Genomic DNA, 57671 nt, shown 5'->3' on the forward strand with positions numbered 1-57671 from the left:
GCTGGAATCGAACCGCGATTTGGTGCTGCGCCGGCTCACCGAGGCGCTGGCCCGTGACCGCACCCGCCATCAGGTGTCCGAGGTGACGTCGCTCGGTTTGGTGCAGCTGACCCGCAAGCGGTTGGGCACCGGGCTGGTCGAGGCCTTCTCGACGTCGTGCCCGAACTGTGGCGGCCGCGGCATCTTGCTGCACACCGACCCGGTGGACTCGGCGCCGTCGAACGGCCGCAAGTCCGAGTCCGGGGGCCGTCGCGGCCGGCGCAAGAAGAACAAGGCCGAGGAGCCCGTGGTGGCAAAGGTGCCCGTCCACGCTCCTGGCGAACACCCGATGTTCAAGGCGATGGCGGCCGGCTCGTCCACACAGGCGACAACCGAGGACGACGAATCCGACGAGGCCACCGAGGAAACCGGCGACGAGTTCGACGAGAAGAAGGCGCGGCGCGGCGAGGACGTCTCCGACACCGACCACGAGGACTTCGACGACACCGACGACGACTCGGACGACGACTCGGACGACGATTCCGACGACGACTCGGACGACGATGACCTCGATGACGAGGAAGACCTGGGCGACGACGACGAGGACCTCGAACTCGACGACGACGACCTGGACACCGAGGACTCCGACGATTCCGACGACTCCGACGATGCCGACGGCGGTTCGGCCGCGGCTGACCAGGGCGGCCCGCCCCCGGGGCGCCCCCGGCGCCGACGCGCGGCGGGCAGGCCCGCCGGGCCGCCGATCCACGCGGACTGAGCCCCGACAGCCAGGTCGTGTCCGGTTTGACCCTGTAGCCGCTGGTCACGTACCCTTGGACAGTTGTCGTCAGGCCGGGCGACTAAGCTTTGGCCGGCGGCAGCGGGACTCCCGGGGAATCGGAGCAGGCCCGCAACCCAGACCCACCACGTGCACCGCGGCTGGTTCGCGCGCGACGCGCCGAGCAGCGGCTAGAAGAAGGAGCAGAGCAACGATGGCGACCTACGCAATCGTCAAGACGGGCGGCAAGCAGTACAAGGTCGCCGTCGGGGACGTGGTCAAGGTCGAGAAGCTCGACTCTGAGCCGGGTTCGAACGTGTCGCTGCCGGTCGCACTGGTGGTGGACGGCGCCAAGGTCACCACCGACGCGGCGGCGCTGGCCAAGGTCGCGGTCACCGGCGAGGTGCTCGAGCACACCAAGGGCCCCAAGATCCGCATCCACAAGTTCCGGAACAAGACTGGCTACCACAAGCGTCAGGGCCACCGTCAGCAGCTGACGGTCCTGAAGGTCACCGGCATCAAGTGATGAGCCGTCAGGCGAAGAACAGACAGCACTGAGTAAAGGACGACGCAATGGCACACAAGAAGGGCGCTTCCAGCTCGCGCAACGGTCGCGATTCCGCCGCACAGCGGCTGGGCGTGAAGCGATTCGGCGGCCAGGTCGTCAAGGCCGGCGAGATCATCGTTCGTCAGCGCGGCACCAAGTTCCACCCGGGCGTCGGCGTCGGGCGCGGCGGCGACGACACGTTGTTCGCCAAGGAAGCCGGCGCCGTCGAATTCGGAATCAAGCGCGGCCGCAAGACCGTCAACATCGTCGCGGCCGGACAAGCCACCGACTGAGCGCCGCGAGCGTGCACCCACTGCGATAATTCGAGGCGATTCTCGCAGTAGCCGCACGTTCGGCGAGCGAGACGGGTGAGAGGACCCACGATGCCTCGGTTCGTCGACCGCGTCGTCATCCACGCGCGCGCCGGTTCCGGGGGCAACGGCTGCGCCTCGGTTCATCGCGAGAAGTTCAAGCCGCTCGGCGGCCCCGACGGCGGCAACGGCGGCCGCGGCGGCAGCATCGTCTTCGTCGTCGATCCCCAGGTCCACACCCTGCTGGACTTCCATTTCCATCCGCACGTCACCGCGCCGTCCGGCAAGCAGGGGATGGGCAGCAACCGCGACGGCGCCGCCGGCGCCGACCTGGAAGTCAAAGTCCCCGACGGAACCGTCGTCCTCGACGACAACGGCAGGCTGCTGGCCGACCTGGTGGGCGTGGGCACCCGCTTCGAGGCCGCCGCCGGTGGTCGCGGCGGCCTGGGCAACGCCGCGCTCGCCTCGCGCGCACGCAAGGCCCCCGGCTTTGCGCTGCTGGGCGAGCAGGGCGAAACCCGCGACCTGACGCTGGAACTCAAGACCGTCGCCGACGCCGGCCTGATCGGCTTCCCGTCGGCCGGCAAGTCGTCGCTGGTGTCCGCCATCTCGGCGGCCAAACCCAAGGTCGCCGACTACCCCTTCACCACGCTGGTCCCCAACCTCGGCGTCGTGTCGGCCGGCGAGCACACCTTCACCGTCGCCGACGTTCCCGGCCTGATCCCCGGCGCCTCGCAGGGCCGCGGCCTGGGCCTGGACTTCCTCCGCCACATCGAGCGATGCGCCGTGCTGGTGCACGTCGTCGACTGCGCCACCGCCGAGCCCGGCCGCGACCCGATCTCCGATATCGACGCGCTCGAGGCCGAACTCGCCGCGTATACGCCCACCCTGCGGGGGGACGCGACGCTGGGCGATCTCGCCGAGCGGCCGCGCGCGGTGGTGCTCAACAAGATCGACGTCCCCGAGGCGCGCGAGCTCGCCGAATTCGTTTACGACGAGATCGCCGAGCGCGGATGGCCGGTGTTCTTGGTGTCGACCGTCGCGCGAGAAGGTCTGCAGCCATTGATCTTTGGGCTGTGGAGGATGATCTCGGAATACAAGGCCGCCCAACCCGAGATCGTGCCACGCCGCCCGGTGATCCGTCCGATCCCCGTCGACGACAGCGGCTTTCGCGTCGAGCCGGATCCGCAGCAACCGGGCGCCTTCGTGGTCAGCGGCGCGCGGCCCGAACGCTGGGTGCGTCAGACCAACTTCGACAACGACGAGGCCGTGGGGTATCTCGGCGACCGCCTGGCGCGCCTCGGAGTCGAGGAGGAACTGCTGCGGCTGGGTGCGCGCGCGGGGTGCGAAGTGACCATCGGCGACATGACGTTCGATTGGGAGCCGCAAACGCCTGCGGGACAACAGGTTACGCTGTCGGGCAGGGGAACCGACGCGCGGCTCGAGCGCAGCGAGCGGGTCGGCGCCGCGGAGCGCAAGGCCGCCCGGCGACAGCGCCGCGCCGGCGACGATGCAGAGCGCAGCGATGCGGAGGAGCGGCGCCCGTGACCCCGCAGCGTGACGCCATCCGGAACGCGCGCAGCCTGGTGGTCAAGGTGGGCACCAACGCGTTGACCACCGAAGCCGGGGTATTCGACGCGGGCCGGCTGGCCGGCCTCGCCGACGCGATCGAGACGCGGATGAAGGCGGGCACCGACGTCGTCATCGTGTCCTCGGGTGCCATCGCCGCCGGCATCGAACCTCTCGGATTGTCCCGTCGCCCACGGGATTTGGCGACGAAGCAGGCCGCGGCCAGCGTCGGTCAGGTCGCGCTGGTGAATTCGTGGAGCGCCGCGTTTGCCCGGTACGGCCGCACGGTCGGGCAGGTGCTGCTGAGCGCGCACGACATCTCGATGCGCGCCCAGCACACCAACGCTCAGCGCACCCTCGATCGGCTGCGGGCCCTGCATGCGGTGGCGATCGTCAACGAGAACGACACGGTGGCCACCAACGAGATCCGGTTCGGCGACAACGACCGGCTTTCGGCGCTGGTGGCGCACCTGGTCGGCGCCGAGGCGCTGGTGTTGTTGTCCGACATCGACGGGCTGTACGACTCCGATCCGCGTAAAACCGAAGGCGCGCGGTTTATCCCGGAGGTATCGGGTTCGGCGGATCTGGTCGGTGTGATCGCCGGGCCCGGCAGTGATTTGGGCACCGGCGGCATGACCTCGAAGATGTCGTCGGCGCTGCTGGCCGCCGACGCCGGCGTGCCGGTGCTGCTGGCCGCGGCGTCCGATGCCTCGACCGCGCTCACCGACGCGTCGGTCGGCACTGTGTTCGCCGCGCGGCCGGCCCGGATGTCGGCGCGGCGGTTCTGGGTGCGTTACGCCGCCGAGGCCGCCGGCGCGCTGACCCTCGACGAGGGGGCGGTGCGCGCGGTCGTCGGGCAGCGCCGCTCGCTGCTGCCCGCGGGGATCACCGCGGTGTCCGGCCGCTTTTTCGGCGGCGACGTCGTCGAATTGCGGGGCCCGGACGCCGCGATGGTGGCCCGTGGCGTGGTCGCCTACGACGCGACGGAACTGCTCACCATGATGGGCCGCTCCACCAGCGAGCTGCCCGGCGAGCTGCGCAGGCCCGCCGTGCACGCCGACGACCTGGTGGCGGTCTAAGGGCGAGCAGACGCAGAATCGCACGATTTGTTCTTCGAACGTGCGATTCTGCGTCTGCTCGCGATAGGGGTCAGCTCGCCGAGGCGGGCTTGAGATACAGTGCGCCCCAGACGATCTCGGCCAGGGTGGTGGCCAGCTCGGCGTCGTAGCCGGGCGGCTGCGTCGGGAGGTTCTGCTGGCAGGCGCGCTCGACCATCCAGGTCAGCGCGCTGGCCGTGGTGAGCGCCGCCAGTTCGGGGCGGATCGAGCCGTCGGCCTGGCCCTCTTCGATGACCCGGGTGAGCTGTTCGGAGATGCCGGTCAGCAGTTCGCGATACGCCTCCCCGGTCGGTGGGTCGTAGGCGGCCATCTCGTTGAGCGCGACCAGCACCGCTTGGTGCCGTCGATAGATGGCGATGATGCTGCTCATCGCCGCGCGCACGTCGTCGGGGTCGTGCCGCCCGGCCACCGTCCACCAGCGCCGCGCGCCGTCGGCCAGGTCGCCGAACACCTGGCCCGCGAGTCGGCGAAGCAGATGCCCCTTGTCCTCGAAGTAGATGTAGAAGCTGGCGCGGGAGATGCCCGCCTCGCCGGAGAGCCGATCCACGCTGAGCTCGGTGAAGCTCGCGCCGTCGCGCATCAGCCGTTCGGTGGCGTCGAGCAGCCGGCGCTCCATTTGCTCGCGCCGCTGCTCGCGCCCCACGCTTCGGTGGCCTTGCGGCTTGCGGGTGAGCGACGGCATGCGCCGAGCATAGCCGAGCTTTCGACATCTTGACTAGACATACTGTCTAGGCATATCGTCGCGTGGAGTTTGTGACCGGCGTCATACAGGAGGGGACAGCGCCATGGCCGTGATGACGGGTACACCCGGGGCCGAGAAGTCCGGCCGCGCCTACGACGAGATCGACCTGTCCTCGCGGGCGTTTTGGTCCACGACGGCGGCGGATCGCGAACGCTATTTCGCCGTGCTGCGCGCCGAGCGCCCGGTCAGTTGGCATCCTCCGGTCGAAGACTCGCTGATGCCCGATCCCACCGATCCCGGCTTCTGGGCGGTCACCCGGCGCGCCGACATCGTCGCGGTCAGCCGCAACAACGACGCCTTCCTGTCCGGCCAGGGGGTGATGTTCGAGAGCATTCCCGTCGAGCTGCTCGAGGCGTCGCAGTCGTTCTTGGCGATGGATCCGCCGCGGCACACCAAGTTGCGCAAGCTGGCCCACGCCGCGCTGAGCCCGCGGCAGGTGCGCCGCATCGAAGACTCGATCAAGGCCAACGCCAAGACCATCGTCGAAGAACTGCGGACCGCCGGCAGCGGTGCGGATTTCGTCGACCACTGCGCCAAGGAGCTGCCCATCCGGACCCTCTCGGACATGACGGGAATCCCGGAATCCGAGCGCGAGCGCATGGCGCACGCCACCGACGCCCTGGTCTCCTGGGCCGACCCGGAATTCCTCAACGGACGTCCGGCGATGGAAGTCCTGGTCGAGAACCAGCTGTACCTTCACCAGGTCGTCGGCACCCTGGCCACGGAGCGCCGCGAGCGCCCGGGCGACGACCTCATCAGCAGCCTGGTCACCGCCGAAGTCGATGGGGACCGCCTGGAAGACGCGGAGGTGGCCGCGTTCTTCGTGCTGCTCTCGGTGGCGGGCAACGACACCACCCGCCAGACCATCAGCCACACCCTGAAGGCGCTCACCGATTTTCCCGACGAAAAGGCTTGGCTTCTCCATGATTTCGACAACCGGATCGGTACCGCCGTCGAGGAGTTCATCCGGTGGGCGACCCCGGTCATGACCTTCCGCCGCACGGCGGCAACGGATATCGAGCTGGGCGGTCAGACCATTCTGGCGGGGGAGAAGGTGGTGATGTTCTACCCGTCCGGCAACTGGGACACCGACGCGTTCGACCATCCCGAACGCCTGAACCTGGCGCGCGACCCCAATCCGCACGTCGGTTTCGGCGGTGGCGGGCTGCACTTCTGCCTCGGGGCGCACGTCGCCCGCGCGCAGCTGCGCGCCATCTTTCACGAGCTGTTTCGTCAGCTGCCCGGCATCCAGGCGGGCGAGCCGACGTACCTGGCGGGCAACTTCGTGCACGCCGTGCGCAGCATGCCGTGCACCTTCTAATGCGTTGTCAGCGGCGATAACTCGTCGGCGAGCAGCGCGAGCAGTTCGGAGCAGCCGCCGTCGACCTTCACCGTGGCCAGGTCGTCGCCGCGGGTGCTGCCGCGGTTGATGATGGCGACCGGGATGCCCAGGGCGGCCGCGTGCCGCACGAATCGATAACCGGAGAACACCGTCAGCGACGACCCCGCGACCAGCAGCGCGTCGGCCTCGTCGACCATCCTATAGGCTGCTGCCACAACGTCTTTGGGAACGCTGTCGCCGAAATAGACGATGTCGGGGTTGAGCATGCCGGCGCAGCGCACGCAGTCGAGATAGCGGAACGACGCGGTATCGGCGACGACGGCGTCGGCGTCGGGAGCCACCGCCAGCCCGCCGATCGCCTCGGCGCGCTCGATGAATCCGGGGTTGAGCGCCTCCAGCTGCTCGGCCAGCGCCGCGCGGCTCACGGTGTGGCCGCAGCTCAGGCAGATCACCCGCGCGTAGGTGCCGTGCAGGTCGATGACGTTGCGGCTGCCGGCCTTGGTGTGCAGCAGGTCGACGTTCTGGGTGATGACGCCGGTGACCACCGACGCGTCCTCGAGCGCCGCCAGCGCCCGATGTCCCGCGTTGGGCAGCGTGTCGGCCATGTGCCGCCAACCGACGTGGTTGCGCGCCCAGTACCGCTGCCGAAACGCCGCGTCACCGGTGAACTGCTGGATGGTCATGGGGTTGCTGGGCGGGGAATCGGGCCCGCGGTAGTCGGGGATGCCGGAATCGGTCGATACGCCCGCGCCCGTCAGCACCGCGATCCGGCGCCCGGCCAGCAGCGTGACCAACTCGGGGGATTCTGCGCGGGAGACGGTCACCTGCCCAGGGTACGGATCAGGCCGGGTCCAGGCAGTCCGCCGCGGTCGTGAGCTCGGCGGACATGTTCTGCTCCATCATCTTGCAGGCCGCCGCGCCCAGGTCGGCGTCGATGTGGGCGACCGCATCGGTCGGGATCACGACGGGGAAGTGCCGCACGTACGCGTCCAGGGCCGTGTACAGGATGCATTGCTCGGTGACCTGGCCGGTGATGATCAACCGCTTGGTGTCCAGCCGGCTCAGCAGGTACGCCAGCGCGGTCGAATAAAAGGCGCTGTGGCGGACCTTGGTCATCAGCCGGCTGCCTTCGGCGGGCGCGATCGGCTTCACCAGATCGGGCCGCGCGCCGTCGAGCGCCGAGCGGACGATCCCGGAGAACTCGGCGGTGAAATCGCCGTAATTGTCGTTGACATAGATCAGGTCGACCTCGTCGGACGTGCGTGCCCGCCGGACCAAATCGGTCAAAGGCTCGATGATCTTCTCGACATTGGGTATTAGATCGTCAGCGTCGGGATGTTGATAGGTATTCATCATGTCGACGACCAGGACCGCAGTGTCGCTCATGGCGTTGGGGATACCCGGCGGCGAGGAGTTGACACCCCCGAGGCGACAATGGAAGGGCGATGGACTTTTACAACGCTTACAGCCAGGGCTTTGCCCGCGTCGCCGCGTGCACGCATCACACCGTCATCGGTGACCCCGCGGCGAACGCCGAGGCGGTCCTGCGGATGGCCCGGGAGTGCCACGACGACGGCGTAGCGCTGGCCGTTTTCCCGGAGCTGACGCTGTCCGGTTACTCCATTGAAGACATCGTCCTGCAGGACCTGTTGCTCGACGACGTCGACAGGGCCGTCGCGGACATCGTCGCGGCCTCCGCCGAGTTGTTGCCGGTCCTGGTGGTCGGCGCGCCCGTCCGCCACCGGCACCGCATCTACAACGCCGCCGTGGTCATCCACCGCGGCGAGGTGCTCGGCGTGGCGCCGAAGTCGTACCTGCCCACCTATCGGGAGTTCTACGAGCGCCGCCAGATCGCGCCCGGCGACGACGAGCGCGGCACCATCCGGCTCGCGGGGGTCGAGGCGCCGTTCGGTCCCGATCTGCTGTTCGCCGCCTCCGACGTGCCCGGCCTCGTGCTGCACGTGGAGATCTGCGAGGACATGTTCGTGCCGATTCCGCCCAGCGCCGAGGCCGCGCTCGCGGGTGCGACGGTGCTGGCCAACCTTTCCGGTAGCCCGATCACCATCGGCCGCGCCGAGGACCGCTGCCTGCTGGCTCGTTCGGCCTCCTCTCGTTGCCTGGCCGCCTACGTGTATTCGGCTGCGGGCGCGGGCGAATCGACGACCGATCTGGCCTGGGACGGGCAGACCATGGTGTTCGAAAACGGTGTCCTGCTGGCCATGTCCGAGCGCTTTCCGATGGGGGAGCGGCGCAGCGTCGCCGACGTCGACCTCGAATTGCTTCGCTCGGAACGGCTCCGGATGGGCACGTTCGACGACAACCGGCGCCACCACCGGACGACGGCGGAGTCGTTCCGGCGCATCGAGTTCCGGCTTGACCCGCCGGGCGGCGACATCGGGCTGTGGCGTGAGATCGAGCGGTTCCCCTTCGTGCCCGCCGACCCGCAACGGCTGGAACAGGATTGCTTCGAGGGCTACAACATCCAGGTAGCCGGCCTCGAACAGCGTTTGCGCGCGCTGGATTTCCCGAAGGTCGTCATCGGGATATCCGGTGGGCTGGACTCGACGCACGCGTTGATCGTCGCCGCGCGGGCGATGGACCGCGAACAACGCCCGCGCAGCGACATTCTGGCGTTCACCCTGCCGGGCTTCGCCACCGGGGACCGCACCAAGCGCAACGCGATCGAGCTGTGCCGCGCCCTGGGTGTGACGTTCGCCGAGATCGACATTCGCGAGACCGCGCAGCTGATGCTCAAGGAGATCGATCACCCGTTCTCGCGCGGCGAGAAGGTCTACGACGTCACCTTCGAGAACGTCCAGGCCGGCTTGCGCACCGACTACCTGTTCCGGTTGGCCAACCAGCGCGGTGGCATCGTGCTGGGCACCGGCGATCTGTCCGAGCTGGGCCTCGGCTGGTCGACTTACGGTGTCGGCGACCAGATGTCGCACTACAACGTCAACGGCGGCGTGCCCAAGACGCTGATTCAGCACCTGATCCGCTGGGTGATTTCCTCGCAGCAGTTCGAGTCGAAGGTGAGCGAGGTGCTGCAGTCGGTGCTCGACACCGAGATCACGCCGGAGCTGGTTCCCAGCGGCGAAGAGGAAGAGCTGCAGAGCAGCGAGGCGAAAGTCGGCCCGTTTGCGCTGCAAGACTTTTCACTGTTCCACGTGCTGCGGTATGGATTCCGGCCGTCGAAGATCGCGTTTCTGGCCTGGCATGCGTGGAGCGATCCCGAGCAGGGCAACTGGCCGCCGGGATTTCCCGAAGACAAGCGTCCGTCGTACTCGCTCAAGGAAATTCGGCACTGGCTGCAGGTCTTCGTGCAGCGGTTCTACTCGTTCAGCCAGTTCAAGCGTTCGGCATTGCCCAACGGGCCCAAGGTGTCGCACGGCGGCGCGCTGTCGCCGCGGGGTGACTGGCGCGCCCCCTCGGACATGTCCGCGCGCATCTGGCTCGACGAGATCGAACGCGAAATCCCTGAGGACTAGGGCGCGGCCGCCGCGGGCAAAGCGGCTAGGACGCGTTCTGAAGCGCCTTGTCGATCGCCTCGGCGTCCGGTGCGCAATCACCGGCGCCGGGAACCAGCGTCGCCAGCGCGCCGGCCGCGCAGGCGCGGCGTAGCGCGAGTCGCCGCTCATCCGCCGAGCCGGGATTGGGCGGCCAGTTCGCGGCCAGCACACCGGCGAACACGTCGCCGGCGCCGGTGGTGTCCACCGCGTCCACCGCGGGGGAGGGCACCGAGTACTCGCCGTCGGCGCCGGCGTAGCGCGCGCCGCGTGAACCCAGGGTGACCACCAGGTGTGTTGGGCGCCAAGGCCATTCGTTGGCTTCCTCTTCGTTGGTGATCACCACGTCGGCGGCGGCCGCCAGCTCGCCCAGCGAAGCGGGATCCTGGCCGGCCGGTGAGGCGTTCACTACGACGACCGCTCCGGCCGACCGGGCGTGTTGCGCCGCCGCGATCGCCGTGTCGACCGGAATCTCCAGCTGGGTCAACATCACATCGCAGTCGGCGACCACGTCGCGCGCGCGGTCATCGGTCAGCGTGAACCGCCCGTTGGCTCCCGGCGCCACGACGATGGTGTTCTCGGCGTTGGCATCGACGACGACGACGGCGGTGCCGCTGGGCCCGGGGATTTCCACGGCCCCGTCGAGCCCGACACCGTTGGCCCGCAGGTGGGCGCGCAACTGCTCGGCGGCCGGGTCGTCGCCGACGGCCCCGACGAACTGCACGCGCGCGCCCGCGCGCGCGGCTGCCACCGCCTGGTTGCCGCCCTTGCCGCCGGGGGCTTGTGTCATCGACGACGCCAACACCGTTTCGCCGGGCCGCGGGAGGGCGCCTACGCCCAGCGACAGATCGATGTTCACGCTGCCCACTACGCATACCCCTGCCATGGGGCCCGACGTTAGTCGCGTCGCGATGGCGATGCACACGTGGGGCACCGGCGCTTTGGACGTCCAATCGCGTCACGGCAAACGCATCAATATCTCGGCGTGCGCACGCTAGTCTGCTGCGTGAGGAGCTGGATCCCGAGAAAAGGGGCAGGCAATTGACGACCAGCGAGCTAACCGATGCCGCACCCCGCATCGAACCCGGCCCGGCTCACCAGCCCGTCACGCGTACGCGCCAGCCGCGCAGCCGTTTCCGGTTCGGCATCCAATCCAAAATCCTGGTCACCATGCTGCTCTCGAGCATTTTGGGCGTCGCGGTGATCGGTCTCATCGGAGCCGTGTCCGGCCGCACCGCATTGCGGGAAGTCGAATCCGAACGGCTCATCGAGATGCGCGAGTCCCAGAAGCGGGCAGTGCAGGCGTTGTTCAGGGAGCTGACGAGTTCGCTGATCGTGCAAAGTGGCGGTTTCGGCATCAACGAAGCGACGGCGAACCTCAGCACCGCCTTTGCCCAACTGGCCAACGCGAACATCACGCCGGCCGAAGAACAGACCCTGGTCAATTACTACGAAAACGACATGATCAAACCGATCAAACGGATCACCGGTAACGCGATCGATCTCAAGGCGGTGCTGCCGAGTTCCAACGCGCAGAAATACCTTCAGGCGCACTACACCGCGGCGCCCAGGCCGACGGCCGACTCGCCGCCCGCCGAGGACGCCGGCGACGGCAGCGCGTGGTCGGCCGCCAACGCCCGCTTCGACTTTTTCCTGCGCGGCATCGTCACCCGTTTCGATTACCGGGATGCGCTCCTGCTTGATATGCAGGGCAACGTCGTCTACAGCGTCATGAAGGGTCCGGATCTGGGGACCAACATTCTCACCGGTCCCTATCGCGGATCCAACCTGCGCGGCGCCTACCAAAAAGCCGTGGCGTCCAACGATGTCGACTTCGTCTGGATCACCGACTTTCAGCAGTATCAGCCGCAACTGGACACCCCCACCGCGTGGGTGGTGTCGCCGGTCGGCATGAACGGCAAATTCGAAGGGGTCATGGCCCTGCCGGTGCCGATCGGGAAGATCAACACGATCATGACCGCCAACAAGCATTGGGAAGCCGCGGGGATGGGTCCGGCCACCGAGACCTACCTGGCCGGCCCCGACGACCTGATGCGTTCCGACTCAAGGGTATTCATCGAAGACCCGAAACAATACCGGCACGAGGCCATCGAGGCCGGCACCCCGCCCGACGTCGTGGACCGGGCGCTGCGACTGGGGGGCACCACGTTGGTCCAGCCGGTGCCGACCGCGGGCCTTCGCGCCGCGCAGCGCGGGGAGACCGGCGTCATGAGCGCCACCGACTACACGGGCAACCGAGAGTTGGAAGCCTACGCGCCGCTGGACATCCCCAACTCCGATCTGCACTGGTCGATCCTGGCGACCCGCGACAACTCCGACGCTTTTGCGCGGCTGGGCCGGTTCAGCAAGAACCTCGTCATCGCGGTCACGGCAATGATTTTCGCCATCTGTGTGGCCTCGATGTTCGTCGCCCACGCGGCGGTGCGCCCGGTCCGGCGCCTCGAGGAGGGGACCCGAAAGATCAGCTCCGGCGACTACGACATCAACATCCCGGTGCGCACCCGCGACGAAATCGGCGATCTCACGGCGGCTTTCAACGAGATGAGCCGCAACCTCGCGATCAAGGAGGAGCTGCTCAACGAGCAGCGCCGCGAGAACGATCGCCTGATGCTGGCCCTGATGCCCGAGTCGGTGCTGCAGCGTTATCGCGAGGGCGAGGAGACCATCGCCCAAAAACATCAGGACGTCGCCATCATCTACGCCGACATCGTCGGCCTCGACGAAATGTTCACCGAGATGCCGGAAGACGAATTGGTGGGCACCGTCGACGAACTTTTCCGGCAGTTCGATTCGGCCGCAGAATCCCTTGGTGTCGAACGGATCCGCACGTTCCACAACGGTTATCTCGCCAGCTGTGGGGTCGTCACCCCGCGACTGGACAGCATCCACCGTGCCGTGGACTTCGCCCTCGAAATCGGCCGCATCATCGATCGGTTCAACAGCCAAAGCCGCCATCAGCTGGGCCTTCGCGTCGGCGTCAACACCGGCAACGTCGTCAGCGGATTGGTGGGCCGTTCCGGCCTGGTCTACGACATGTGGGGCGGCGCGGTGAGTCTGGCCTACCAAATGCACAGCGGCGCACCGCAGGCCGGCATTTATGTCAGCTCGCAGGTGTACGAAGCGATGCGCGATGTCCGGCAGTTCACTGCGGCGGGCACGATTTCGGTCGGCGGGACCGATCAGGCGATTTACCGGTTGCTGGAGCGGTGATGAACATCTTCGGCTCGTCATGGTTCTACTGGGCGGTCGGTATCGCGATCGGATTGCCGGTCGGGATGATCCTGCTGACCGAACTACACGATGCGCTGCTGCGCAGGCAAAGCCCCCTGGCCCGGCAGGTCGGATTGCTGCGCAACTATTTGCTGCCGCTCGCCGCGCTGTTGTTGCTCCTGGTTCGGGCCTCGGGGATTCCGGCCGGTGACATCCCGGTGCGCATCCTCACCACCGTGTTCGGCCTGTTGGTGGTGGTGCTGCTGTTGTCCGGGCTCAACGCGACCGTGTTCGAGCGGGCTCCCGAAAAGAGCTGGCGCAAAAGGCTTCCCACCATCTTCATCGACGTGGCCCGCATAGCGCTGATCTGCGTCGGCCTGGCGGTGATGTCGTCGTACATCTGGGGTGTGCGGATCGGCGGGGTGTTCACCGCGTTGGGCGTCACGTCGGTCGTCATCGGTCTGATGCTGCAGAACTCGGTCGGGCAGATCGTCTCGGGCCTGTTCATGCTGTTCGAGCAACCGTTCCGGATCGACGACTGGCTCGACACCGGCACCGCGCGGGGACGCGTCGTCGAGGTGAACTGGCGCGCGGTGCACATCGACACCGGCAGCGGAATCCGGATCATGCCGAACGCGGCGCTGGCCACCACGTCGTTCACCAACCTCAGTCGCCCGCCCGGGCCGCACAAATTGGCGATCACGACGACCTTCTCCGCCGCCGACGCGCCCGACCGGGTGTGCGCGGTGCTGTCGCGGGTGGCCCGGGCGCTGCCACAGCTCAAGCCCGGCAGCGTGCCCCGCTCGGTGCCCGTGGGGGCCGGCGAGTACCGCACGACGATCGGGTTGGACTCACCCGCCGACGCCGGCGCCGCGACGGCCACGTTCCTGCGGTGGGCCTGGTACGCCGCCCGACGGGAGAATCTGCGCCTCGACGACGCCGATGACGACTTCTCGACGGTGCAGCGCGTGGAGCACGCGCTGCACGAGGTGGTGGCGCCGGCGCTGCGGCTCAGCACCGAAGAACAGCGGTCATTGCGCTCGTCGGCGCGAATCGTCCGATACGGCACCGACGAGCTCGTGGAGGACGCCGGACAGGTGCCCACGGCGATGACGTTCCTGGTGGCCGGCCGGGTGCAGCTCACCGCCACCGCCGACGACGGGACGGTCGTGCCCATCAGCACCCTGTCCGAGGGCGCGTTCCTCGGACTGACGGCGCTGACCCGCCAACCCAACCTGGCCAGCGCGTATGCGCTCGAAGAGGTCACCGCGCTCGAAATCGATCGAGAACACATCGAGCATCTGGTGATGCGTGCCCCGACGCTGCTGCAGAATTTCGGCACCATCCTCGAGGAGCGGCGCAGCAAGGTGCGCACCGCCCGGCGCGGCGAGCGCGTCGGGTAGTGGCGATCGCGAGCGCGGCGGAGCCGCGCGAAGCGGGTCGCCACCATCGGAGGTAGTGGCGATCGCGAGCGCGGCGGAGCCGCGCGAAGCGGGTCGCCACCATCGGAGGTAGATCGGCCCGCGTCACCCGGGCTTTTGCGGCCGGATACCCTGGTTCAATGAGTCTGCAGGCACCATTGCGCAGCGGAGCGGCCCAACAGCGGGAGCCTGACCTGCGCCGGGAGGTGCACGACGCCGCCCGCCGCGCCCGCGTCGCCTCCCGTGTCCTGGCATTGTTGCCGACCGTCGCCAAAGACCAAGCGCTGCGCTCGGCGGCCGACGCCGTCACCTCCCACGCCGAATTGATCCTGTCCGCCAACGCCGAAGACGTCGAGGCCGCCCGCGCCGCCGGAACGCCGACCGCGATGCTCGACCGACTGGCCTTGGATACCAAGCGAGTTGAGGGCATCGCGGCGGGCCTGCGTCAGGTCGCCGGGCTCCCCGATCCCGTCGGAGAGGTGTTGCGCGGCTACACGCTGCCGAACGGGCTGCAGCTGCGCCAGCAGCGGGTCCCGCTCGGCGTCGTCGGAATGATCTACGAGGGCCGACCCAACGTGACCGTCGACGCGTTCGGCTTGGCGTTGAAGTCCGGCAACGCCGTGCTGTTGCGCGGCAGCTCGTCGGCGACCCGGTCCAACCAGGCGCTGGTGCAGGTGTTGCGCGCGTCGCTGGTCAGCGAGGACCTGCCGGCCGATGCGGTGCAGCTGCTTTCGTCCGACGACCGCGCCACGGTGACGCATCTGATCCAGGCGCGTGGCCTGGTCGACGTGGTCATCCCGCGCGGCGGAGCCAACCTGATCAATGCGGTGGTCCGCGACGCGCAGGTGCCCACGATCGAAACCGGGGTCGGCAACTGTCACGTATACGTCCACGAGGGCGCCGATCTGGACGTCGCGGAGCGGATCTTGCTGAATTCCAAGACGCGCCGGCCGAGCGTCTGCAACGCCGCGGAGACACTGCTCGTCGACGCCACGGTCGCCGCGGAGGCGTTGCCGCGTCTGGTGACCGCCCTGCAAGACGCCGGCGTGACCGTGCATGGGGGCTTTTCCCAGGACGCACACGAGGACGATCTGCGGCGCGAGTACTTGTCGATGGACATCGCGGTGGCGGTGGTCGACGGTATCGACGCCGCGATCGCCCACATCAACGAGTACGGCACCGGCCACACCGAGGCCATCGTGACCACCAATATGGCTGCGGCGCAACGATTTACCGACGCTATCGACGCCGCGGCGGTGATGGTGAACGCGTCCACGGCGTTCACCGACGGGGAGCAATTCGGTTTCGGAGCCGAAATCGGCATCTCCACCCAGAAATTGCACGCCCGCGGTCCCATGGGGCTGCCCGAACTGACCTCGACCAAATGGATCGCGTGGGGAGACGGACAGACGCGTCCGGCCTGAGATCCCCGTGCAGAAAGCGTTTTAGGAGAACCAATTGTGAGTGTGCCCGCCCGGTCAAAGCCGCTGTTCGAGGACATCGACGACGTCTCGCGGCGGTTGGCCGAGACCGGCTACCTGCCCGACACCGCCACCGCGACGGCCGTGTTCCTGGCCGACCGCCTCGGCAAGCCGTTGTTGGTGGAGGGCCCGGCCGGCGTGGGCAAGACCGAATTGGCCCGCGCCGTGGCCCAGGCCACGGGGTCGGGCCTGGTGCGCCTGCAGTGCTACGAGGGGGTCGACGAGGCCCGCGCGCTCTACGAATGGAACCACGCCAAGCAGATTTTGCGCATCCAGGCCGGCTCCGGGGACTGGGACCAGACCAAGGACGACGTGTTCAGCGAGGAGTTCTTGCTGCAGCGTCCGCTGCTGACCGCCATTCGGCGCACCGAGCCCACGGTGCTGCTCATCGACGAGACCGACAAGGCCGACATCGAGATCGAGGGCCTGCTGCTGGAGGTGTTGTCTGACTTCGCCGTGACCGTGCCCGAACTGGGCACGATCACCGCCGAGCGCACGCCGTTGGTGGTGCTGACCTCCAACGCGACCCGCGAACTGTCCGAGGCGCTCAAGCGTCGCTGCCTGTTCCTGCACATCGACTTTCCCAGCCCCGATTTGGAACGCCGCATCCTGTTGTCCCGTGTTCCCGAGCTGCCCGCACACCTGGCCGAGGAGCTGGTGCGCATCATCGGCGTGCTGCGCGGGATGCAACTCAAGAAGGTGCCGTCCATCGCCGAGACCATCGACTGGGGCCGCACGCTGCTCGCGCTGGGCCTGGACACCATCGACGACGCGGTCGTCGCCGCCACGCTGGGCGTGGTGCTCAAGCATCAATCCGACCAACAGCGCGCGGCCGGCGAGCTGCGGCTCAACTAGGAACACCGCCATGGCCGCCCGCCGCATTCGCCCCTCCCGGCCGCTCGCCCCGCACGGGCTGCCCGGGCACCTGGTCGGCTTCGTGGAAGCGCTTCGGGCAGCGGGGATTTCGGTCGGCCCGTCGGAGACGGTGGACGCCGGCCGGGTGATGGCCACCCTCGGCCTGGGCAACCGCGAGGTGCTGCGCGAGGGCATCGCGTGCGCGGTGTTGCGCCGGTCGGATCATCGCGAAACGTATGACGCCATGTTCGACCTGTGGTTCCCGGCGGCGCTGGGCGCGCGCGCGGTGGTCGCGGAGGACGAGGCCGACTACACCCCGGACGACAACGCGTTGCCACCCGACGATGTCGAGGCGATGCGCCAGATGCTGCTGGATCTGCTGGCCGACAACCCCGATCTGGCCGACATGGACGAGCGCCTGGTGGCGATGATCGCCCGCATCGTCGAGGCCTACGGGAAATACAGTTCCAGCCGGGGCCCATCCTTCTCGTCGTACCAGGCGCTCAAGGCGATGGCCCTGGACGAACTCGAGGGCAAGCTGCTGGCCGGGCTGCTCGCCTCCTACGGCGACGAACCTACGCCCACACAGGAGGAGATCGCCAAAGCCCTTGCGGCGCAGCGGATCACCCAGCTACGCAAGATGGTCGACGCCGAGACCAAGCGGCGCACCGCGGAGCAACTGGGCCGCGATCACGTCCAGATGTACGGCATACCCCAGCTTTCCGAGAACGTCGAATTCCTGCGCGCCTCCGGCGAGCAGCTGCGCCAGATGCGCCGGGTGGTGGCGCCGTTGGCGCGGACCCTGGCGACCCGGCTGGCGGCGCGCCGGCGGCGCAGCCGCGCCGGGTCGATCGATCTCCGCAAGACGCTGCGCAAGTCGATGTCCACCGGCGGGGTGCCGATCGACGTGGTGCTGGCCAAGCCGCGCCCCGCCCGGCCCGAACTGGTGGTGCTGTGCGACGTCTCCGGCTCGGTCGCCGGGTTCAGTCACTTCACCCTGCTTCTGGTACACGCTCTGCGCCAACAGTTCTCGCGCGTTCGCGTGTTCGCGTTCATCGACACCACCGACGAGGTGACCCACATGTTCGGGCCCGAGGCCGACCTGGCCGTGGCCATCCAGCGGATCACCCGGGAGTCGGGCGTCTACAGCCGCGACGGCCATTCCGACTACGGCAACGCGTTTGCGTCGTTCGTGCAGGCGTTCCCGAATGTGCTCTCCCCGCGCACCTCGCTGTTGGTGTTGGGGGATGGCCGCACCAACTATCGCAACCCGGAAACCGAGCTGCTGTCGCACATGGTGACCGCCAGCCGGCACGCACACTGGCTGAATCCCGAGCCCAAGCATCTGTGGGGAAGCGGCGACTCGGCGGTGCCGCGCTATCAAGAGGTCATCCCCATGCACGAATGCCGGTCCGCCAAGCAGTTGGCCGCGGTTATCGACCAGCTGCTGCCCGTGTGAGGTCGCTGCTGCACCTCTTGTCACACCAGTCACGGCAGTCTCCGGCCGAGACGACACTGCTTGCGCCCACCTCCGAGGACAAGCCGGCCCGCCTCAGGTGTTGTCGCTCGGAGGTGGGCACAAGGCATGCGACCCCGAGCGGGGACTGATGGGGCGCATGTGACGACAGCTCGGACAGGCCCTGATCATCGCCTCAAGTAAGCTGGCACATCGTGCAAAAGCAGCTTCGCAGGTTAGGAGTGATGGGTGGGACGTTCGACCCCATCCATTACGGCCACCTGGTTGCCGCCAGTGAGGTCGCCGACCTGTTCGACCTCGACCAAGTCGTGTTCGTACCCAGCGGCCAGCCCTGGCAGAAGGACCGCGACGTCTCCGCCGCCGAGGACCGCTATCTGATGACGGTGATCGCCACGGCGTCCAATCCCCGGTTCTCGGTGAGCCGGGTCGACATCGACCGCGCCGGCCCCACCTATACCAAGGACACGCTGCGCGACCTGCGCGCGCTGAACCCGGATTCCCAGCTGTTCTTCATCACCGGCGCCGACGCGCTGGAATCCATCCTGTCCTGGCAAGGCTGGGAGGAACTGTTCGACCTGGCACGCTTCGTCGGAGTCAGCCGCCCCGGCTACGAGTTGAGCCACGACCACATCACCGGCGTCCTGGGCGAGCTCGCCGATGACGCGTTGACGCTCGTCGAGATTCCGGCGCTGGCGATTTCGTCGACCGACTGCCGCCGCCGCGCCGAGGAGCACCGTCCGCTGTGGTACCTGATGCCCGACGGCGTCGTGCAGTACGTCTCCAAGCGGCGGCTCTACAGCAAGCCGGGCGGCGAGGAGTCCACGTGAGCGCCACGCGGGAAGCCATCGACATGGCGACGGTGGCCGCCGGCGCCGCCGCCGCGAAGCTCGCCGACGACGTCGTCGTCATCGACGTCTCCGCCCAGCTCGCCATCACCGACTGCTTCGTGATCGCCTCGGCGTCCAACGAGCGACAGGTCAACGCCATCGTCGACGAGGTCGAGGAGAAAATGCGCAAGGCGGGCTACAAACCCGCGCGGCGCGAGGGCACCCGCGAGGGCCGCTGGACGCTGCTGGACTATCGCGACATCGTCGTCCACATTCAGCACCAGGACGACCGCGACTTCTATGCCCTGGACCGGTTGTGGAGCGACTGCCCGGTGGTGCCGGTGGACCTCGACGAGCGCGGCGGGGACTCCGAAGACTCGAGCGCGCAATGAAGATTCGTCGGCTGATCATGTTGCGGCACGGGCAAACCGAGTTCAACGCCGGCAGCCGGATGCAGGGCCAGCTCGATTCCGAACTCAGCGAACTCGGGCGGGCGCAGGCCATCGCCGCCGCCGAGGTGCTGGGCAAGGTGCAGCCGTTGCTGATCGTGTCGTCGGACCTGCATCGCGCCTACGACACCGCGGTCAGGCTGGGGGAGGTGACCGGCTTGGCGATCCGGGTGGATCAGCGGCTGCGGGAGACGCATCTGGGTGACTGGCAGGGATTGACCCATACCGAGGTCGACGCGCAGGCCCCCGGCGCCCGATTGGCCTGGCGCGAAGACGCCACCTGGGCCCCGCATGGCGGCGAAAGCCGGGTGGATGTCGCGGCGCGCAGCGTGCCGTTGGTCGCCGAACTGGCCGCCGCCGAGCCGGAATGGGGTGATCCCGATGGGCCGGACCGCCCGGTGGTGCTGGTGGCCCACGGCGGGCTGATCGCCGCGCTGTCGGCCGCGTTGTTGAAGCTTCCCGTCGGCAACTGGCCGGTTCTGGGTGGCATGGGCAACGCCAGCTGGGTTCAGCTGTCCGGCCATTCCGGCGACGAGGACGACGAATTCGAGAGCATCCGCTGGCGTCTGGACGTATGGAACGCCTCGGCACAGGTGTCCAACGATGTCCTCTGAATCACGTCCCACACTGCTGATCTTCGCCGACTCGCTGGCCTACTACGGCCCCACCGGCGGCCTACCCGCCGACGATCCCCGCATCTGGCCGAACATCGTTGCTGCCCAATTGGATTGGGATGTGGAGCTGATCGGTCGCATCGGCTGGACGTGTCGGGACGTCTGGTGGGCGGCAACCCAGGACCCGCGGGCGTGGGCGGCGCTACCGCGTGCGGGAGCCGTCATCTTCGCCACCGGCGGCATGGATTCGCTGCCCTCGGCGCTGCCCACCGCGCTGCGTGAGCTGATCCGCTACGTGCGACCGCCGTGGCTGCGACGGTGGGTGCGCGACGGCTACGGGTGGCTGCAGCCCCGGCTCTCCCCGGTGGCCAGGCCCGCCCTGCCGCCGCACCTGAGCGCCGACTATCTCGAACAGACCCGTGGTGCAATCGATTTCAACCGCCCCGGGATCCCGATCGTGGCCTCGCTGCCGTCGGTGCACATCGCCGACACCTACGGCCGGGCCCACCACGGTCGGGCGGGGACCGTGGCCGCCATCACCGCGTGGGCGCAAAGCCACGATGTACCCCTGGTCGATCTCAAAGCCGCTGTCGCAGAACACGTTATGAACGGCCGGGGAAACCCCGACGGAATCCATTGGAATTTCGAGGCCCACCAGGCGGTCGCGGAGCTGATGCTCAAGGCGCTCGCCGAGGCCGGCATCCCGAACGAGAAACCCCGCGGGTAGCGCTCGTGACTGTCGTGGTCGTGACCGACTCGTCGGCCCGTCTGCCGGCCGACCTGCTCGACAAGTGGGGGATACGTGTTGTGCCCCTGCACATCCTGCTCGACGGCACCGACCTGCGTGACGGCGTGGACGACATTCCGGGTGACATCCACAAGCTGGCGGCGACCACCGCGGCGGCGACCCCGGCCGAACTCGCCGACGCGTACCAACAGGCGCTGGCCGACAGCGGCGCCGATGGCGTGGTGGCCGTGCACATTTCGTCGGCGCTGTCGGGAACCTGCCGGGCCGCCGAGCGCACCGCGGCCGATCTGGATCCCAACGTGCGGGTCATCGACTCCAAATCGGCGGCGATGGGCACCGGATTCGTGGCCGTGGCCGCCGCCCGGGCGGCGGCCACGGGCGGTGACCTGAACGCCGTCGCGGATGCTGCCCGCGAGGCCGTGGCCCGCGGACACGCCTTCATCGTGGTGCACCGGCTGGACAACCTGCGCCGCAGCGGCCGCATCGGGGGCGCCAAGGCCTGGCTGGGCACCGCGCTGGCGCTCAAACCGTTGTTGCGCATCGATGACGGGAAACTCGTTCTGGCCCAACGGGTCCGGACTATCAGTCACGCGACGGAGGCGATGATCGACCGGGTCTGCCAGGTTATCGGCGACGGCACCGCAGCCCTGGCGGTGCACCACGTCAACAACCCGGACGGCGCCACCGAGGTGGCGACGGCGCTGGGCAAGCGGCTACCGGCGTGTGAGCCCGCGATCGTCACCGAGCTGGGACCGGTGCTGGCGCTGCACGTCGGCGCGGGCGCGGTCGCGGTGAGCGTCCAACTCGCGGAAGCTTAGTGGCGATCGCAAGCGCGGCGAAGCCGGGCGCTGCGGGTCGCCACCATCGGCCTAGGCGCTGACCGGCCGTCGCGCGTTGTCGCCGCGCGGGTGAACAACCTGCGGCCACCAGAACCACCGCCCGAGCAGGGTGGCGATCGACGGCATCAGCAGTGTGCGCACGATCAGCGTGTCGAGCAGCAGACCGATGCAGACCGTCGACCCGAACTGACCGAGCACGCGCAGATCGCTCCCCAGCATGGACGCCATGGTGAACGCGAACACCAGACCCGCGGCCGTCACCACCCCACCGGTCCCGGCCATCGACCGAATGATCCCGGTCTTGAGGCCGTGATGGATCTCTTCCCTGAACCGGGACACCAGCAGCAGGTTGTAGTCGGATCCCACGGCCAACAGGATGATGACCGCCAGCGCCATCACGATCCAGTGGATATTGATGCCGAACAAATCCTGCCAAATCAGCACGGACAGACCGAAAGACGCCGCGATCGAGCTGGCAGCGGTGCCGACGATGACCAGCGCGGCCACCACGCTTCGGGTCAGCAGCAGCATGATCATGAAGATCAGCGTCAGTGACGCGATGACGGCGATCATCAGGTCGTACTTCTCACCGTCAGCCATGTCCTTGAACGTCGCGGCGGTTCCGCCGAGATACACCTTGGCGTCGGCCAGCGAGGATTGCTTCAGCGCCTCCTGCGCGGCGGTGCGTTCGGCCGCCACCCGTTCAATTCCCTCCGGCGTCATCGGATCGTCCTGGTGGGTGATGAAGAATCGCGCCGACTTACCGTCCGGCGACAAGAACATGCGCAGACCCGTCTGGAAGTCGGGGTTGTCAAAGGCTTCTGGCGGCAGGTAGAAGAAGTCGTCGTTCTTCGACTGATCAAAGCTCTGACCCATGACGATCCCGGTGTTGCTCATCGCCTCCATCTGGTCGATCATCGCCTTGAACGTCTGATAGAGCGTCAGCGTGATGCCCCTGGTCGTTTTCAAAGTGGCGATCAGCGTGGGAAACAGCTCGGTCAGGTCGCGTGACGCTTTGGCGGTGTGCGTGATGTCGGTCGTCAAATAGTGGAACTGCTCGGCCAATTGGTCGAACCCGTCGAACGTGTCGAACAAAGATCGCAGCCCGATGCACACGGGAATGTCGTAGCAGTGCTTCTCCCAGTAGAAGTACGTACGGACCGGCCGGAACGTGTCGTCGAAATCGGCGATGTGGTCGCGCAGGCTGTCGGTGATCTGCGACGTCACCTGCGTGGTCTTGGCGCTGTCGTCGGCGGCGTTGGCCAAATCGAGCGACACCTCGTACTGGCGCTGCGTGGTGTCGATTTGGGTCTGCAAGTCATCGGCCATTTTGAGGATGTCGTTCATGCGCTCCTTGAGAAAGCCCATGTTCTGCATCGTCGTCTGGCTCTGGACGCTGTTCTGGAACGGGATCGAGCTGTGCTGAATCGGGATGCCCAGCGGCCTGGTGATGTCCTGAACCATGGCGATGCCGAGCGTGCGCATCTCGTTTTTCGCCACCCGGTCCAACACCAGCATGTCGGCCGGGTTTCGCATGTCATGGTTGGATTCGACCATCAACAAGTCGGGGTTCATCCGGGCCTCGGAGAAGTGCCGATTCGCGGCTTCTTGCCCTTGATTGGCGGGGGCTGACAACGGCAGGTAGTGACGGTCATTGTAGCTGGGCTTGAAGCCCGGCAGTGCCACCATGCCGACCAGGACGATAGCGGCGCTGACGGCCAAAATCGGTGCGGGCCAACGCACTACCGCGGTGCCCACCCGGCGCCACAGTCGCCCTCGCTTCGCCTGCCTTTCGAAGAAGTGGAAGCGACTGCCGACGAAGACGACCGCGGGGCCGAGGGAAAGCCCGGCGAGCACCACGACCAGCATGCCGATCGCCACCGGCGCGCCCATGGTGTTGAACCAGGGCAGCCGGGTAAAACTCAGGCAGTAGGTCGCTCCCGCGATCGTCAGTCCGGAGCCCAGGACGACCGGGGCGACGCCCCTGAATGTGGTGTAGTAAGCCGTTTCTCGGTCCTCACCGGCGGCCAACGCTTCTTGATATCGCCCGACGAGGAAGATGCCGTAGTCAGTTCCCGCGGCGATCGCCAGCATGGTGAGGATGTTGGCGGCGAACGTGGTGAGCCCGAATGCGTTGTTATAGGCCAGAACCGCGACGACGCCCCGCGCACACGCCAGCGCCACGAAGGTCATGAAAAGCTGGATCAGCGTCGTGACGATCGACCGGTAGACCAGCAGCAGCATGATCGCGATCGCGCCCAGGGTGAACAGGGTGATCTTGGCCAGGCTGGCGTTACCGATGATGTGCATGTCGTCGGACAGCGCCGCGGGGCCGGTGACATAGGCCTTCACGCCGGGTGGCGCCTTGTTCTCATCGATCACCTTGCGGACGGCGTCCACGGAGTCGTTGGCCTGCGTGGTGCCCTGATTACCGGCGAGGTTCACCTGCACGTACGCGCCCTTGGCGTCGGCGCTCTGCGCTCCCGCAGCGGTCAGGCGGTCGCCCCAGAAGTCCTGGATGTGCTGGATGTGCGCGGGATCCTTGCGCAGGTCTCGGATCAGCTTGTCGTAGTACTTGTGCGCGTCCGGGCCCAGCGGCTGCTGACCCTCCAGGACGATCATCACGGTGCTGTTCGAGTTGAATTCGTGAAAGTTACTGCCCAGCCGCATCATCGCCTTCATCGACGGCGCGTCCAGGGGAGTCATCGGCGCCGAATGCGCCTCACCGACCACTTCCAGAGACGGAACCAGGACGTTCACCAAGACGGTGATCACTACCCAGCCCAGGATGATCGGGATCGCAAAGATGCGGATCGCGTGGGGGAGGTAGGGGCGGTGGCCGCGCTCGGCCTTCGACAGGCCCCCCGCTTTGATGGGGCCGGTGGCTGCGTCGTCTTCGGCGCTTCTGGCGCCGGAATCGGTCTCGTTGTTCACATTGCTCATGCGGACTTCACCAGGCAGAAGGTCTGGGCGTTATGGCCGTCGGAGTTCTGGTTGTCGCGGACGACGCCGTCCACGGTGATCTTGCAGTTGATCGTGGGGCCGTTGCTTTGCGCCATGATGTTGGCGCTCACCGAGGGCAACGTGGTCGAGATCGTCGTCGACCACGGCAGCGGCGCGTTGTCGACCTGATGCGTGTTGGCGTTCTCGTCCCAGTAGTTGATGTTTGCCGTGGTGCCCGGGGCGCCGGAAATCTCGTAGACGACGACCTTCGGGTTGAACTGCACGATTTCGATCCCCTTGCCGGCGTTCGCGTTGAGATCTTCCGAGCCGAAGAGCTTGTGCAGCCGCGACACCACGAGTGCAGACAAAGCCAGAACGACGACCAGCAGCAGCGGTATCCACCCATTTTTGAGCACGCGGGTCACGATGCCGGGGCGAGGACCTGTTTTCGGATCAGCCATCACCTGACCGCCTTTCGCCCACCGCTTCGGGCCTCGCCGCAAAGCTCACCAACCATCGCCGACGACATCGATGTCAACGGAAAATTTGCTCAGCTAGGCATCCTAACCATAGTGCACGCAAGCGTTCCTCCTGGGGCGGCCGGCTGTGGCGAACGGCATAGGCCCTATCGGGCGAGCCGGCCGGTGACCGGCGGCAAATCCGCCAGCGTCACGATGCCCGGCCTGGCCGCCACCACCGCCGGGACGGCGTTGGTCACCGGCATCGCGGTGTAGATCATTCCCAATCCCATGAACCCGGGCTCCGTCCAGTCCTTGGGCGGCAGGCAGTGCAGAACCGTGCGCATGTTGGGCAGGCCGAACACCTGAATGACGTGCCCGTGCTCGAGCGGTTTGGGCGGGACGACATGGTTGCCCATGGTCCAGTTGAACCCGACGCTGACGACGTTGCGATCGCCGACCCAGCCGCGGTGATAGCCGTAGACGCTGCCGACGGTTCCGGCGGGAATCTTCATGAACCCCAGATCCGAGTCGCCGGTCGCCGCAGTGAACGTGACGTCGAAGGTCATCTTGTCCAGCTTCGCGCCGATCGCGTCGGCCATCATCGCGGCCGACTCGGCGAAGACCTCGCTCTCCCGGCGCACGCTGTCGGCCAGCCCCGGAGTGTCGGGGTCTTGCGAGAACCCCATGGCGGTTTGGGTTTCGGCCGATTCGTAGGTCGAGCAGTCCACCGACTCGGTGATGCGGATCTCGTCGACGCGCTCGCACGAGGCGGACAGCACCATGCCGACCATGTTGGTCATGCCCGGGTGCGCGCCGCTGCCGAAGATCGTCGAATTGCCGCGTCGGCAGGCGTCTTCGATTCGCTTGCGGTCCTGCGGCGTCTGCTTGCCGCCGGTGATCCAGGCCGCGCTGGTGCACACGTTGACCCCCGATTCCAGCAGCCGCACCAGCTCGTCGATGTTGGGCCACAACGGGTTGTAGCAACACGCGTCGGCGCCCAGACCGATCAGCGCGTCGATGTCGTTGGTGGCCTGCACCCCGGTCGGCTGCGGCCAGCCCGCCAATTCGGCGGCGTCGACCCCGACCTTCTCCTCGCCGTGGGCGTACACGCCGACGAGTTCCATGTCGGGCCGCCCGATGATGGCGTGCAGCGAGCGCCGCCCGATGTTCCCGGTCGTCCACTGGATGACGCGTAGGGGACGGTCAGTGCTGGCTGCGCTCATCGTGGCTCCTTTGCCGCTGCGGGGGTGGAACCATTATGCGAAGCGCGCTACCGGCCGGCGCGCGCGCGTCCACCGGGCGGGCTCAGGCGTCCAAACGGGCGAATTGGTGCTGGCTGTACTGCTCCACACAGGCGGCGCGCCGGATCTTGCCGCTTGTCGTGGTCGGAATGGACCCGGGCGGTACCAGGACGAGGTCCCCCACATTCACGCCGTGGTTATTGGAAATCGCCGAGGTGACGTCGGTTTTGATGGAGGTGAGCCAGTGCCTGACGTCCTGGGTCTCCCCGCTGGAATCGCCACGCTTCTTCAGCTCGATGACCGTGACCAGCTTCTCGGTGCTGTTCACCGGCACCGAGATCGCCGCGACCCGACCACCCGTGATCTCTTGGACCGTCGCCTCGATGTCCTCGGGATAGTGGTTGCGCCCGCGGATGATCAGCAGGTCCTTCATGCGGCCGACAATGAACAGCTCGCCGGAGTGGATGAAACCCAGGTCGCCGGTCCTCAGCCAGGGACCGTCGGGCGTCCCCGGTGACGGGTCGACGAGCGTGGCGCCGAAGCATCGCTGCTCGGCCGGCGTTTTGCGCCAGTATCCGTCGGCGACGTTCTCGCCATGCACCCAGATCTCGCCGACCGCGTCGGGCGGGCATTCGCGGCTCGTCTCGCTGTCGACGATCCGGAGCATGGGCGACTGCGGCACCCGGTACTTGACGAGCGCCGTCGCTTTCGCGGTCCCCGTTCCCCTCCCAGGTGCGCACGGCCGAACGCGGCCCGCCCCGAGCTCTTCGGCGTCGAAGTGGCCCGCCGGCGTGGATTCACTCCAGGTGCCGGTCGCCACGAAGACGGTCGCCTCGGCCAAGCCGTATGAAGGACGCATCATGTGGTCCCGGAAATTGAAGTGCGCGAACCGATCCACGAAGCGGTGCAGGGTGGCGGCCTCGACACGCTCCGCGCCGCTGATGATGCCCAGCACGTCGCCGAGGTCCAGGCCGGCGAGGTCTTTGTCGGTGGTCTTGCGGGCGGCCAGGTCGAAGGCAAAGTTGGGCGCCGACGACCAGGTGTGCGGATGTTCGGCCAGCGTTCGCATCCACCTGGCCGGCCTCTCCAAGAACCCGACCGGACTCGTCAGCTCGGCGCGGTGGCCGCTCAGGATGGGCGCGCAGACGCCCAGCACCAGACCCATGTCGTGGTAGAAGGGCAACCACGACACGATCGTGGCCTCCGTCGGAAACTTGGTTCCGAAGTCCACGAAGAAGCTGCGCATCAGCTGTTCGAAATTGGCCTCGAGGTTTCGATGCGAAATCATCACCCCGGTCGGCGTTCGGGTCGAACCCGAGCTGTACTGCAAATACGCGACGGTCGGCAAATCATCCGTCGGAACGTTTGCTTCGCCCTCGACATCGAGGTTCATCGAATCGATTTCGACGATCTTGGGGACATCGTCCATGCGTGCCCGGTCGACGTATTCGGCGACATCCTCCGCGACGTCGGACGTCGTGAGAACCACCGACGGCGACGTGTCGGCGAGGACCGCGCTCACCCGCGCATCACTGGAACCGCGATGCGGCAGCGGCAGCGGCACGGCAACGAGCCCGGCCTGCATGGATCCCAGGAACGCCGCGATGTAATCCAGGCCCTGGGGCGCCAGGATCACCGCCCTGTCGCCGACCGACCCGTGCGGGCCGAGGTCCCGTGCCACATTGAGTGTGCGGCGCGAGACTTGCGACCAGGTGAGCGTCTCGCGCACACCGTCCCAGTCGTGCTGATAGTCGGTGAACGTGTAGGCAACGTCGTGGGGCCGCAGGCTGGCACGTCCGTGCAGCATGGCGAGGATCGACGACTGAGACATAGGCGCGCTCAGTCGGTAACTTCGCTTGCGCCGTGCGACAACACGGACGTGGCACCGGCGAGGATCTGCGAGAGCGGGTCGGCGTCGCCGCCGAAGGTCGCCTGGTTGGCCGGCGCGGTGACCTCCGCCGGGTCGAAGCCGTGCACCGGGTCCACCTGAACCGGGGCGGTCGACGGGTCGTCGTTTCGCGAGTAGCCCGCATTCACGCGGGGAATCAGGATCGCGTCGAGCTTGTTCAGCGTGTCCTCGTCAATCCCGACGTATTTCAGCGGCATGACCAGCGGAAGGTGCTTTTCCGGAACCATGATCGTCGTGTCTTTCGCGCCCCTGGAGTTGATCGTCGTCCTGATGTTCTGCGGCGGCACCATGCTCGGGTTCGTGAAGGCCACCGCCGTGTGACCGGTGGCGAGGCCGAGCAGCGTGTTGGCGAGCGCGAACATGTTGTCCGGCCGGTCGGGGAAGTCCGCGATCGAGTCGTACGCGGCCACGAACCTGTTTGTGTCGTACTGGCTCTCATACGGTGGCGGCATGGTGTAGTCGAGTGCGGGGACGACGCTGCCGACCGGGAACATGGCGGTCAGGAAGCTCTGACCGAAGGCGTGACGCCCGATCGGGTCGCCGAACGTGGCGAAGTTGAGCTTGTCCGGCGGGGGAGCGGTCGGGTCGTTCGCCAGCCGAGCCTGCACGCCGTCGACCACGAACGCGCCCTCCGACAAGCCGATCGCCGTACCCGGGCGGCCGGTGCGGATCGCCGCATCGAGGTTGTCGATTCCCACGTCCACCGACTCGCCGACGCTGGGGCCGTCCGCGCCCAGACCCGGGAACTGCTCATCGAGCTTGCCGATGCCCGGGAAGAGCCGCTCCAGCACGTGCCCCTGAACCTGGCCCGCGGGGTAACGGACGATTTCGCGCTTCTGACCGGGGAACCATTGCGCGCCCTCCTGGCGGATGTACTCGTCGTAGGGGATGCCCAGAACGTGAGCCCCGCCGAGCGCGAACGCAGTCTGGTCGCCCGGGGCCCCCGGGGTCGGCGGACCGCCGATGGGCGACTCGTCGGCGGTCGCGGTATTGACGCCGAAACACCCTGTGGCACCGACGGTTACCAGCGCCGTCACTCCCGCGAGTAGTTTCTTCATCCCTACTCCTGACCGCTCGGATTCGCCTCGTAGTCTCACATACATCATGTGCAGGTGCTAACCGGGCCGCGGCTCGGCGCGTCCATCCAGTGACGGTTTTGGCGACGGCACGCCCCCGTGTGACGGCCACCAGTTCGCCCGTCCGACCAGCGCGGCGATGGCGGGAACGGTGATGGTGCGCACCAAGAAGGTGTCCAGCAAAATGCCCACCCCGATCACGAAACCGCCCTGGACCACGGTGCTGATGCTGGAGAACAACAGGCCACACATCGAGGCCGCAAAGATCAGACCCGCCGCGGTGATCACGCCGCCCGTCGAGCCCAGCGTCCGGATGATGCCGTAACGCATGCTGTGTCCAGACTCCTCGCGCATTCGCGAAACGAGCAGCATGTTGTAGTCGGCCCCCACCGCGACCAACACCACGAATGCCAGCGGGGGCACACTCCAATGCAATTGCTGGCCCAATAGACATTGAAACACCAGCACGCCGATGCCCACCGCCGACAAATACGAAATGACCACGGAAGCAACCAGATACAGCGGCGCGACAATCGCGCGCAGCAGCGCGATCAAGGTGAACAGCACGACGATGAGCGTCACCGCGATGATGAACCGGATATCGTGCTGGTAGTAGTCACGCGTGTCCTTCAGCGCGACGGTATATCCGGCCATCGACACCGTGGCGTCCGCCAACGCGGTATTTGGCTGCGCTCCCCGAGCCGCCGCGATGATCGCGTTGACCTGATCCATGGCTTCCGTGCTGAACGGATTCAGTTTGGTTTGAACCAAATACCGCACCGAGTGGCCGTCCGGCGAAATGAAAACCTTGGCCGCCTTCTGAAACTGCTCCAATTGCAGCAGCTGGGGCGGGATATTGAACCCGGCCATTGCCGGATGTGCCGCATCGCGTTTCAGTGACAACAGAAACGCCGCCGACTCGTTGAGCCCGCTACCGAGCTGCTTGAGTTGGTCGACGAGTTGAGCAACGGCGTCGGCCACCTGGCGGCTGCCACCGGCCAATCGGTTCGCGCCGTCTTGCACAGTGTTCAGATTCGTTTGCATGCCACCGGGTTTGTCCAACCCCATGGAGTGCAACACCTTGGTGAGCTTGGCCAGCGAGGCGCGCACGCGGTCGGTCGACGCCTTGAGCGTCCGTTTGTCCGGGGACTCCTGCAGTCGATGGGCTAACTCGTTGATCGCGTCGAGGTCCGCTTGGTTTTGCGGGCCGACCAGTTGCTCGAACGCCCCGCGGGTGTCGCTGCACGACGGATCGGCATCGCATCGCGGGTTGCCCTGCAGCGCCGCCAGCACCGGGCCTATCCAGGCGAAGACGTTCTTGGCCGCCGAGAAGTTCCAACCCATAGAATTGCTGATCGCGTTGACATGGTCGACGAGCTGGGCCGTGAGGTCGACCTGTTTCACCAGCGCGTCGCCGCTGTACTGGTTCTTCGCCGACGCGAAGGCGCTCTCCAGTTCCTGCACACTCGCGGCGAGCTGGACGACCTGGCCTCGCACGTTGCCGAGGTTGTCGGCCAGCGTGCCCGCGCCGGCGACCAACCGGTTGAGGTCGCCTGTGTGATCTTTGATCAGGGTGGACCCGTCCGCCAGCAGGGTGCCGATGGCGCCGGCCTGATACGTCGCCCGGAATTGTTCCGGCACATTGCCGGTCGGGCGCGTGATGCCGCTGACGGCAGCGACATTCGGCAGTTGGCTGACCCGGTCCGCCATCTGTTCCAGGTCCGCGAGGGCCTTGGGCGTGCGCAGGTCACGCGGCGATTGGACCAGGATGTATTGCGGAATGGACTGATTCACCGGGAAATGGCGATCCAGCGCGGCGTACCCGATGGAGCTCGGCGCCGAAGTCCGCAGGGCCTTGCGATCGTCGTAGTTGTAGCGCACCAGTCCGGCGCAGCTGGCCAGGACGATCAACACCAGCACACTGGCAATCAGATTGGCCTTGGGTCGGCGCACGATGCGGATGCCCGAACGCCGCCAGAATCGTGCGGTCAGTTCGCGCCGGGGTTCGACCCAGCCGCGTCGCCCCGCAAGCACCAGGATGGCCGGCAGCAACGTCACCGCGGCGAGGAATGCCACACCGATCCCGATCGCCGCCGACGCCCCGACCGTTTTGAACACGCCCATCCGGGCGAAGCTGATGAGGAGAAACGTGATGCCGACGGTGGCGGCGGATGCGGCGATCACTTTGCCGATCGAGAACATCGCACGCCGGACCGCCTCATCGGAATTCGCACCCGACCGCAAATAGTCGTGATACCGGCTGATGAGGAAGACCGCGTAATCCGTTCCGGCGCCGGCCATTATGGCGCTGAGGAAGACGACGGACTGGTTCGAGACGCCCGACCCGGTCAGTTGGGAGTAGCCCGCTACCACCGCCTGGGCGATGACCAGGGATGTGCCGATGCTCAGCAACGGCAGCAGCATGGTGACCGCGCTGCGGTAGATCACCAGCAGGACGACGAGCACCAGAACCGCGATCGCCAGCTCGATGGGCATCCGATCCCGAGCGCCGGCGACCGTGAGGTCGGCGACGGTCGCCGCGGGGCCGGTCAGGTTGACCGTCAGCGGCGTGCCGCTGACGACGCGTTGGACGATGCCGTCGATCCGGTTGAACGCGGCATACGAGCTGGGAGTGCCCAGCTCGCCCGCAACGCCGACCGGGAGCACCCAGGCCTTGTGGTCTTTGCTGGTCACGGCCGAGCGCAGGGCCGGTGTGCTGACGAAATCCTGCAGCATCAACACATCTCGCGTGTCCTGGCGCAGCGTATCCACCAGTGTGCGGTAGGTGGCTTCGTCGGCCGGGCCCAGACCCTTGTCGTTGGTCAGGACCACCAGCAGGAGGTTTTCCGAGCCCGACTCGTGAAACGCCTCGGTCATCTTTCGGGCCGTGACGCTCGATGGCGCGTCGCTGGGCAGGATGGCGAGCGGGTGCTTCTCGGCCATCTCGCCGAGCGATGGGAAGGTCAGCGGCAGCGCGACCGCAATCGCGACCCAGATCCCGATCACTGCCCAGGGCCACCGCACCACAAAATCGGCTAGCCGTCGCATACCGCCCTCACCCCCGGTCGGCGGCAACTCGGCCGCCCTCGACCGGGCCCGGTCAAACCACGCGATTTCGCATCACGTGCCATCGAAGTGCTCCACGCTACGCGACGCGTCCCCAGCTCCCGCTGCCGGCGACCCGCACACAGACCGACTTCATCGCTTCCATATAGCGGACAACCGATTTCCGGGCGACCGGGTTGTCGGGATGCATAATCGCCATGACCGTGCCCTCGCCGTACCGGAATATGTAAATGGTCAGCTGATGTGAATACCGGCCGTCCGGGTAGATCCCGATATTGTTTGCGAGTCCCAGGTCGGCGGCGGCAAGAATGGCGTTGAGGGGGGCGGCGCCGCCGTGAAAGAAGTTCGACACCGGAAAGTTTGACTGTGGCCAGCTCAGCCACGGCGCCAGTTCCAACACGCGGTAGTAGGGCACCTTTGCCATGTCCAGGCTGTTATCGAAAGAAGCCTGCGCCGCCCATGCGGCGTCGCCGAAAGAGGCGGCGGCTATCGGCACGGTGATCGGAATCAAGCCGGTAAACCAACCCTGCGTCATGAAATTGTCGGTGGCCTTGCGTGAATCCCGCGGAGTGAGCCCGTAATACGTCAGGGCGCCGGTGAATTCGTGCTCCACCAGGGCGAGGCAGGCGAACAGGCCCCCGACAAAGCGCGCGCCGGCCGCCGCGCAGGCCGATTCGAATCGCTCCGTCTGCGCGACGTCCATCAACAGTTCGGAGGTCATGTCGCTCCTACTGGATTCCTGCGGGTTACCCAGCGGCAGCGGGAATTCGGGAAAGCCCCCATTATTGTTCTCGGCGAAGTCAATCCACGCGCGCACCTCAGGCGAATCAAGAGTCAACGCCGACGTGTATTCGCGTTCGCGGATGCAGAAATCCTCGAAGCTGCCGGCATCGGGAAGAGTAAGGGCCTCACCGCCCCCGCTCAACGCCGTGTACATGCCGTTGGCCTCCATCATCGTGGTGCCGATCAATGTCGCGTCCCCGTGGACATGATCCATGGCCGCAAAGAACGTGAAATGGTTCTCGCTCTGGATGATTCCGAACGTGAAGCAGCCCCATTCCAGCGGATTCGGTATGGCCACCACGTGAGCATGAATGTCCTCAGCCGTCATCTCGCCGTGTTCGACCGGCGCGAATTCGATGTCGGCGGGATCGCCGATGGTGTGCCTGATGAACTCCCCGTCACCGGTGTCCTCGAACCAACTGCGGAAGGTGTCGTGCCGGCGCAGGTACGTGTTGACGGCGTGGTTCATGGCGGCGATGTCGCACGTCCCGGCGACCTCACAGGTGGCGATGATCTGCCGTGAGAAATTCAGTCCGGCGGCCGTGCGGTCGCGGTAGTTGCGAAGGTGTTGGCCCTGCATATAACTGACCGGCACGGAGCTGACCGGGGCTTGTCGGGCCTTTTCGGCGGCCGCGGCGGTCGGGTGCCATGAGGTGACCGAGCCCGGCGTCAGCGTCCAATCATCGAGTGAGCCGATCGTTATCTTCCCGATGCGCAAAACTTCGTCCTCCTCGGTTTGAACTGCCGCGGCACGCTGGCGTCGCGACCAAGATAACCCTCGAAGTGATCGCCGTCGCACCCCTGCGCGGGCCACCGCCTACACTCGCTCACGGATCCGACCGGTCTTTGGCGACCGAGTTGCGGCGATCGAGTTGTGGCGATCGTGCGGCCGGGCGGGGACGCAGGGCGACGGCCGCGCCGGCTGTCGCTGCGCAGTGCGGCGCTGCACACGCGGTGCTGGCCTCCGGACATGATTCTCCGAGTGCAACTGGGCCCCCGCGCGGATCGATCTTGACCGGCCAAGAGAGGACAAGCGCATGGCATCCGTCGAAGGTCTGGGGGAATCGGCATCGGGTTTTGCGGTCGTGGGTTATGCGGCGCGATTTCCGGGCGCCGCCGACGCGGATGAGTTCTGGGACGTCTTGCGGCACGGTCGGGATGCGATATCCGAAGTGCCGCAGGACAGGTGGGATGCCGATGAATTCTTCGACCCCGAGCCGGGTGCGCCGGGCAAGGTCGTCACCCGTCGTGCGGGCTTCGTCGACGACGTAACGGGGTTTGACGCCCCGTTCTTCGGTTTGTCGACGCGCGAGGTCAGGTTGATGGACCCGCAGCACCGGATCTTGCTGGAAACGGCGTGGCGCGCGGTCGAGCATTCGGGCTACGCACCAACGGATCTCGCTGACAGCAACACCGGTGTCTTCGTCGGTTTGGCCACGCACGACTACCTCGGAATGGCCTCCGACGAGCTGACCTATCCCGAGATCGAGGCCTACATGGCCATCGGGACGTCGAACGCCGCCGCGGCCGGGCGGATCAGCTATCGGTTGGGGCTGCAGGGTCCCTCTGTCGCCGTCGACACCGCGTGCAGCTCGTCGCTGGTGGCCATCCATCAGGCGTGCCAGGCCCTGCGCCTCGGCGAATGTGACCTCGCGCTGGCCGGCGGCGCCAACGTCCTGCTCACCCCGGCCACCATGATCACGTTCTCCAGCGCGCACATGCTCGCGCCCGACGGTCGGTGCAAGACATTCGATGCGGCCGCCGACGGCTACGTGCGCGGCGAGGGATGTGGCGTCATCGTGATCAAGCGCCTCGAGGACGCGTTGCGCGACGGGGACCGGATTCGGGCGGTGATCCGCGGCAGCGCGATCAACCAGGACGGCGCTTCTGGTGGGTTGACGGTTCCGAACGGGGTTGCCCAGCAACGGGTCATCGCCGATGCGCTCAAGCGTGCCGACCTCGAGCCCCGCGATGTCGGGTACCTGGAAGCGCACGGCACCGGGACATCGCTCGGCGACCCCATCGAGGCCCAGGCCGCGGGAGCGGTACTGGGGACCGGGCGCGAACCCGACCAGCCCCTGCTGATGGGGTCGGTGAAGACCAACATCGGACACCTGGAAGCGGCCGCGGGCATCGCGGGCGTGATCAAGGTGATCCTGTCCCTGGAGAACGAGCTGCTGCCCCAGCACCTCCACTTTCAGAACCCGTCGCCCCACATCCCCTGGGAACGGCTGGCGGTGGAAGTCGTCAAGGAGGCCACGCCCTGGAAACGCAACGGACAACGGCGCATTGCGGGGATCAGCTCATTCGGCTTTGCCGGGACGAACGCTCACGTCATTGTCGAGGAAGCGCCCGAACAGGCGGTATCGGTCCCCGCGGCACCGACCCCGTTCGATGCGCCCGGGGACCGGCGGTTCAGCATCCTTCCGCTGTCGGCCCGAACGCCCGCGGCGTTGATGCGGCTCGCCGACGAATACCGCGTCTGGCTGAGCGCGAACCCGGAGGCCACCCTGGCGGACGTGTGCTTTACCGCCGGGGCGGGGCGGGCGCACCTGGAGCAGCGGGCCGCGTTGGTGGTCAATTCGCGCGAATCCGCCATGGAGCTGCTGGGCGCGCTCGCCGAGGAGCGCCCGGCGCCCGGTTTGTTTCGCGGAGAATCCCATGACACACCGAAGACGGCGTGGCTGTTCACCGGTCAGGGCAGCCAATACCCCGGCATGGCCCGGGAGTTGTTCGACACCGAACCGGTGTTCGCCGAGACGCTGAATCGTTGCGCCGCTGCCGTCGCCGACATTCTCGAAAAGCCGTTGCTGGACGTCGTTTTCGATGTGGACAGCCCGGACAGCGAAGCGACGCTGCAGCAGACCTCCTATGCGCAGCCGGCCTTGTTCGCCGTGGAGCTGGGCCTGGCCCGGCTGTGGCAGTCGTGGGGCTTCGAGCCCGACGTGGTGCTGGGCCACAGCGTCGGCCAGTACTCGGCGGCCTGCGTCGCGGGGGTGCTCAGCCTCGAGGACGGCGCGCTGTTGATGGCCGAACGCGGCCGTCTCTTCGGCAGCTTGCCTTCCGGTGGCCGGATGGTCGCGGTGTTCACCGCGGCCGAGCGGGTCGAGCGGCTGACCGACGAGTCTCCCAGCCTGTCCGTGGCCGCCTACAACGGTGCCAACACCGTATTGTCCGGTCCGGCAGCCGATTTGGAGCGCGCGGTGGCCGCATTGTCGGCCGATGGTGTCCGGTGCGACTGGCTCGACACCAGCCACGCGTTCCACTCGGCGCTCCTGGACCCCATCCTCGACGAATTCGAGGCGTATGCGGGAGGATTCGACTTCGCTGCGCCGCAACGGATTTTGGTCGACAACCGCACCGGAACCGCGCTGGGTCGCAGCGTGAAGCTCGACGGTGCCTACTGGCGCCGGCACGCGCGCCAGCCGGTGCAATTCGCCAAGAGCGTGCGCACGCTTGCCGAGATGAACTGCAAACTGCTGCTCGAGATCGGCCCCCGACCGGTCCTTACCGCCGCGGCTCTCGGCGCGTGGCCCGACCCGGTCACCGCGCCCCGGGTGATCACGTCGCTGCGGCGCAATACCGCTGACCACCGCCAGATCACCGAAGCGGTCGCCGACGCGTATGTGCTGGGCGACCTGCCCGATTTCGCCGCCTTGCGGCGGCTGCACGCGCGAAAGCTCGACCTGCCCACCTATCCGTTCGAGCGCCGTCAATACTGGTTCCGGGACGATCGCGAGCGCCCCGAGCAACCCGGGGACACCGGCGGACCGCGAACCGAAGCCGTCCGCCTGCTCGAGGACGGCCGGATCGAGGAACTCGCCGCCCTGCTCGGCGGTGCGAGCGACGACCAGCACACCCTGCGGGTGCTCACCAAGCTTGCGGCGCAACACAATCAACAGCGCACGACCCGGTCCATCGTGGACGACCGCTACGAGATCCGCTGGGACAGAGCAACCTCTCCGCTCTCCGGTGCCGACGTGGACCAGGCAGGCAGCTGGATCGTCGTCTCCGATGGTGCCGACGCGGTCCGGCCGTTGGTCGACCTGCTGGCCGCGCGCAACCAACCGCACCAAGTGGTCGGGTTGCCGGCGTCCGACGCCGACGAGGAACGGCTCGCGGAAACGTTGTGCGCTGCGGCAACCGACGATGCAGCGTTACGCATCGTGCATGTCGCGGCCCTGGAAGCCGGGGCCACACCGTCGATGCGGTCACTGTTGCGGATGCAACACCGGATCCTGGGCGGAACGCGGCGGGTCTTTCGGGCGGCGGTGGCCGCCGAACTGCGCAGCCCCATCTGGATCGTGACCCGCGGCGCGCAGCGCGTCGCCGACACGGACACGGTGGCGCCGCATCAGAGTTGCCTGTGGGGATTCGGCCGAGCCGCCTCGCTGGAACTCCCGCACGTGTGGGGCGGACTCGCGGACCTGTCAGGGGGCGGCGACAACGCGGCCGACGAATGGTCTGCGCTCGTCGACCGGATCGCCGCGCCGCACGGCTCGGCCGTCCGGGAAGACCAGCTCGCGCTGCGTGATCGGGCGGTCTACACACCCCGGTTGGCGCGGCGCTCTGCGCCGCCGAGCGGGACACCGCTGCACCTGCGCGGCGACGCAACGTATTTGGTGACCGGCGGGCTGGGCGCGATCGGACTGGAGATCGCCGGCTACCTGGCCGCGAATGGCGCCCGGCATCTGGTGCTGACCGGCCGGCGGGATCCCAGCGATGCCACGCAACAGCGCATCAACGCCCTGGGCGAACAGCACGGGTGCCAGATCCGCGTCGTGGCCGCCGATGTCGCCGACGCGCACGACGTGGCACGCCTGCTGGCAAGCGTGCAGGCCGAGCTGCCACCACTGGCCGGCATCGTGCACGCCGCGGGCGAGATCGGCACCACCCCGCTGAGCGCGCTGCAGGACGCCGAGGTCGATCGCGTCTTCGCCGGCAAGGTCTGGGGCGCTTGGCATTTGAGCGAGGCGGCGGCCGACCTCGATCTCGACTTCTTCATCAGCACCTCCTCGATCGCCTCGGTGTGGGGCGGCTTCGGCCAGACCGCCTACGGCGCCGCGAACGCCTTCCTCGACGCGCTGGCCTGGCGCCTGCGCGGGCAGGGCACCCTCGCCGTCAGCGTCAACTTCGGGCCGTGGTCGGCGGGCATGGCCGACGCGGAATCCCGCGCCCGACTCGATCAGCGCGGAGTCCGGACGCTGTCTCCCGCCGATGCGCTCGCGGGTCTGGCCGATGCCGTGGCCGCTGCGGCGGGGCAGGGCCTCGCGCAGGGTGTGGTGGCCCGCATCGACTGGGCCCGCTTCTTGCCGCTCTATCAGCAGGCGGGAAGGCGGGCGTTCCTGGCGGAGTTGGAACGCGAGGTGCCCGGCCTGACGAGTACCGCGGGGCCTTCCGCGACCGTCGCGGGGAAGACCCCGTTGGTGGAGCGGCTCACCGGTGCCCCGGTGCAGCAGCGCAAGAAACTTCTGACCGACTACCTGCGGGACGCGGTGGCGGAGGTGACGCGCGTCGATGCCGCGGAGATCCGGGAGGACGCAGGCTTTTTCGATCTCGGCATGGATTCGCTGATGGCCGTCGAATTGCGGCGCCGCATCGAACAGGGGGTGGGCAAGGAGATCCCGGCCACCCTGGCGATGGATCACCCACGGCTGTCCGACGTGGCCGACTACCTGCTGCGCGACGTGCTCGAACTCGGCGACCCGGGGTCGCCGAAACCGAGACCGCAGCCGGCATCGGTCGTGACGACGCGCACGGATGAACCGATCGCGATCGTCGCGGTGTCCTGCCGTTTCCCCGGCGCACCCGACCCGGAAGCGTTCTGGGAGTTGCTGTCCGACGGGGTCGATGCGATCCGCGAGGTCCCCGAGGACCGCTTTGACATCGACGAGTTCTACGACCCCGATCCGGACGCAGCGGGCAAGACCTACACGCGGTTCGGCGGCTTCCTCGACGAAATCGACGGGTTCGATCCCGAATTCTTCGGCATCTCACCCCGCGAGGCCGTCTGGATCGAGCCGCAGCAGCGGCTGATGCTCGAAACCGTGTGGGAGGGCCTCGAAAGGGCGGGGTACGCGCCGGCCGCCTTGCGCGGCAGCCCAACCGGGATTTTCGTGGGCGTGGCGGCCAACGAATATGCGCACCTGTTGTCCTCGGAGTCGATCGACAAGATCGAACCCCACTTCATCACCGGCAACGCGCTCAACGCCATCTCCGGCCGGGTCGCCTTCGCGCTGGGATTGGAAGGACCGGCGGTGGCGATCGACACCGCATGCAGCTCGGCGTTGGTCGCCGTCCACCAGGCCTGCCAGGCGCTGCATTCCGGTGACTGCGACATGGCACTGGCCGGCGGCGTGAACGTGTTGCTGAGTCCGGTGACGGTCGTCGCGGCATCCCGCGCGCGGATGCTTTCGCCCGTCGGGCGCTGCAAGACCTTCGACGCCTCCGCCGACGGTTACGTGCGCAGCGAGGGCTGCGGGATTCTCGTACTGAAGAGGCTGAGCGACGCGGAGCGCGATGGCGACCGGATCTGCGCGGTCATCCCCGCCAGCGCGGTCAACCAGGACGGGGCGTCCAGCGGTCTGACGGTGCCCAATGGTGGTGCGCAGCAACGGCTTATCGGCTCGGTGCTGGCGCGCGCCGGCCTGGCCGGCGGGGACGTCGACTATCTCGAGGCGCACGGGACGGGCACCCCGCTCGGTGATCCGATCGAGGTACAGGCGGCCGCGGCCGCCTACGGGGATGCCCGCGACGCGGACCGGCCGCTGCTGATGGGCTCGGTGAAGACCAACATCGGGCACACCGAATCGGCTTCCGGCGCAGCCGGTTTGATCAAGGTCGTGTTGTCGCTGCAGCACGAGGTCTTGCCGCAAAGCCTGCACTTCGACGAGCCGTCGCCGCACATCCCGTGGGATTCGCTGCCGGTGCGGGTCGTGGACACGGCGATGCCGTGGCGGGCCAACGGCAGACCGCGGCGCGCCGGGGTGAGTTCCTTCGGGTTCACGGGCACCAACGCGCACGTGCTGGTCGAGGAGGCGCCGGCGAGAGCCGCCTCCGCCGACCGGCACCCTGCCGACGACGCCGCGACGGAGTCGACGGGCCAGGCCCGGGATGGACAGCCGAGCGTGCTGGCGCTGTCCGCGCGGTCACCGGAAGCGCTGGTGGCGTTGACGTGGCGCTACCAGAAGTGGCTGACCACCCACCCGGACGCGGATCTCGCCGAGGTGTGCCTCACCGCCGGAACGGGCCGCTCGCACTTCGAACACCGCGCCGCGCTGGTCGTGGACTCGGTCGAGGGTGCGCGCGAGGCGCTGGCCGAATTGGCCGAGAATCGCCTGCGACCCGGCGTCGTGCGGGGCGAGCACACCCACCACCCGACGACGGCGTGGTTGTTCACCGGCCAGGGCAGCCAGTACCCGGGCATGGCGCGTGAATTGTTCGACACCGAGCCGGTTTTCGCCGACACCGTGACACGTTGTGCCGACGCGGTCGCCGAGATCCTGCCGCATCCGTTGCTGGAGGTGCTGTTCGCCACCGATCGCGAAACGGGAGGCGAAGCCGGGCAAAGGCTGCGGCACACGTCCTTTGCGCAGCCGGCGCTGTTCGCCGTCGAGATGGGCCTGGCCCGGCTGTGGCAGTCGTGGGGGATCCAACCCGATGTGGTGCTGGGGCACAGCGTGGGCCAGTACGCGGCGGCATGTGTGGCTGGCGTGTTCAGCCTCGAGGACGGCGCCCGGCTGATGGCCGAGCGCGGCCGGATGTTCGGCAGCCTGCCCGAAGGCGGGCGCATGGTGGCGGTGTTCGCCGACGCCAAGCACGTCGAGCAGGCTGCCGGCGAATTCCCGCGAGTGTCGGTCGGGGCGTACAACGGGCCCAACACCGTGCTGTCGGGGCCGGGCGAGGACCTCGAGCAGATCGTCGCCAAGTGCGGTGACGAGGGGATCCGCTGCACGTGGCTGCAGACCAGCCACGCCTTCCACTCGGAACTGTTGGATCCGGTGCTCGACGAATTCGAGGCGTACGCGGCGCAATTCCGGTTCGCCGCCCCGACGATGCCGCTGGTGTGCAACCGCACCGGCGCCGTGCTGACGACCCAGACGCCGCTGGACGCGCAGTACTGGCGTCGGCATTCCCGGCAGCCGGTGCAGTTCGCCGAAAGTGTGCGCACGGTAGCGGCGCTGGGTTGCTCGGTGCTGATGGAGATCGGGCCGCAACCGGTACTGACGGGCGCCGCGGTGCAGGTCTGGCCGGAGCACCTGTCCGCGCCGCGCGCGATCGTCTCGCTGCGCAAGGGTATTGGCGATCGGCGCCAGATCGCCGACGCGCTGGCCGCGGCCTACGTCGGCGGGCTTCGCCCCGATTTCGCTGCGCTGCATGGTCAGCCGCGTCGCACGGTCGAGTTGCCCACTTATCCGTTCCAGCGCCGACGCTTCTGGCCGAAGACGTCCGGCATCGCCCTCGACGGCGGGGCCGGCCCGTCCTCGGGCATTCTCGGCAACGCGAAGGACCTCGCCTCCGGCGACTCGGTCTACACCAGCAGGCTGTCCGTCAAATCGCAGCCGTGGCTGTCCGATCACGTCATCTACGGGACCGTCGTCGTCCCCGGGGCTACCTACGCGGCGATGGCCCTGGCCGCGGTCGGCGCCCCGGCGCGGGTGAAGGACGTCTTCTTCTACGAGCCGATCATCTTGCCCGAGAAGAGCTCTCGCGAGGTGCAGCTCACCCTGCACCCGCTGCAGGACGGCGGTGTATCCACGTTCCAAGTGCACAGCCGCCCGTACGGTGAACGCGGCGCCGAATGGTCGCTGAACGCCGAGGGCACCGTCAGCGCCGGCGCGGATGACGAGCCGGCAGCCGAGGGTGATCCGATCGACGAAACGGTCGAGCGCCTGAACCGCATGCGCCCGCAGGAATTGTTCGAGACCTTCGCCGACCTGGAGCTGGCGTGGGGGCCGACTTGGTCGGGGTCCCTGAAGTCGCTGTGGCTCGGCGAGGGTGAGGCGATCGGCGACATCCTCGTCGGCGAAGAACTCGCCGAGCAACTCGGCAGCGAACCGATGCATCCGGTGCTGATGGACCTGTGCACCGGTGTCGCATTCCCGGCCTTCCCCGCGCTGCTCGCGGCCGAACAGGGCGTCAACGATCTGTTCCTGCCGCTGCGCTACGGCCAAGTGGCGTTGCGGGAGAAGATGCCTCGGCGGTTCTACTGCCGCGCGAGGTGGCACAGCAGCGAACTCAACAGCGAAACCCAGGTCTTCGACCTCGATTTCGTGGACCGGGATGGCCGTCACCTGGGCGGGATTCGCGAGTTCACGGTCAAGCGCGCACCGCGCGAGGCGCTGCTGCGGGGCCTGGGTGGGGACGCCACCCGGCTGCTCTACACCCTCGGCTGGCACGAGGTGCCGCCACCGGCGAGCGAAGAAGCCGGCGAGCCCGCCGGCACCTGGCTGATCGCCGGCTTCGACGAACTGGCCGCCAAGGTCCCGGGGTGCATCCCGCTCGACCGCGCCAACGATCCGGATCCGTTGGGGCAGGTGCTGACTCAAGCCCACGAGCGCGGGTTGCCGTTCGCCGGTGTCGTCTGGCGCAGCACGGCGCCGAACGGGGAAGAGTCGAGCGCGGACATCACGGCGCGCCTCGAGACCGAGATCGCCAATCTGCTCAGCGCCGTGCACACCGTGCAACGCGGGGAGGTGAAGCTGCCCGGCGGATTGTGGATCGTCACCGAGCGTGCGGTGGCCACCGAATCCGGCGAGCCCGTCGACCCGGTGCAGGCGGCGCTGTGGGGCTTCGGCCGCACCACGATCAACGAGGAGCCGGCGCTGCACGCCAAGCTCGTCGATTGCGACGGCTCACCCGAGGCCGTGCACGCGCTGGCCGCGCTGCTGGGCACCCCGGACCCGTCCCTCCAGGAACCGGAACTGGCCGTGCGGCAAGGAAAGCTGCTGGCCTCGCGGTTGTTGCCGTGGGCGCGCAGCGGTCATCTCACGGTGCCCCGCGGGCGCGACTTTGTCCTGGGGCCCACCGAACGCGGCGCGATCGACAACCTGCGGCTGACCGAGGCGGAGGTGCCCGCGCCGGACGAGGGCTACGTGCAGGTCCGGGTCGAGGCCGCGGGCCTCAACTTCCGCGACGTGCTCAACGTCCTCGGCCTCTACCCGGGCGATCCCGGACCGATCGGCGGCGACTTCGCCGGCGTCGTCACCCAATTGGGCGCCGGCGTCACCGGAGTCGAAGTGGGACAACGTGTCTACGGCTCCATGCAGGGCGCGTTCTCCAGCCGGTTCAACGTGCCGGCCCAGTTCCTGGCGCCGATCCCCGACGGGGTGAGCGCGGTCGAGGCGGCCACCATTCCCGCCGCGGCGCTGACGGTGCGGCTGTCCTTCGACTGGGCGCAGCTGAAGCCCGGTGACAAGGTCCTCATCCACGCCGCCAGCGGCGGTGTGGGCCTGGCGGCGGTCCAAATGGCGCAGCGGTTCGGTGCCGAAGTGTTCGCCACCGCCAGCACCTTCAAACGTGCGACGCTGCGCAAGCTCGGCGTGAAGCACGTCTACGACTCGCGGACAACGGATTTCGCCGATCAGATCCTGGCGGACACCGGCGGTGCCGGCGTGGACGTGGTCCTCAACTCCCTGACCAGCGAGGGGTTCATCGAGGCGACGCTGAAGGCCACCGCCCAGAACGGCCGCTTCGCCGAGATCGCCAAACGCGACATCTGGACACCCGAGCAGATGGCGCAGGCGCGTCCCGATATCGCCTACGAGATCGTGGCGTTGGACACGGTGATGTTCACCGAACCCGATCGCATTCGCGACTTGCTCACCGAGGTGTCGCAAGGTCTGGCCGACGGCGAGTGGACGCCGCTGCCCGCCGAGATCTATCCGCTGACCGAGGCGAGGGCCGCGTTCCGCCGCATGCAGCAGGCGCGGCACATCGGGAAGATCGTGGTCCAGATTCCGAATCCGCTGCAGCCGCGGCCCGATCGGAGCTACCTGATCACCGGCGGGCTCGGCGCGATCGGGCTGCACACGGCGTCGCATCTGGCCCAACTCGGCGCCGGAGACATCGTGCTGACCAGCCGGCGCGAGCCCGGTGCGGACGCGCAACGGCTGATCGAGGAGATCACCGAGCGCTACAAGTGCCGCGTCCACGTCTTCACCGCCGACGTTCGCGACGAGTCCGAGGTGGCGGGTCTGCTGGAGCGCATCCGGTCGGAGTTGCCGCCGCTGGCCGGTGTGGTGCACCTGGCGGGCGTGCTCGACGACGCGCTGCTGTCGCAGCAGACCGTGGAGCGATTCCGAACGACACTGTTGCCCAAGGCGATCGGCGCCTACCACCTCGACAGGCTGACGAAGGACGACGAGCTGGACTTCTTCATCGTGTCGTCGTCGGTGTCGAGTTTGTTCGGTTCGCCCGGCCAGTCCAACTACGCGACCGCCAACGCGCTGCTCGACGGCCTGGTCGCGCAGCGACGGGCGCAAGGCTTGCCCGCCACGGGGGTCAACTTCGGTCCCTGGGCTCAAGGGGGCATGGCGTCTTCGGAGGCCGCGACCGCCAATATCAGTGCGCAGGGCCTGATTCCGCTGGAACCGTCGGCCGCGCTCGGCGCCCTCGCCGAGGTCGTCGCGAACGGCACCGGCCAGGCCACCGTCCTCAAGGCCAACTGGCAGCGTGCCGCGAAGGTGCTGGGCAGTTCGCGTCCGCCGATCCTCGATCTGGTGTTGCCCAGTGCCGCCGGGGAGGTGACCGGTGACAGCGAGTTGCTCAAGCAGCTGATGGAGATTCCGGTGCCCCAGCGTGCCGGTTTCGTGACCGAATTCCTGCAGCGCGAGGTGCAGAACTTCCTGCGACTCGCGTCGCCGCCCGCCGCGAGCAGCCGGTTCTTGGACCTGGGCACGGATTCGCTCATGGCCATCGAGCTCCGCAACCGGCTGCACAGCCAGTTCGGCGGCAAGTTCACCATCAACGCGACGGCGGTCTTCGACTATCCGACCATCGGGGGGCTCGCCGAATATCTCGTGGCCCAGCTGCCCGATGCGGAACCGGAACCGGTCGAGGAGGCGTCGTAACGCCCGGCGCCGGCGCGTCGGCGCGAACGTGGACTTGTGGCGCGGAAAGCCGGCGCGTCGGCCCAACAACTCGACGTTCGGCCGGTTACGCGCTCAGTCGCTGATGTCGAATCCCGCATTGATCTTGGTCGGCCGCACCCGCACCACGAGCTCGCCGGGCGAGGAGTTGCGCCGGCCGAACTCCTCGGCGCGCTCGGCGCCCATGTACCGGGCGCCGGTGCGGGTGGCGATGTCCAGCACGTCCGCGGGGTCTTCGCTCACCGTCGCCACGCCCTGAACCTGGACGAACGAGTAGGGCGGGTGCGGGTCGTCGACGCAGATCACGACGCGTGAATCACGCGCTATCGCACGCCCTTTCGACGTGTCACGGCCGGTGTTGAAGGCCAGCTGACCCTCGTCGACGACGAACCACACCGGGGTGACCAGCGGCCGGCCGTCGGCGGCGACGTACCCCAGCATCCCGGTGCGGGTGCCGGCCGACAGAAACTCGATGACCCTGTCCGACAGCTCGGCCATGGGTCAGAGGCGGACCAGCTCGTAGTCGCCGAGCCGGTCGATCAGGTTGTGCAGGTGCTCGCCGGAGGTGCCCAGCGTGTGTTCGATGGCGGTGAGCCGGGCGGCGTAGTGGCTGATCGGGTACTCCGCGGTCACGCCGATGCCGCCGTGCATCTGGATCGACTCCTGCGCGATGTGCCGGCCCGAGCGGCCGATCTGCAGTTTCGCGCGCGAGGCGATCACCGGATCGAGGTTGCCGTCGGCGATCGACATGGCCGCGTACAGGCTCATGCTGCGGGCCAGTTCCAGCGACACGTACATGTCGGCGGCCCGCTGTGTCAGCGCCTGGAATTTGTTGAGCGTGACACCGAACTGCTTGCGGGTCTTGAGGTAATCGGTCGTCAGGCGCAGCGATTCCTCCATCGCCCCGAGCGCCTCGGCGCACAGCGCCGACTGGATGCGGATGATGGCGTTGCGGATGGCGCCCGACGCGTCGGCCGCCTCACCCAGAGGTTCGGCGGCGGCGGAGTCGAGGTCGATCTGGGCGCCGCGCTGCCCGTCGAAGGTGCGGTACGGGTGCCGTGTCACAGTATTTTCGGCGCTCGCGTCGACCAGGAACAGGCCCGTGCCGCCGTCGGGCAGGGCGGCGCTGATCACCAAGGTGTCGGCGCAGTCCCCGGCGAGCACCGGGTTCTTGCGGCCGCTCACCGTCCACGAATCACCTTGCTGCGCAGCCTTGGTGGTCAACTCGGCGGACGGCCTGCGTTGGCCCGGTTCGAGGTGGGCGAAGGCCAGCAGCCGTTGCCCGGACGCGACCTCGTCGAGCAGCTGCTTCTGTTCCTGGCTGCCCAGCTCGGCGATCAGCGCGCCGGGTCCCAGCGCGGCGTGCAGGACGGGTTCGGGGGCCAGCCGGCGCCCGATCTCGGTCAGCACCACCGCGATCTCGATCTGGCCGGACTCGTCGGGCTCGAATCCCAGCCCGAGGATCCCGGTGTCGGCGAGCTGGCTCCAGACCTCGCGGCTCCAGCCCAGATCGGAGCCGATGACCTTGTTGCGGCTTTCCGGGTCATAGGTGCGCGCCAGCAGGTCGCGGGTGGTGTCGCGGAGCAGGGACTGCTCGTCGCTCAACTGAAAGTCCATGGCTGCCTCACAATCCCAGAATGGTGGACGCGATGATATTGCGTTGCACTTCGCTGCTGCCGCCGTAGATCGACGTCTTGCGGTAGTTGAGGTAGTGCGGCGCACTGTGCTGCGCCCAGGACGGCGACGAGATGTCTTCGCCGTTGGCCGGGAGCGCATCCGGCCCGGCGACCTCGACGAGCAGTTCGGTGGCGATCTGCTGCAACTGGCTGCCGCGCAGTTTGAGCACCGACGAGGCCGGGTTGGGCTGCCCGTTCGCGGAGTCGGTGACGACGCGCGACTGCGTGAGTTCCAGTGCGAGCAGCTCGTTTTCGGCTTCGGCCAGCCGCGCCGCGAACAACGGATCGTCGAGCACCCCGGTGGCCGCGGCGTGCTTCTTCACCTCGGCGAGACGCACCTTGGTCCGGCCCACGCCGGCGATGCCGGTGCGCTCGTTGCCCAGCAGGAATTTCGCGTACGTCCAGCCCTTGTTCTCTTCTCCGACAAGCTGATTGGCCGGCACGCGGACGTCTTCGAAAAACACCTCGTTGATCTCGTGGCCGCCGTCGATCGTCTTGATGGGCCGCAGCGTGATGCCCGGCGTCTTCATGTCGAACAGCAGGAACGAGATGCCGGCCTGGCGCTTGGGCGCCTGCGGGTCGGTGCGGACCAGGCAGAAGATCCAATCCGCGTACTGGCCGAGGGTGGTCCAGGTCTTCTGGCCGTTGACGACGTAGCTGTCGCCGTCGCGGACCGCGGTGGTGCGCAGCGACGCCAGGTCCGACCCGGCCTCCGGCTCGGAAAACCCTTGGCACCACCAGATGTCGAGGCTGGCCGTCGGGGGCAGGAAGCGTTGTTTGACTTCCTCCGAACCGAATTCGGCGATCACCGGGCCCACCATCTTGGTGTTGAAGTTCAGCGGCTCCGGGACGCACGCCAGCTGCATCTCGTCGGCCCAGATTTGGTGCTGGGTCGGCGTCCAGTCCTTGCCGCCCCACTCGACCGGCCAGTTCGGTACCGCCAAACCGTGTTCGTGCAAGATTTTGTGGCTGGTGACGATGTCGTCGCGGTTCACTTCCGCCGAGCCCTGGCGCACCCGGTCGCGCAACTCCTGCGGGATCTTGGTCGTGTAGATGCTGCGGAGTTCGTCGCGGAACGCGGCTTCCTCGGGTGTGAGCGCCAGTTGCATGGCAGCCTCCTGTCGTGTCGGGGTGACCGTGGCGACCCGCCGCCCAAAGCCGATTTCTGGCGATGCTGGTCGTTCGCTCAACCTCCATCTTGACCCATCCCGTGCGAGCCCTGTGCACAGCCTCGGGTTAATCCACAGATCGGCCCGGAGGCGTCCTTCGGCGGGGCGGTTGCGGCTGCGGTCGGACCTACGGTCGGCCCATGCGAACAGAACTTCCGGCGGAGCGCCTGCAGCGGCGGCTCCGCGCCGAACCGGATGCCGATGCGGCTGCCGGGGATTCCGGGACGACGTCGGCCGAGGACTCCGCGGACGACGACCAGAACTCGCTGCTGCCGCGCTGGCTGCCCGACGCGTCCCACGATCGGGGCTGGGTGGCGAAGGTGCGCGCCGACCCGGGACGCGCGGGCGCCATCGGGTTGGCGATCGTGGCGGCGCTGGCCGTGCTGGTCACGGTGTTCACGTTGGTGCGCGACCGGCCGGCGCCGGTGATGTCGGCCAAGCTGCCGCCGGTGGAGAAGGTGTCGACGGCGAGCCCGCGCTCCTCGGCGAGCCCCGCCGCCGAACCGGACCACCCGGTGGTGGTCAGCGTGGTCGGCCTGGTGCACACCCCTGGGCTGGTGACCCTCGCGCCCGGCGCCCGCATCGCCGACGCGCTGCAGGCCGCCGGCGGCGCGGTGAACGGCGCCGACACCATCGGACTGAACATGGCGCGACCGCTCGGCGACGGCGAGCAGATCGTGGTCGGTCTCGCTCCCGCGCCGGGGCAGCCGACGGCGCTGGGCAGTTCGGTCGCCTCCGGATCGACGCCCACGTCGAAAGCGCCGCCCCCGCGGCCGGGGTCGGGATCGGTCAAGCCGAAAGCGGGCGAGGCGGTCAACCTCAACACCGCGACCGTCCAGGAACTCGACGCGCTGCCCGGCGTCGGGCCGGTCACCGCCACCGCGATCGTGGCGTGGCGGCAGGCCAACGGCAAGTTCACCAGCGTGGACCAGCTCGCCGATGTCGAGGGCATCGGGCCGGCGCGGCTGGAGAAGCTACGCGCCCTGGTCCGTGTCTGAGGGTGCATCACCCCGGGTTGGGTGCCCCGCCCGGCGCCCGAGTCGATGTGCGCCTGGTGCCGGCGGCGCTGACCTGCTGGGCGGTCACCGCCGGCGGGATCTGGTGGCCGATCGGGCGCGCCCTCGCTTGGTGCTGCGTCGTGTTGATCGGCGCCTCGGCAGCGCTGGCGTGGCGCGCGCGAGACCGTCCCGCTGCAGGGGCGCGGTTACGGGCGATCAGCGCCGCGCTCGCGGCGATCGGCGTCGTGGGGGCGGGTTTCGGGTTCGCGATCGCGCTGCGCGCCGACGCGGTCGATCGCCACCCGATCGCCGCGGTGTACGGCATGACCGCCGCGGTCACGGTCACCCCCACCGAGAGCCCGGTGTCGTTGGGTAGCGCCCGGTTGATGTTTCGGGCCACCCTGCAACGCCTGCGGGAGGACGAGACCTCCGGGCGGGTGGTCGTTTTCGCGCGCGCCGCGGATTTCGGTGGGCTGATGGTGGGACAGCCGCTGCGGTTCAGCGCGCGCATCGGCCGTCCGATGCGGCGCGATTTGACGGTCGCGGTGCTCAACGCGTCGGGCCGGCCGACCATGGGCGCCGCGGGCGCCGTGCAACGGGTGGCGCACGGCGTGCGCAGCCGGTTCTCCGCGGCGGTCCGCGAGGCGTTGCCCGGCGAGCAGGCCGCGCTGCTGCCCGCGCTGGTGCTCGGCGACACCTCGGCGGTGTCCAGCGACATGGGGCGTGACTTCCGCGCGGCCGGCATGACGCACCTGATGGCGGTGTCGGGGGCCAACGTGACGATCGTGTGTGCCGCCGTGCTGTTCTCGGCCCGATTGGTCGGCCCCCGGACGGCCGTCGTCCTTGCCGCGCTGGCTTTGGTGGCCTTCGTCATCGTCGTGCAGCCGACCGCCAGCGTGTTGCGGGCCGCGGTGATGGGCGCCATCGCGTTGGCGGGAATGCTGTCTTCGCGTCGGCGCAAAGCCATTCCGGCCCTTGCCGCCACGGTGCTGCTGTTGTTTGCCGTCGCCCCGCAGCTGGCCGTCGACGTCGGGTTCGCGTTGTCGGCGCTCGCCACGGCCGCGCTGATCGTCGTCGCACCGGTCTGGTCGCGGCGGCTGACGGCCCGGGGTTGCCCCAAGCCGTTGGCCGATGCGCTGGCCGTAGCCTGGGCCGCGCAGATCGTGACCGCGCCGCTGGTCGCGGCGATCTCCGGCCGGTTCAGCGTGGTCGCCGCCGCCGCCAACCTCGTCGTGGCGGCCGTGATCGCGCCGATCACGGTGTTGGGCACCGCGGCCGCGGCACTCTGCCCGCTATGGCCGGCCGCCGCGCGGCTGCTCATTCGCTTCACCGGCCCCGAGTTGTGGTGGGTGGCCGGCGTGGCCCGCTGGGCGGCCGGCCTGCCCGGGGCGACGGTGCCGGTCCCGGAGGGCACGCCCGGCACGATGCTCGTCGGTGGTGTGACCGTGCTGGCGATCGTGCTGTGGCGGTGGCGCCCGTTCCGCCTCGTCTCGGGAGTGGCCGCGCTGGCCGGGCTGGCCTGGGCGCTGTCCGGGATCGTCGGTCGGCCGTGACACCATCATGGGGTGAGCGAGGTTTCGCCGTTGCACCTGGTGCTGGGAGATGAGGAGCTGCTGGTCGAGCGGGCGGTGGCCGACGTGCTGCGGTCGGCGCGGAAACGGGCCGGCAAGGACGCGGACATTCCGGTCAACCGGATGCGGGCGGGTGACGTCAGCACCTACGAGCTCGCCGAGCTGCTGAGCCCCTCGCTGTTCGCCGACGAACGCATCGTCGTGCTGGAGGCGGCCGGCGAAGCGGGCAAAGACGCTGCCGCAGTGATTGTTTCGGCCGCGACCGACATGCCGGCGGGCGTCGTGCTGGTGGTGGTGCACTCGGGCGGCGGGCGGGCCAAGGCGCTGGCCACCGACCTGCAGAAGCTCGGCGCCCAGGTGCACCCGTGCGCGCGGATCACCAAGCTCAGCGAACGCATTGACTTCGTCCGCAAGGAGTTCCGCGCCCTGCGCGTCAAGGCCGACGAGCAGACCGTGACCGCGATGCTGGACGCGGTCGGCTCCGACCTGCGCGAGTTGGCGTCCGCCTGCTCCCAATTGGTCGCCGACACCGGCGGGGCCGTCGACGCCGCCGCGGTGCGGCGCTATCACAGCGGCAAGGCCGAGGTGAAGGGCTTCGACATCGCCGACAAGGCGGTGGCCGGTGACATCGAGGGAGCAGCCGAGGCGCTGCGCTGGGCGATGATGCGCGGCGAGCCCCTGGTGGTGCTGGCGGACGCCCTGGCCGAGGCGATCCACACCATCGGCCGCGTCGGACCGCTGTCGGGCGATCCCTACCGGATGGCGTCGCAGCTGGGCATGCCGCCCTGGCGCGTGCAGAAGGCCCAGAAACAGGCCCGGCATTGGTCCCGCGACACGGTGGCCGCGGCGATGCAGGTGGTCGCGGCGCTCAACGCGAACGTCAAGGGGGCGGTGGCGGACGCCGACTATGCCCTGGAATCCGCGGTCAGGCAGGTTGCCGAGCTAGCCGCCCAGCGCGGACGCTGAGGCCGGGCCTCAGAGCTTGTTGAGGGCCTGCGCCAGCGCCGACTTCTTGTTGGCGGCCTGGTTCTTGTGAATCACGCCCTTGCTGGCGGCCTTGTCCAGCTTGCGGTTGGTCGACACCAGCAACTCGGCGGCCTTCTCCTTGTCGCCGGCGCTGGTGGCCTCGCGGAACGCGCGGACGGCGGTGCGCAGCGACGACTTCACCGACTTGTTGCGCAGGCGAGCGCGCTCGTTCGTCTTGTTGCGCTTCTGCTGCGACTTGATGTTGGCCACGCTCGGGTTCCTTCTTCGATCAGACGTTTGGTTGGGGCGCCGGAAATCACCACAGCGATTGCCCAGGTTATCAGTGAGTTACGTTTTCTCCCAAAACGGGAACACGTCGGCTGCCAGAACATCGATTTGAGGCAGCATCTGAACAGTGAGTCTGACGAACCAGCTTGAGGAGACCAGGCGGGGTTTTCGCGCTGCGCGTTCTGAGCGGATTTTCGGCGGATACAACACGTCCTCGGACGCCTACGACATGGCCTTCGACGAGATGTTCGACGCCCAGGGCGCCGTTCGTGGCCCCTACAAGGGCATCTACGCCGAACTCGCGCCGTCGGACGCCTCGGAGCTCGAGGCTCGCGCCGAAGCGCTCTCGCGCGCGTTCCTCGACCAGGGCATCACCTTCTCTTTGTCGGGCCAGGAGCGGCCCTTTCCGCTGGACTTGGTGCCGCGGGTCATCTCGGCCGCCGAGTGGGCCCGGCTCGAACGCGGCATCACCCAGCGGGTCAAGGCGCTCGAGATGTACCTCGACGACATCTACGGCGACCAGGAAATCCTCAACGACGGGGTGATCCCGCGCCGGTTGGTCACCTCCTGCGAGCATTTTCACCGCCAGGCGATGGGCATCGTCCCGCCCAACGGCGTCCGGATCCACGTCGCCGGCATCGATCTGATCCGCGACGAAAAGGGCAATTTCCGGGTCCTCGAGGACAATCTGCGCTCGCCGTCGGGCGTCTCCTATGTAATGGAGAACCGCCGCACCATGGCGCGCGTCTTCCCGAACCTGTTCGCCACGCATCGCGTGCGTTCCGTCGACGACTACGCCTCCCACCTGCTGCGGGCGCTGCGCAACTCCGCGGCCACCAACGAGGCCGACCCGACGGTGGTGGTGCTGACCCCGGGCGTCTACAACTCGGCGTATTTCGAGCATTCGCTGCTGGCCCGTCAGATGGGCGTCGAGCTGGTCGAAGGGCGCGACCTGTTCTGCCGCGACAACCAGGTGTACATGCGCACCACCGAAGGGGAGCGGCAGGTCGACGTCATCTACCGGCGCATCGACGACGCCTTCCTGGACCCGCTGCAGTTCCGCGCCGACTCGGTGCTCGGGGTGGCCGGCCTGGTCAACGCCGCCCGCGCCGGAAACGTCGTCATCTCCAGCGCGATCGGCAACGGCGTCGGCGACGACAAACTCGTCTACACCTACGTGCCCACCATGATCGAGTACTACCTGGGCGAGAAGCCGCTGCTGGCCAACGTCGAGACGCTGCGCTGCTGGCTCGACGACGAACGCGAAGAGGTGCTCGACCGGATCGACGAGTTGGTCCTCAAGCCGGTCGAGGGATCCGGCGGCTACGGCATCGTGTTCGGTCCGGAGGCCTCCGAGAAGGAGTTGGCGGCCGTCGCCAAAAAGATCCGCGACGATCCGCGCAGCTGGATCGCCCAGCCGATGATGGAGCTTTCGACGGTGCCGACGCAGGTCGGCAGCGCGCTCGCCCCCCGCTACGTCGACTTGCGTCCGTTCGCGGTCAACGACGGCAACGACGTCTGGGTGCTGCCCGGCGGCCTGACCCGGACGGCGCTGGTCGAGGGGTCACGGGTGGTCAACTCCAGCCAGGGCGGCGGCTCGAAGGACACCTGGGTGTTGGCGTCGCGGGCATCAGCCGGCGACCACGAGCTCGAGGCGGCGGAGGTGGTGCGCGCGTTGCCGACCTCCATGCCCGACCCCATGCTGGACGACTCGCCGCGGCTGGCCTCGCAACAGCCGCAACCCACCGAACGGCCCGTGCGCGAGCAGCTCGAACAGCAGCAGCAACAACGGGCGGTGTTCGATGCTGGCACGTAACGCCGAGGCGCTCTACTGGATCGGGCGCTACGTCGAACGCGCCGACGACACCGCGCGGATTCTGGACGTTGTCCTGCACCAGTTGCTCGAGGATTCCAGCGTCGACCCCGATCAGGCTTCGCGCCTGCTGTTGCGGGTGCTCGGCATCGATCCACCGGATCATGAACTCGACGTGTGGTCGTTGACCGATTTGGTGGCCTACAGCAAAAACGCCCAGGGCGGCTGCTCGATCGTCGACGCCATCACCGCAGCCCGCGAAAACGCGAAGTCAGCGCGGGAGGTGACGTCCAGCGAGATCTGGGAGTGCCTCAACACCACCTACCACGCCCTGCCCGAACGCGAGCGCGCCGCCAAACGCCTTGGGCCGCATGACTTCCTGTCGTTCGTGGAGCGGCGGGCGGCGATGTTCGCCGGGCTGGCCGACTCCACGCTGTCGCGCGACGACGGGTATCGCTTCATGGTCTTGGGCCGGGCGATCGAGCGCGTCGACATGACGGTGCGGCTGTTGCTGTCGCGGGTCGGGGACAGCGCCTCGTCCCCGGCATGGGTGACGCTGCTGCGGTCGGCGGGCGCGCATGACACCTATCTGCGCACGTATCGCGGTGTGCTCGACGCGGGGCGGGTGGTCGAGTTCATGTTGCTCGACCGGCTGTTTCCGCGTTCGGTGTTCTACTCGCTGCGGCTGGCCGAACACAACCTCGACGAACTGGTCCGCAATCGGCAGAGCCGGATCGGGGCGACCGCCGAGGCCCAGCGGTTGCTCGGGCAGGCCCGCAGCGAGTTGGAGTTCGTCCAGCCCGGGGTGCTGCTCGAGACGCTGGAAAGCCGGCTGGCGGGACTGCAGCGCACCTGCCACGACGTCGGGGAAGCCTTGGCGCTGCAGTACTTTCACATCACGCCGTGGGTGGCGTGGTCGGACGCCGGTCAGCGCCCCCGACTGGTCAGCAGGAAAGAGGACGGCTGATGTGGCGGCTGCGGGTGGTGCACACCACGGGGTACGCCTACCAGTCACCGGTGACCGCCTCCTACAACGAAGCCCGGCTGACGCCGCGGTCGAACAACCGCCAGAACGTCATCCTCAACCGCGTCGAAACCATCCCGGCAACCCGGTCCTACCGCTACATCGACTATTGGGGTACCGCGGTGACGGCGTTCGATTTGCACGCGCCGCACACCGATTTGACGGTGATGTCCTCTTCGGTCGTGGAGACCGAACGCGCCGAGGCCCCGGCCACCGAGGTGGGCTGGGACGACCTGCGCTCGGATGCCGTGATCGATCGCTTCGACGATTTGCTCCGCCCCACCGGGCATGCCCCCGCCAGCAAGCGGGTGGCCTCGGTGGGCAAGAAGATCAGCAAAACCCACGCGCCGGCCGAAGCCGTTGTCGCCGCGGCCCATTGGGTGCGCGACGAACTGGACTACCTGCCGGGAACAACCAGCGTGCACTCGTCGGGGCTGGACGCGCTCAAGGCGGGCAAGGGTGTCTGCCAGGACTTCGTACACCTGACGCTGATGTTGTTGCGCGGCATGGGGATTCCCGCGCACTACGTTTCGGGATACCTGCATCCCAAACGCGACGCCGTCGTCGGGGACACCGTGGAAGGGCGCAGTCACGCCTGGATCGAGGCGTGGACGGGCGCCTGGTGGAGTTATGACCCCACCAACGACACCGAGATCACCGAGCAGTACGTCGGCGTGGGTGCGGGTCGCGACTACGCCGATGTTTCCCCGTTGAAGGGCATCTACTCCGGAGAGGGCGCCACCGACCTCGACGTGATCGTGGAGGTGACCCGGCTCGCCTAGGGGCCGGTATGCAGCGCTACCGTGACGTGCGGTTGGCCCGACGCGCTAGGTAGCCGGACGCAGAGGCGCCGACGGCGAGCGGGTGCGGGATACCGTTTGGCAATGAACGTTATCCGCGAAACCGGGCCCCTGACGGCGCTGTCCCTGCTGTGCGTCGGGCTGCTCTTCGGGGGGATCGCGATCGGCGTCGGGATCGGCGGTGTCATGCCGTTGCCGTACGGCCCCGTCGGCGCGGTGGCCGCGTACGTGCGGGCCCAGCCAACCGCCGTGCGCGTCATGGCCGTTGCGACGTTCGCGTCGGCGGTCCCGCTGGCGGTCTACGCGGCGACGGCCGCCGCACGGGTGAGGCAACTCGGCGCCGGCCCCGCGGCGGCCGCGATCGCGCTTACGGCCGGCGCCTTGGCCGCCGGCGCGCTCGGCTTGGCCGGCGTGCTGGGTTGGGCGATGTCGTGGCCGGAAGTCAGCGCCGACACCGCCGTGGCGAGAGCGCTGTACTTGCTCGTCTTTCTCACTGGCGGCCCGGCCCACATCGTGGCGTTGGGCCTGTTGGTGGCCGCGATGGCGGCGCCCGGGGGAGTGCTGCCCGGCCCGCTCGCCCGGGCCGGCCTGGCGACCGCCGTCCTCGCCGAATCGGCGGCCGGCGTTTTGATCTGGCCCGCGCTGGGGGTGCTGTTGCCGGTCGCCCGGGTGGTGGCGCTGACCTGGCTGGTGGTGGCGGGTGTCGCGATTACCCGTGCGGCGCAACGCGATTCGTCGTCCCGGTAGGGCGTCAGGTGGGCGCGTCGACCTGAACCCGGTGCAGGTCGTCGCCGAGCTCGATGCGCCCACCGAACTGCTCGGCGGCCAGCGCCCGCCACTGCTCTTCCTGGCCGGGCACCAGCGCGGGCACGTAGTGCGTCATGACCAGGGTGCCGACGCCCGCGCGGGCGGCGGTCGCCGCCGCCTCTTCGACCGAGGAGTGGTAATCGCAGATGTCGACGAGCCGCTGCTGCGGGATGGTGGCGACGATGTCCTTGCGGATCACGGTGTGCACCAGGGCGCCGGCCCCGGCCGCGAGCTCGTCCAGGCTCGCGCACGGCACGGTGTCGCCGGCCAGCACCACCGATGCCCCCTCGTATTCGATGCGGAACCCGATGGTCGGGGCCACCGGCCGGTGATCGGTGGCGCCCACCCGGATCGATACGCCGTCGCGGTCCCACACCGGACCGTCGGTGTATTCGTGGACCTCGACGGCCGGCGGCGCATTCAGATCGGCGTGATGGGCGATGCGGTAGCCGATGTCGTGGTGAAACGCCTTCAGCGTCGCCTCCACCAGTTCCGCGGTGCCGGGCGGCCCGATGATGGGCAGCGGCGCGGGATCGGGGGTGAAGGTGCTGATCCACCGCGTGATGAGGACGTCGCCGAGGTCGCCGACGTGATCGCTGTGAAGGTGAGTGAGGAGCAGCGCCGACAAGCCGGCCGCACCTACCCCGACCGCCGCCGCGCGCTGCAGCACCCCGCGCCCGCAGTCCGCCAAAAACACCTGCCCGCCGGCCCGCACGAGGGTCGACGGCCCGGCCCGGTTCGGGTCGGGGATCGGACTTCCGGTGCCCAGCAGAGTGACCTCGATCATGGCCCTATCTTGCAGGTCCCCGCGGTTTGCGGTGGCCCGATCGAACGATCCGGCAGGCCGGCGGCGCTTGGACACGATCTGTGTGCAGGTTCTCTTGGTGGCTTTTCCGCCGCGCGAGTTAGCCGTAGCCTGATGTGAAGCGGATCACAAACCCGGCTGGAGGCCTTGATGCGGATTGCGGACGTCTTGCGGAACAAGGGCGCGGCGGTGGTGACCATCAACCCGGACGCGACGGTTCGTGAGCTGCTGGCGGGTCTGACCGAGCAGAACATCGGCGCCATGGTGGTGGTCGGCGACGAGGGGGTCGTCGGCATCGTGTCGGAGCGCGACGTCGTGCGCCAGCTCCACACTCATGGCGCCAGCGTGCTGT

The 57671-nt window shown here is 68.0% G+C and carries 42 protein-coding genes and 1 pseudogene (2 of these 43 running past the window's edge); 27 read left to right on the forward strand and 16 right to left on the reverse strand.

The window, feature by feature from the left end; genetic code table 11:
- The 5 genes from K883_RS16655 to proB form a co-directional block, all read left to right on the forward strand.
- On the forward strand, positions 1-757 hold the end of the coding sequence (locus tag K883_RS16655) for a ribonuclease E (RefSeq protein ID WP_036428689.1). It extends 2063 nt beyond the left edge of the window; 757 of the gene's 2820 nt are visible here — the last part of the coding sequence; its start codon lies off the left edge, out of view; its stop codon occupies positions 755-757.
- Positions 758-971: 214 nt separating this feature from the next.
- Complete coding sequence (gene rplU / locus K883_RS16660; protein WP_009953572.1) at positions 972-1283, forward strand: 50S ribosomal protein L21; 312 nt, start codon at positions 972-974, stop codon at positions 1281-1283.
- Positions 1284-1330: 47 nt separating this feature from the next.
- Complete coding sequence (gene rpmA / locus K883_RS16665) at positions 1331-1597, forward strand: 50S ribosomal protein L27 (RefSeq protein ID WP_008255217.1); 267 nt, start codon at positions 1331-1333, stop codon at positions 1595-1597.
- A gap of 90 nt (positions 1598-1687) precedes the next feature.
- Complete coding sequence (gene obgE / locus K883_RS16670) at positions 1688-3163, forward strand: GTPase ObgE (RefSeq protein ID WP_036455004.1); 1476 nt, start codon at positions 1688-1690, stop codon at positions 3161-3163.
- Positions 3160-4263 (forward strand): glutamate 5-kinase, encoded by a 1104-nt coding sequence (proB, locus tag K883_RS16675; protein ID WP_014384174.1) that lies wholly within the window; start codon positions 3160-3162, stop codon positions 4261-4263. The genes obgE and proB overlap by 4 nt, the downstream gene beginning before the upstream one ends.
- Before the next feature lie 70 nt (positions 4264-4333).
- Here proB and K883_RS16680 read toward each other — a convergent pair whose 3' ends face one another.
- Positions 4334-4984 (reverse strand): TetR/AcrR family transcriptional regulator, encoded by a 651-nt coding sequence (locus tag K883_RS16680; RefSeq protein WP_036455007.1) that lies wholly within the window; start codon positions 4982-4984, stop codon positions 4334-4336.
- Between the two features lie 103 nt (positions 4985-5087).
- On the opposite strand from K883_RS16680, the gene K883_RS16685 reads away from it, so the two are divergent.
- Entirely contained in the window at positions 5088-6365 is a 1278-nt protein-coding gene (locus K883_RS16685) for a cytochrome P450 (RefSeq protein WP_036455008.1), read from the forward strand.
- Here K883_RS16685 and K883_RS16690 read toward each other — a convergent pair.
- Together K883_RS16690 and K883_RS16695 are read right to left on the reverse strand one after the other, a co-directional pair.
- The gene (locus K883_RS16690; RefSeq protein WP_036455009.1) at positions 6362-7210 is read right to left on the reverse strand and encodes an NAD-dependent protein deacetylase; all 849 of its coding nucleotides are present in this window, start codon (positions 7208-7210) and stop codon (positions 6362-6364) included. The two genes, K883_RS16685 and K883_RS16690, sit on opposite strands and share 4 nt — an antisense overlap.
- Before the next feature lie 16 nt (positions 7211-7226).
- Positions 7227-7772: a cysteine hydrolase family protein gene (locus K883_RS16695; protein WP_008255223.1), complete on the reverse strand. Its 546-nt coding sequence runs from the start codon at positions 7770-7772 to the stop codon at positions 7227-7229.
- Between the two features lie 59 nt (positions 7773-7831).
- On the opposite strand from K883_RS16695, the gene K883_RS16700 reads away from it, so the two are divergent.
- A complete protein-coding gene (locus tag K883_RS16700) occupies positions 7832-9874 on the forward strand; it encodes an NAD(+) synthase (protein WP_036455010.1) in 2043 nt (680 codons plus the stop codon).
- Between the two features lie 25 nt (positions 9875-9899).
- On the opposite strand, the gene K883_RS16705 is transcribed toward K883_RS16700, so the two are convergent.
- Positions 9900-10778 carry a ribokinase gene (locus tag K883_RS16705; protein WP_081656321.1) on the reverse strand — a complete coding sequence of 293 codons (879 nt, stop codon included), beginning with the start codon at positions 10776-10778 and terminating at the stop codon, positions 9900-9902.
- 155 nt (positions 10779-10933) lie between these two features.
- On the opposite strand from K883_RS16705, the gene K883_RS16710 reads away from it, so the two are divergent.
- The 11 genes and pseudogenes from K883_RS16710 to K883_RS28570 form a co-directional block, all read left to right on the forward strand.
- Positions 10934-13123: an adenylate/guanylate cyclase domain-containing protein gene (locus K883_RS16710; RefSeq protein WP_020822097.1), complete on the forward strand. Its 2190-nt coding sequence runs from the start codon at positions 10934-10936 to the stop codon at positions 13121-13123.
- Positions 13123-14526 (forward strand): mechanosensitive ion channel family protein, encoded by a 1404-nt coding sequence (locus K883_RS16715; RefSeq protein WP_036455013.1) that lies wholly within the window; start codon positions 13123-13125, stop codon positions 14524-14526. The genes K883_RS16710 and K883_RS16715 overlap by 1 nt, the downstream gene beginning before the upstream one ends.
- Positions 14527-14684: 158 nt before the next feature.
- A complete protein-coding gene (locus K883_RS16720) occupies positions 14685-15968 on the forward strand; it encodes a glutamate-5-semialdehyde dehydrogenase (protein WP_020822099.1) in 1284 nt (427 codons plus the stop codon).
- A gap of 36 nt (positions 15969-16004) precedes the next feature.
- Positions 16005-16880 carry an AAA family ATPase gene (locus K883_RS16725; protein WP_008255233.1) on the forward strand — a complete coding sequence of 292 codons (876 nt, stop codon included), beginning with the start codon at positions 16005-16007 and terminating at the stop codon, positions 16878-16880.
- A gap of 10 nt (positions 16881-16890) precedes the next feature.
- The gene (locus K883_RS16730; RefSeq protein ID WP_036455015.1) at positions 16891-18339 is read left to right on the forward strand and encodes a vWA domain-containing protein; all 1449 of its coding nucleotides are present in this window, start codon (positions 16891-16893) and stop codon (positions 18337-18339) included.
- Positions 18340-18551: 212 nt separating this feature from the next.
- Positions 18552-19184, forward strand: a complete 633-nt coding sequence (gene nadD / locus K883_RS16735; protein WP_072501239.1) for a nicotinate-nucleotide adenylyltransferase — start codon at positions 18552-18554, stop codon at positions 19182-19184.
- Entirely contained in the window at positions 19181-19576 is a 396-nt protein-coding gene (rsfS, locus tag K883_RS16740) for a ribosome silencing factor (RefSeq protein ID WP_008255239.1), read from the forward strand. Before nadD ends, rsfS begins: the two co-directional genes overlap by 4 nt.
- On the forward strand, positions 19573-20247 hold the full coding sequence (gpgP, locus tag K883_RS16745; protein WP_008255240.1) for a glucosyl-3-phosphoglycerate phosphatase: 675 nt from the start codon (positions 19573-19575) through the stop codon (positions 20245-20247). Before rsfS ends, gpgP begins: the two co-directional genes overlap by 4 nt.
- Complete coding sequence (gene octT, locus K883_RS16750; RefSeq protein ID WP_036455017.1) at positions 20237-20974, forward strand: diglucosylglycerate octanoyltransferase; 738 nt, start codon at positions 20237-20239, stop codon at positions 20972-20974. Before gpgP ends, octT begins: the two co-directional genes overlap by 11 nt.
- Before the next feature lie 5 nt (positions 20975-20979).
- Positions 20980-21813 (forward strand): DegV family protein, encoded by an 834-nt coding sequence (locus K883_RS16755; RefSeq protein WP_036455019.1) that lies wholly within the window; start codon positions 20980-20982, stop codon positions 21811-21813.
- Positions 21762-21875 (forward strand): annotated as a pseudogene (locus K883_RS28570) (hypothetical protein); the annotation flags it as partial. The gene K883_RS16755 and the pseudogene K883_RS28570, both read left to right, overlap by 52 nt.
- Here K883_RS28570 and K883_RS16760 read toward each other — a convergent pair.
- The 7 genes from K883_RS16760 to K883_RS16790 all read right to left on the reverse strand — a co-directional run bounded on the left by K883_RS16760 (position 21865) and on the right by K883_RS16790 (position 34031).
- Positions 21865-24777, reverse strand: a complete 2913-nt coding sequence (locus K883_RS16760; RefSeq protein WP_036455020.1) for an MMPL/RND family transporter — start codon at positions 24775-24777, stop codon at positions 21865-21867. The pseudogene K883_RS28570 and the gene K883_RS16760 overlap by 11 nt on opposite strands.
- Positions 24774-25238, reverse strand: a complete 465-nt coding sequence (locus K883_RS16765; protein ID WP_179945074.1) for an MmpS family transport accessory protein — start codon at positions 25236-25238, stop codon at positions 24774-24776. The genes K883_RS16760 and K883_RS16765 overlap by 4 nt, the downstream gene beginning before the upstream one ends.
- Positions 25239-25402: 164 nt before the next feature.
- Entirely contained in the window at positions 25403-26461 is a 1059-nt protein-coding gene (locus K883_RS16770; protein WP_008255246.1) for an NAD(P)H-dependent amine dehydrogenase family protein, read from the reverse strand.
- 82 nt (positions 26462-26543) lie between these two features.
- Entirely contained in the window at positions 26544-28310 is a 1767-nt protein-coding gene (locus tag K883_RS16775) for an AMP-binding protein (protein WP_081914375.1), read from the reverse strand.
- A gap of 8 nt (positions 28311-28318) precedes the next feature.
- Positions 28319-29446: an acyltransferase PE gene (gene pe, locus K883_RS16780; protein WP_020822102.1), complete on the reverse strand. Its 1128-nt coding sequence runs from the start codon at positions 29444-29446 to the stop codon at positions 28319-28321.
- 57 nt (positions 29447-29503) lie between these two features.
- Positions 29504-32512, reverse strand: coding sequence for an MMPL/RND family transporter (locus tag K883_RS16785; protein WP_051070677.1), 3009 nt, complete (start codon positions 32510-32512; stop codon positions 29504-29506).
- Between the two features lie 97 nt (positions 32513-32609).
- Complete coding sequence (locus K883_RS16790) at positions 32610-34031, reverse strand: condensation domain-containing protein (protein WP_008255251.1); 1422 nt, start codon at positions 34029-34031, stop codon at positions 32610-32612.
- Positions 34032-34350: 319 nt separating this feature from the next.
- Between K883_RS16790 and K883_RS16795 the strand changes: the two genes are divergently transcribed.
- Positions 34351-45384 (forward strand): type I polyketide synthase, encoded by an 11034-nt coding sequence (locus tag K883_RS16795; protein WP_036455021.1) that lies wholly within the window; start codon positions 34351-34353, stop codon positions 45382-45384.
- A 93-nt stretch (positions 45385-45477) separates the two neighbouring features.
- Here the strand turns inward: K883_RS16795 and K883_RS16800 are convergent, their stop codons facing one another.
- From K883_RS16800 to K883_RS16810, 3 genes are read right to left on the reverse strand one after another with little or no spacing between them, the layout of a single operon-like run.
- On the reverse strand, positions 45478-45900 hold the full coding sequence (locus K883_RS16800) for a PPOX class F420-dependent oxidoreductase (RefSeq protein WP_008255252.1): 423 nt from the start codon (positions 45898-45900) through the stop codon (positions 45478-45480).
- Between the two features lie 3 nt (positions 45901-45903).
- Positions 45904-47019 carry an acyl-CoA dehydrogenase family protein gene (locus K883_RS16805; protein ID WP_036455022.1) on the reverse strand — a complete coding sequence of 372 codons (1116 nt, stop codon included), beginning with the start codon at positions 47017-47019 and terminating at the stop codon, positions 45904-45906.
- Between the two features lie 7 nt (positions 47020-47026).
- Complete coding sequence (locus tag K883_RS16810; RefSeq protein ID WP_008255257.1) at positions 47027-48187, reverse strand: acyl-CoA dehydrogenase family protein; 1161 nt, start codon at positions 48185-48187, stop codon at positions 47027-47029.
- 200 nt (positions 48188-48387) lie between these two features.
- On the opposite strand from K883_RS16810, the gene K883_RS16815 reads away from it, so the two are divergent.
- Genes K883_RS16815 through holA form a run of 3 tightly spaced genes read left to right on the forward strand, consistent with a single transcriptional unit; the run spans position 48388 to position 51782 of the window.
- On the forward strand, positions 48388-49245 hold the full coding sequence (locus K883_RS16815; protein ID WP_036455024.1) for a ComEA family DNA-binding protein: 858 nt from the start codon (positions 48388-48390) through the stop codon (positions 49243-49245).
- Positions 49246-49292: 47 nt separating this feature from the next.
- Positions 49293-50798, forward strand: coding sequence for a ComEC/Rec2 family competence protein (locus K883_RS16820; protein WP_036455026.1), 1506 nt, complete (start codon positions 49293-49295; stop codon positions 50796-50798).
- 30 nt (positions 50799-50828) lie between these two features.
- Positions 50829-51782: a DNA polymerase III subunit delta gene (gene holA / locus K883_RS16825; RefSeq protein WP_086427180.1), complete on the forward strand. Its 954-nt coding sequence runs from the start codon at positions 50829-50831 to the stop codon at positions 51780-51782.
- Positions 51783-51791: 9 nt separating this feature from the next.
- Here holA and rpsT read toward each other — a convergent pair whose 3' ends face one another.
- The gene (rpsT, locus tag K883_RS16830; RefSeq protein WP_008255272.1) at positions 51792-52052 is read right to left on the reverse strand and encodes a 30S ribosomal protein S20; all 261 of its coding nucleotides are present in this window, start codon (positions 52050-52052) and stop codon (positions 51792-51794) included.
- Positions 52053-52197: 145 nt separating this feature from the next.
- Here rpsT and K883_RS16835 point away from each other — a divergent pair, with 145 nt between their 5' ends.
- From K883_RS16835 to K883_RS16850, 4 genes are all read left to right on the forward strand, one after another.
- Positions 52198-53886 carry a circularly permuted type 2 ATP-grasp protein gene (locus K883_RS16835; protein ID WP_036455028.1) on the forward strand — a complete coding sequence of 563 codons (1689 nt, stop codon included), beginning with the start codon at positions 52198-52200 and terminating at the stop codon, positions 53884-53886.
- Positions 53873-54850, forward strand: coding sequence for an alpha-E domain-containing protein (locus tag K883_RS16840; protein WP_008255276.1), 978 nt, complete (start codon positions 53873-53875; stop codon positions 54848-54850). The genes K883_RS16835 and K883_RS16840 overlap by 14 nt, the downstream gene beginning before the upstream one ends.
- Positions 54850-55689, forward strand: a complete 840-nt coding sequence (locus tag K883_RS16845; protein ID WP_008255278.1) for a transglutaminase family protein — start codon at positions 54850-54852, stop codon at positions 55687-55689. The genes K883_RS16840 and K883_RS16845 overlap by 1 nt, the downstream gene beginning before the upstream one ends.
- Positions 55690-55791: 102 nt before the next feature.
- Positions 55792-56454 carry a hypothetical protein gene (locus tag K883_RS16850; protein ID WP_036455030.1) on the forward strand — a complete coding sequence of 221 codons (663 nt, stop codon included), beginning with the start codon at positions 55792-55794 and terminating at the stop codon, positions 56452-56454.
- Between the two features lie 4 nt (positions 56455-56458).
- On the opposite strand, the gene K883_RS16855 is transcribed toward K883_RS16850, so the two are convergent.
- The gene (locus K883_RS16855) at positions 56459-57301 is read right to left on the reverse strand and encodes a ribonuclease Z (protein WP_008255282.1); all 843 of its coding nucleotides are present in this window, start codon (positions 57299-57301) and stop codon (positions 56459-56461) included.
- Positions 57302-57469: 168 nt separating this feature from the next.
- Here K883_RS16855 and K883_RS16860 point away from each other — a divergent pair, with 168 nt between their 5' ends.
- On the forward strand, positions 57470-57671 hold the 5' end (the start) of the coding sequence (locus K883_RS16860; protein WP_008255284.1) for a CBS domain-containing protein. The gene runs 227 nt beyond the window's last position; the window shows 202 of its 429 coding nt (coding positions 1-202); its start codon is at positions 57470-57472; its stop codon lies beyond the right edge, outside the window.

Source organism: Mycobacterium sp. TKK-01-0059, assembly GCF_000709305.1.
GTDB classification, from domain to species: Bacteria; Actinomycetota; Actinomycetes; order Mycobacteriales; family Mycobacteriaceae; genus Mycobacterium; species Mycobacterium intracellulare.

Coding starts and splice junctions, on each gene's coding strand:
- rplU (WP_009953572.1), top strand. CDS start 972: ATGGCGACCTACGCAATCGTCAAGACGGGCGGCAAGCAGTACAAGGTC.
- rpmA (WP_008255217.1), top strand. CDS start 1,331: ATGGCACACAAGAAGGGCGCTTCCAGCTCGCGCAACGGTCGCGATTCC.
- obgE (WP_036455004.1), top strand. CDS start 1,688: ATGCCTCGGTTCGTCGACCGCGTCGTCATCCACGCGCGCGCCGGTTCC.
- K883_RS16680 (WP_036455007.1), bottom strand. CDS start 4,984: ATGCCGTCGCTCACCCGCAAGCCGCAAGGCCACCGAAGCGTGGGGCGC.
- K883_RS16685 (WP_036455008.1), top strand. CDS start 5,088: ATGGCCGTGATGACGGGTACACCCGGGGCCGAGAAGTCCGGCCGCGCC.
- K883_RS16695 (WP_008255223.1), bottom strand. CDS start 7,772: ATGAGCGACACTGCGGTCCTGGTCGTCGACATGATGAATACCTATCAA.
- K883_RS16700 (WP_036455010.1), top strand. CDS start 7,832: ATGGACTTTTACAACGCTTACAGCCAGGGCTTTGCCCGCGTCGCCGCG.
- K883_RS16705 (WP_081656321.1), bottom strand. CDS start 10,778: ATGGCAGGGGTATGCGTAGTGGGCAGCGTGAACATCGATCTGTCGCTG.
- K883_RS16715 (WP_036455013.1), top strand. CDS start 13,123: ATGAACATCTTCGGCTCGTCATGGTTCTACTGGGCGGTCGGTATCGCG.
- K883_RS16720 (WP_020822099.1), top strand. CDS start 14,685: ATGAGTCTGCAGGCACCATTGCGCAGCGGAGCGGCCCAACAGCGGGAG.
- K883_RS16730 (WP_036455015.1), top strand. CDS start 16,891: ATGGCCGCCCGCCGCATTCGCCCCTCCCGGCCGCTCGCCCCGCACGGG.
- gpgP (WP_008255240.1), top strand. CDS start 19,573: ATGAAGATTCGTCGGCTGATCATGTTGCGGCACGGGCAAACCGAGTTC.
- octT (WP_036455017.1), top strand. CDS start 20,237: ATGTCCTCTGAATCACGTCCCACACTGCTGATCTTCGCCGACTCGCTG.
- K883_RS16760 (WP_036455020.1), bottom strand. CDS start 24,777: ATGAGCAATGTGAACAACGAGACCGATTCCGGCGCCAGAAGCGCCGAA.
- K883_RS16765 (WP_179945074.1), bottom strand. CDS start 25,238: ATGGCTGATCCGAAAACAGGTCCTCGCCCCGGCATCGTGACCCGCGTG.
- K883_RS16770 (WP_008255246.1), bottom strand. CDS start 26,461: ATGAGCGCAGCCAGCACTGACCGTCCCCTACGCGTCATCCAGTGGACG.
- K883_RS16775 (WP_081914375.1), bottom strand. CDS start 28,310: ATGTCTCAGTCGTCGATCCTCGCCATGCTGCACGGACGTGCCAGCCTG.
- pe (WP_020822102.1), bottom strand. CDS start 29,446: ATGAAGAAACTACTCGCGGGAGTGACGGCGCTGGTAACCGTCGGTGCC.
- K883_RS16785 (WP_051070677.1), bottom strand. CDS start 32,512: ATGCGACGGCTAGCCGATTTTGTGGTGCGGTGGCCCTGGGCAGTGATC.
- K883_RS16795 (WP_036455021.1), top strand. CDS start 34,351: ATGGCATCCGTCGAAGGTCTGGGGGAATCGGCATCGGGTTTTGCGGTC.
- K883_RS16800 (WP_008255252.1), bottom strand. CDS start 45,900: ATGGCCGAGCTGTCGGACAGGGTCATCGAGTTTCTGTCGGCCGGCACC.
- K883_RS16805 (WP_036455022.1), bottom strand. CDS start 47,019: ATGGACTTTCAGTTGAGCGACGAGCAGTCCCTGCTCCGCGACACCACC.
- K883_RS16810 (WP_008255257.1), bottom strand. CDS start 48,187: ATGCAACTGGCGCTCACACCCGAGGAAGCCGCGTTCCGCGACGAACTC.
- K883_RS16815 (WP_036455024.1), top strand. CDS start 48,388: ATGCGAACAGAACTTCCGGCGGAGCGCCTGCAGCGGCGGCTCCGCGCC.
- K883_RS16840 (WP_008255276.1), top strand. CDS start 53,873: ATGCTGGCACGTAACGCCGAGGCGCTCTACTGGATCGGGCGCTACGTC.
- K883_RS16845 (WP_008255278.1), top strand. CDS start 54,850: ATGTGGCGGCTGCGGGTGGTGCACACCACGGGGTACGCCTACCAGTCA.
- K883_RS16850 (WP_036455030.1), top strand. CDS start 55,792: ATGAACGTTATCCGCGAAACCGGGCCCCTGACGGCGCTGTCCCTGCTG.
- K883_RS16855 (WP_008255282.1), bottom strand. CDS start 57,301: ATGATCGAGGTCACTCTGCTGGGCACCGGAAGTCCGATCCCCGACCCG.